Origin of the sequence: Nocardioides islandensis (genome assembly GCF_015352455.1) — a bacterium.
Classification (GTDB): Bacteria; Actinomycetota; Actinomycetes; order Propionibacteriales; family Nocardioidaceae; genus Nocardioides; species Nocardioides islandensis.
The window spans coordinates 113561-168070 of the sequence record NZ_JADKPN010000010.1 but is presented as its reverse complement, the minus strand read 5'-3'; the positions used below and the strand labels follow the sequence as shown (position 1 = coordinate 168070).

Here is a 54510-nt window from a genome sequence, read left to right as displayed (position 1 = left end):
TCGGCCGGCGCCAGGTGGGAGGCGCCCTCGAGCACGACCAGCCGGCCGTCGGGCACGCCGTCGGCGATCAGCTCGAGCGACTCCGGGGGGCAGACCGAGTCGTGGGCGCCCGCGATCGCCAGCACCGGGGCGGCGACGTCCCCGAGCCGGTCGCGGACATCGAACCCGGCGAGGGCATGACACACCTCGACGTACCCGGCGTCCACCGCGTCGCTGAGCGAGTGCAGCAGCGCGCTGGACCGGGACTGCTCGTGCTCGAGGAAGCCCGGTGCGAACCACCGCTCGGCCGAGGCGGAGACGATGCTCGACGTGCCGGAGGCGCGTACCTGCGAGACGCGCGCGGCCCACGTGTCGGCGTCGAGGATCTTCGCGCCGGTGCAGATGAGCGCCGCCGCGGTGACCCGGTCGGGGTGGTCGAGGAGCAGCTGCTGGCCGACGCAGCCGCCGACCGAGACGCCGGCGTACGCGAACGGCGCGTCGACGTCACCGCGCTGCTCCTGGACGTCGGCGACCAGGCGCAGCACCGCCTCGGCGAGCTCGGCCATCGTGAAGGGCTCGTCCGGCACGGCTCGGTTGTGGCCGTGGCCGGGGAGGTCCCAGGCGAGCACGTCGAAGTCGTCGGTGAGGCCGCGGGCGCAGTCGGTCCAGAGCGCGCCGGCGCTGGTGCCGAGCGACGGGCCGAGCACGAGCAGCGGCAGCTCGGCGCGGTGGCGGGCGCCGGACAGCCGCACGCCGGTGACGACCGGGATCACGCGAGCACCCCGGCAGCCCGGGCCAGCGGTGCCTCGAGGAACGCGTCGGTCGCGCCGAGGTAGTCGCTCGTCGCGTCGGTGCCGGAGAGGTCGGCCATGGCGCGTTGCTCGGACCGTACGTCGTCGCGCGCGGCGTCCAGGGTCGCGGCCATCCGGTCGGCATGAACCTGGAGTCCCGACAGGAGCTCGGTCGTCTGCGCTCCCGCGACGACCGTTCGGCGGAGCAGGGTGCGCAGGGTGTCCCACTCGGCGTGCCACGCGCCGGCCGGGCGTTCGTCCCCGGCGTCGGCGGCAGCGAGGTGCAGCGTCGCCGCGAGCTGGGGTGCGGCGAGCGCGGCGCGGCGTACCAGGGTCGAGAGCACGGGGTTGGCCTTGTGCGGCATCGTCGACGAGCCTCCGCCGAGGTCCTCGGAGAGCTCGCCGATCTCGGGCCGGCTCAGGGTCAGCACGTCGGTGGCGATGCGGCCCCAGGCGTCGGTGCAGGCGGTCGCGGCGTCACCGAGCCGGGTCACGCTGGTGCGGGTGGTGTGCCAGGGAGTCGAGGCCGTCAGCCCCAGTGCGGTGGCGATCTCCAGCGACAGCGCGGTCGTCGCGGACACAGGGTCCTCGAGCCGGCCGGCCAGCTGGACGGTGGCCGCCATGGTGCCCGCGGCACCGCCGACCTGGACCGGCAGGACCAGCGCCGAGGTGGTGTCGTGCGCGTCGAGCACTCCGGTGAGCCAGCCCGCCGCCTTCAGGCCGAACGTCGTGGGCACGGCGTGCTGGGTGAGGGTGCGGCCGACCATCGGCGTGTGGCGATGAGCCACGACGAGGTCGGCCAGCCCGCGGATGTGGCGACGCAGGTCGTCGAGGATCGTCCCCACCGCGTCCTTGGCGCACAGCATGAGAGCGGTGTCGACGACGTCCTGGCTGGTGAGGCCCCGATGCAGCCAGCGCGCCCCGTCGGCGCTGGTGTCGGCCAGAGCGCTGCGAAGCAGCTCGACGAGACCCGCCGCGGGGTTGCCCGTACTTTCGGCCTCGTTCTCCAGCCACTCCTGGTGGTACGGCTTGACGAGCGACTGCAAATCGAGCTTCGCCACGTTGGCGGGGGCGACCCCGGCCTTGGCCAGAGCGTCGAGCCACGCCTCCTCGACGGCGATCATCGCGGCCATGAGCGTCTCGTCGGAGAACAGGTCGCCGGCGCGTTCGTCACCGGGCCACAACAGGTTGCTCATCGCATCAGTCTTGCGTGCGTCGGTGGTCGAGGAACACGGTCTCCCCGTCGCCCTGCAGCACGATGTCGAAGCGGTACCCGTGCGGGTCCTCGGTCGCGACCAGCGAGGACAGCGGACCTTCCGGCTGGTGCCCGGGGAGGTAGGCCCGTGTGAAGAGACGGTCGAGCAGGCCGCGGGCGAAGAGGCAGAGGGCGAAGTACGGCGGGTCGGCCGGCGCGAGGGTCGTGAACGAGTAGGTGCCCGTCCGGTCGGTGGCCGCGCGCCCCCAGCCGGTGAACGTGTGGCCGTCCCGACGCAACGAACCCGGCTCCTGCACGACGCGACCCTCGGCGTCGGCCTGCCACAGCTCGACGAGGGCATCGGGCACCGGGTCGCCGTCGCCGTCGAGCACCCTCCCGAAGAGCCGGACCGCCCCGGGCGTGCCAGGAGGAACCAGCGCCGAGTCGCCGTCGTACTCGAGCCCGAACGCGAAGAACGGGCCCACGGTCTGGCCGGGCGTCGTCACGCGTGCTCCTCCTCGAGCGGCGTCCCGGCCGCGCCGGACAGCACGATGTCCCAGCGGTAGCCGGTGCACCACTCGGCCTCGGTGACGTCGTGGTCGTAGGTCGCGACCAGCCGCTCGCGGGCCTTCGGGTCGACGATCGACTGGTAGATCGGGTCGAGGGCGAACAGCGGGTCGCCGGGGAAGTACATCTGCGTCACGAGGCGCTGGGTGAAGTCCGTGCCGAACAGCGAGAAGTGGATGTGCGCCGGGCGCCAGGCGTTGTGGTGGTTGCGCCAGGGGTACGGGCCCGGCTTGATCGTGGTGAATACATAGCTGCCGTCGTCGTCGGTCAGGCAGCGGCCCATGCCGATGAAGTTCGGGTCGAGGGGCGCGGGGTGCTGGTCGCGCTGGTGCACGTACCGGCCGCCGGCGTTGGCCTGCCAGATCTCGACGAGCTGGCGGCGTACCGGCCGGCCGTCGCTGTCGGTCACCCGGCCGGTCACCTTGATCCGCTCGCCCAGGGGCTCTCCGCTGCGCTGGATGGTGAGGTCGGACTCCAGCGGACCGACGTCGCGCTCGCCGAACACCGGGCTCCACCGCTCGATGCCCTCCGGGTCGACCTGCACGGGGCTCTTGGTCGGGTGGCGCAGCAGGCTGGAGCGGTACGGCGGGTAGTCGAGCCGCACGCCGTTCTCAGTGGTCCCGGAGGCGGCGTACTGCTCGGAGATCGCGGCGATCTCCGCGCTGATGTCGGCCTGCGTGGTCACGAGGCGACGCTAGAGGAGGGCGGAGCGCGGTGGTGGTGGCCGCTTCCGCTGGGTGGAAGACTGCGAGCGTGGCCGGCAACTCCTCCGCTCCGGGAGCGACGGTCACCTCGCGCGCCCTGGCGCTGGTCGGCGCCTTCGACGAGTCGCACCGGCGCCTGACCCTGACCGAGCTCGCCGATCGGGCCGGACTGCCGCTGCCGACGGCGCACCGGCTGGTGGCCGAGCTGGTCGGGTGGGGAGCGCTGGGGCGGACCGCGTCGGGGGAGTACGTCGTGGGGCGGCGGCTGTGGGACATCGGCCTGCTCGCGCCGGTGCAGGCGGGGCTGGTCGAGTCGGCGTCGCCGTACCTCCACGACCTGTACGGCGCGACGCTGGCCACCGTGCACCTCGCGGTGCGCGACGGCGACGAGGTGCTCTACCTCGACCGGCTGCGGGGCAATGCCTCGGTGCCCGTCGTCAGCACGATCGGGTCGCGGCTGCCGATGCACGCGACCGGCGTCGGGAAGGTGCTGCTCGCACACGCCCCGGCCGACGTGCAGGCGCGGGTGCTGGCGTCGCTCACCCGCGTGACGCCGTACACCGTCACGCAGCCCGGACGGCTCAGACGTCAGCTGGCACAGGTCTTGCGCGACGACTACGCGACGACGGTCGAGGAGATGAGTCTCGGGGCGTGCTCGGTCGGCGTGCCCGTGCGGCGGCGCGGTGAGGTGATCGCGGCGCTGGGCATCGTCGTCCCGTCGCTCAAGCGGGACCGGCCGAGGCTGGTGGCCGCGCTCGCCGTCGCGTCGCGCGGGATCACGCGGGCCCTGGAGTTCCACTCACCGGAAGCCGGTGGCGAGCCCGCGCGCCCGTCGCTGGGACGCTGAGCCCATGGACGAGGTGCGCACCCAGGTCGCGATCATCGGGGCCGGGCCTGCGGGCATGCTGCTCTCGCACCTCCTCGCGGCCGAGGGCGTCGGGTCGGTGGTCGTGGAGACGAGGTCGGAGGAGTACGTCGCCTCGCGGATCCGGGCCGGCATCCTCGAGCAGTCGACGGTCGACCTGCTGCGCGCGACCGGGCTCGGCGAGCGGCTGGACGCCGAGGGGCACCGGCACCGTGGCATCTACCTGCAGTGGCCGGGGGAGCGGCACCACCTCGACTTCGTCGACCTGACCGGCCGGTCGGTGTGGGTGTACGGGCAGACCGAGGTGCAGAAGGACCTGGTCGCGGCGCGGACGGCCGCCGGGCAGCAGGTCTACTACGAGGTGGGCGACACGGCGCTGCACGACCTGGAGACGGATCACCCGTCGGTGACGTTCACCGACGCGTCGGGCGCCGAGGTACGGGTGAGGGCCGACGCGGTCGCCGGCTGCGACGGTTCGTTCGGGCCGTCGCGGTGCGCCGTACCGTCCTCGGTGCGGCAGCAGTGGGAGCGCGTCTACCCGTACTCCTGGCTGGGCATCCTCGCCGACGTCGCGCCATCGACCGACGAGCTCATCTACGCGTGGCACCCCGACGGCTTCGCGCTGCACTCGATGCGGTCGTCGTCGGTGTCCCGCTTCTACGTCCAGGTGCCCAACGACACCTCGCTCGACGACTGGTCCGACGACCGGATCTGGACGGCCCTGGCCGACCGGCTCGGCCACGGCCAGGACGGCTGGTCGCTCGAGACCGGACCGATCACCGACCGCAGCGTGCTGCCGATGCGCTCGTTCGTGGCTACCCCGATGCGGCACGGCCGGTTGTTCCTGGCCGGGGACGCGGCGCACATCGTGCCGCCCACCGGAGCCAAGGGCCTGAACCTCGCCGTCGCCGACGTCGCCCTGCTCGCACCCGCCCTGGCGGCGCTGGTCCGCGGCTCCTCGTCGTTGGCGGATTCCTACTCCGACACCGCTCTCCGCCGGGTCTGGCGCTGCACCCACTTCTCCTGGTGGATGACGTCGATGCTGCACACCTCGGGCGACCCCTTCGACGCCGAGCTCCAGCTGTCCCAGCTGCGCTGGGTCTGCTCGTCCCGGGCCGGCGCCGCCGGTCTCGCCGAGAACTACGCCGGCCTGCCCATCGGCTTCTGACCGGCCCTCACGCGATGAGCGGCGGCCTGATCCCTGGCATGGCCGAGCGCGATGGCGGGACCTCTTGTCCCGCCGTACGCCGGCCCCGAAGACTCGACGCATGAGCACCCGACCCCGACGCGTCGTCACCGGTCACACCGCCGACGGCGTCTCCGTCGTCGTCAGCGACGGGCCGGTGCCGGTCAGCCGCGAGATCCCCGAGGACGGGGTCGGGTTCCACGAGATCTGGAGCACGACCGGGGCTCCGGCTCCGGTCACCGCGCGCGTGGACGTCGACCCGACCGAGGTCGACCTCACCGTGCCGCCCCCGAAGCACGGCACCAGGATCCGGATCAACGAGTTCGCGCCGGGACACCTCGACGGGCGCGGGCTCCAGTCGCCGGTCCACCGCACCGAGTCGATCGACTACGGGATCGTCCTCGAGGGCGAGATCACCCTGGTCCTCGACGACAGCGAGGTCACCCTGTACGCCGGGGACGTCGTCGTGCAGCGCGGCACCGACCACGCGTGGGCCAACCGCAGCGACGCGGTGACCAAGGTGGCGTTCATCCTGGTCGACGGGGAGTTCGCGCAGGACCTCCTGGACGTGCTGCCCGCCGGCTCCCTCGAGAAGGTCAGCCGCAAGGGTCCGAAGGACTAGCGCGACTCGGCGCCGGCCGAGCACGAAGATCAGCCCGGCAGCACCGCCGACCAGCCACCGTCGATGACCAGGTTGGCGCCGGTGACGTACGACGCCTCGTCGCTGGCCAGGAACCTCGCGCACCGCGCGACCTCCTCGGGCCGGCCCACCCGGCCGAGCGGGATGGCTCTGGCGATCGAGCGCATCGGGTGGTCGTCGGCGAGGAGGTCCCTGCGCGTCGCGGGCGTCTCGACCATGCCGGGGCTCACGCAGTTGACCCGGATGCCGTGGGGCGCTCCCTCCGCGGCCAGCTGCTTGGTCAGCGCGACCACGCCGCCCTTGGTGACCGTGTGGGCCACTCGCGCGTTCGTCATGGACCCGGTGATGCCGGCCGTCGAGCCGACGAGGACGACGGCCGCGTGGTCGGACCGCTTGAGGTGCGGCCACGCGTGCTTGACCGGGTAGAAGACGACGTCGAGCTCATGGCGGAGGTTGAACTCCCAGTCCTGCTTGGTGATCTGCTCGATCGGACCGAACCGGGTCGCGCCGGCGTTCGCGTACAGCACGTCGATGCCGCCGTGCCGTTCCGCGGCGGCGTCGACCCAGCGGCGTACGGCGCCCTCGTCGGTGAGGTCGACCGGTTCGCTGCCGTCGACGGGCCGGAGGTCGCAGCCCACGACGGTCGCCCCGGCCTCCTCGAACAGCGAGGCGGCCGCGGCGCCCATGCCGCCCGCGGTCCCCGTGATGAGGACGACGCGACCAGAGAGGTTCATGCGATCCCCGTCATGTCAGCTCAGCGAAGCGGTCCTCGATCCAGTCGGCCGTGTACGCGCCGACGTGCGGCAGGTGGTCGAGGCCGACGTGCTCGGTGGCGCCCTCGTCAGGCGTGAAGACGCGCAGCGTCCGGTGCGGGCTGTTGACGGCCTGGTCGTAGGACTGGTGCGCGTACCCGACCGGGATCTGGCGGTCGTTCTCGCCGTGGGTGATGAGGAACGGCACGGTGATCTGCTCGACCACGCCGTTGAGGTGGACGTCCTCGGCGGCCTTGATGAAGGTCTCGACGTCGTCGTACCCCCAGACCCACAGCACGTGCTCCCAGTAGTGCGGCACCGGGTTCTCGCCCTCGCGCTCGAGCCGGCGCTTCTGCACCTCGCCCCAGTTGTGGTTGGCGCCCCAGGCGACGACGAGGGCGAGCCGCTTCTCGAACGCCGCGGCGCGCGGCGCGTAGTACCCGCCCAGGCTCCAGCCCACCAGGCCGACCCGACGCAGGTCGACGTCGTCGCGCGTCTCGAGGTAGTCGACGCACGCCTTGGCCCAGTCCTCGGTCTCGACGCGCGACTTGAGGTCCAGGAAGCGGAGCGCCTCACCACTGCCCGGGCAGTCGACCATCAGCGTGGAGATGCCGCGCTGGGCGAGCTCCTGGGGCCAGCCCGACGTGTACATGTGTTCCTTGGTGGAGTCGAGGCCGTTCCACATGATCATCGTGGGCGCCGGGGACCCGTCAGCCCGCGTCGCCTTCAGGAAGTACGCCGGCAGCTCGCTGCCCTCGAACGGGATCGCCACCCTCGTGGTGGCCGGGTCGACGAGGTCGAACGACTTCTGCATCGCGTCGAGACCCTCTTGGTAGAACGGGATCCGCTCCGGGTCCTTGCTCGAGAGCATGCGCTCGGCCTGGCAGACGTACGCCGCGGACCGGAAGTACTTCTGCCCGGCGGTCCTCGCGTGGCCGGCCTCCTCGGCCTCGCGCGCCTGCTCCGCCACCTGGTCGGCGACGCGTTTCCAGGCCAGCATCAGGTCGCGGGTACCCGCGTCCCCGCGCTCGGCCGCCTCGCGGATCGGCCGGCACGCCCGGTCCACCTCGTCGATCGCGCCACCGCTGTTGAGGGTCGCCGCGACGCCGAGGCTCCAGATGTAGTTGGTCGGGAAGTACTCGAACATGCCCCGACCCTGCCCGCCCGCCGGCGCGAGGGGAAACCGCGTGTGGTGATGCGGCCTATCGCTCGGCGCGATGGGCGAGCACCATGTCGCCATGGACCGCGCGGCCCTGGACGCGGCTGTCGGCCGCTCGCCGGTCAACGACGACGGGCGCTCCGGCGCGACGCTGGAGCGGGTCACCCTTGCCGACGGTTCGCGCGTGATCCTGAAGCGCTTCGACCCCGCGGTCGACCTCATCATGCAGATGACCGGGGACGAGCGCGGTCGTGAGGTCGACCTGTTCGCCGGCGACCTGCCCGGCCGGCTGCCGCCGAGCGTCCGCCATGCCGTGCTGGACGGGTGGTACGACGAGGACGGCCGCGGCGTCCTCGTCATGCGGGACCTCGGCGACGCCGTGCTGTCGTGGACCTCGGTGGTCACGCCGCAGCAGGCGCGCACGATGCTCGCCGCCGTCGCCGACCTGCACGCGGCGTTCGAGGGTTCGGTCCCCGAGGGCCTGACGCCCCTGAGCACGGTGGTCGGGCTCTTCGAGCCGAGGAGGACGCGTCGCCTCGCCGACCAGCCGATCGTGGGTCTGTCGCTGCGCGGCTGGGAGTATTGGCCCGAGGTGGCGCCCGGCGAGGTCGGGGACCGGGTGCTGGAGCTGGCCCTGGACACGGGGCCGCTCCTCGCGGCCGCCCACCGCCTGTCCACCACGTTGCTGCACGGTGACCTGGCCACGGTCAACATGGCCTTCGAGCCCGACCACCCGGGCTGCCTGACGCTCATCGACTGGGGGCTCGCGACGGCCGGCCCCGCGGCGTTCGACGTCGGTCGGTTGCTCGCCGGCTGCGCCCAGCTCTTCGGCCCCACCGACCGGCACGTCACGGAGCGGCTGGACACGCTGGTCGCGACGTACCGCGACGTGGCAGGGGCGTCGTGCGACGAGGCCGGTCTGCGGATCGGGCTGCTCTCGGGCCTGACCTGGCTCGGCTGGAACAAGGCGCTGGACATCGTGGAGCACGACGACCCGGCGGTCCGGGAGCGCGAACGGGTCGCCCTCGCGTGGTGGCTGCGCCAGGCCGAGCTGGCCCTGGCAACCGGCCTGGTCTGATGCCAGCCTCGTGGCCGCGACGATGACCGCATGGACATCGTCCGTCGACGGCGTGGGTCGCGACGCGACGTACCCGGTTCGCCCGCTCCGTCTCCGCCTGAGCCTGCTCCTTGCTGGCGACGGGGTGCGGGTGCATCCTCGGTCGCCTCAGTCCAGCAAGCGCACGAAGTCGCGCAGCCACCGCTCGAGGGCAGTGGGACCCCGAGCCTCGGCCCCGATGCCGGCTAGTCGGGAGGGGAGCATCACGTCGATGCGGTACCAGTCGGCGTCGCGGCGGTAGCACTTGATCCGCCCGGCCTCGTCCCACTCGGCCGGGATCGGGTACTCCGCACTCTCCCCGGCGCCGCAGTTCGCGCGCTTCGTGGCCTGCACGTTGAACCAGGTCCGCAGGCTGGCCTCGGAGTCGAACCCCAGGATGGCGGGATCGCGCTCCAGTCCGTCGACCTCGCAGTTGAGCTGGGCCGTCGCTCCGGGGTTGTCGACGGGGGCGCCGATGGGCCGGCACTGGTCAGGCGAGATGCCGACCGACCGGGCCACCGCCTCCGCCGTCGGGTCGAGACCGCCCGCGGGTGCCGTGGACGATGGCGCAGGGGTGGGCAGGGGGAGCGGCTTTCCGGTGTCGTTCCAGCCGGGGCACTGCTCGAGATCCAAGGCGAGCACAGTCCTCTGGTACGTCACGTTGGTGCTGGCCTGCCACGCGGCGAGGTCCTCGACCGCGGTCTGCAGGGACGCGACGGCAGCGGCGATCGCCTGCGCGTCCGAGCCGTCTGCCGGGATGGTCGCCACCAGGCTCGACGACGCGAGCAGGTCGGTCGCGATGGCGTCGATCTTCTTGTAGAAGGCGGCACCGGCGTCGATGAAGGCATCGACCCGGCGGTCGTCGGGGCGCTCCAGGGCCCGCACCTGCCCGACGTAGGCCTTGTAGGCGTCCGCGTTGTCCTGGAGGTCCCGGGCAGTCGTGACCAGGTCGGCCGAGGCGGGTCGGTACTCCCCGGAGGCGATCAGGACGCCGACGTTCTGGACGGTGTCGCCCAGGTCGCGCAGCGGGTCACGGAGCTCGGCACCGGACTGCTCGCACACGGAGTTCACCTGGCGCTGCCAGTCGGCGAGGCTCACCGGCTCGGGGAGCGACCGGTAGCCCACGTACGCGCCGAAGATCGCGGTCACCACGCCCACCGTGGCCGCGATCGCGGCGCCGGCCGTGCGGAAGCGACGGAGTCCGGGGATCCGCCGCCAGCCTGCCGGGGACGGCTGAGCCATCTCGACGGGCGCGGGCTTCGGCTTGTCGACGGGTCCCGGCGGGGCATCGTCGGCAGGATCGGTGGGGGGCTCGTCGTCGGCCACCGCTCCCCCTTACGTCCCCGTCGCAGCACGAGCGCGCTCAGTGTGCCACCGGCTGGAGGGCGCGTCGAGACGCCGATGGTTCGTGTCTCTCATGGCGCTGATGCAAGGTATCCACGATCTCGGCCTTCCTGTCGGGGCCGATGCATCGTTCGATGTGCGCATGACGGACCGCACCTTCCCGCCGGGTTTCCTCTGGGGCGTGGCCAGCGCCGGCCACCAGAACGAGGGCGACAACACCACCAGTGACACGTGGTTCGTCGAGCACGTGACGCCGTCGGTCTTCCAGGAGCCGTCCGGCCGGGCGTGCGACGGGTGGAACCGCTGGCGCGAGGACGTCGCCCTGGCCGCGAACATGGACCTCACGGCGTACCGCTTCTCCGTCGAGTGGGCCCGCGTCGAGCCCGAGGAGGGCACGTTCGACCAGGCCGCGCTCGACCACTACGAGGCGGTCGTCGACGAGGTGATCGCGCGCGGCATGGCGCCGGTCGTGACGTTCAACCACTTCACCAGCCCGCACTGGTTCGCCAAGCGCGGCGGCTGGCTCGACCCGGAGGCACCGGCACTGTTCGCGCGGTACGCCGACCGGCTGATGGAGGCGTTCGGCGACAAGATCGCGTACGCCGTCACGCTGAACGAGCCGAACCTGCCGCACGTGCTCACCTGGCTCGGGCTCCCCGACTTCATCCGCGACCTCGAGCGCGCGACGCTCGGCGCCGCCTCGGTGGCAGCCGGCGTTCCCAAGTACCGCCCGTCCAACGTGGTGCTGCCCGAGGACCTCGACCCCATCGAGGACGGCCTCGCCGCGGGCCACGTCGCGGCCAAGGCCGCGATCAAGGCGCGGCGTCCAGACCTCCCGGTCGGGCTGTCGCTGGCGATCATGGACGACGTGGTGGTCGGAGACGACCCGTCGGTGCGCGACCGCAAGCGCGCGGAGTGCTACCAGCGCTGGCTGGAGCTCGCCCGCGACGACGACTTCCTCGGCGTTCAGAACTACGAGCGGGTGCCCTACGACGCGAACGGCGTCGTCCACCCGCCCGAGGGCGCCGAGGTCAACCAGATGCGCACCGCGATCGAGCCGCTCTCGCTCGCCGGCGCGGTCCGCTACGCGCACGCGGTCGCCGGCGTGCCGATCCTCGTCACCGAGCACGGCATGGCCACCGCCGACGACCGCCAGCGCGCGGCGTTCATCGAGCCGTCGCTGCGCGGGCTGCTGGACGTGATCGAGGACGGCGTGCCAGTGATCGGCTACACGCACTGGACGCTGATGGACAACTTCGAGTGGATCTTCGGGTACTCCTTCCAGCTCGGCCTCCACGAGGTCGACCGCGAGACGTTCGAGCGCACGCCCAAGCCGAGCGCCGGCGTGTACGCCGCGATCGCCAAGGCGCACGCCGTCACCGCCTGACCCCTACACCCGGCTGCCCCCGCATCGGTCCCGATGAGCTCGGGTTTGCTGCAGCCTTGACGCTCATCGGACACCGAGGAATTGCCCTCGGCGCCATCAGCGCAGGCCACCACCCCGGCCTACTTCGCCACATTCATGAGGTCGCCCTCGTCGATGGACAGGTACTTCTTCGGTCCGACCGCGCCCACCTAAGTGGACCGCCTCGCCACGCTCGAGCCACAGGTCGGCGATCGGCATGTCAAGGAGTCACCGGGTGACGGCGTTGTGTGGATGCGCAGCGATATCAATCTGTTTCGCCATGAAGGCAGCACATTGCGTAGAAGCGTCAGCCAGTCCTTCGCCGAAGGAGATCGCCCCGCTTCGCCTTTGACCATCATCCAAGGGACGAAGACGGTCAATCGCTAAACTCCACTCTCACCAAACTCGCCGAGCAAGCGTTTGACACAATTCTTCCACAAAGCGCACTGCACCTTGTCCTCGCGTTAAGATGGCAGAAGGACTTTCAGCTTGTATCCGACCACGAAACTCCGAGGTCCCAGCATGCACAGCAGTCCCGCGCATCAGCGCGAATTCCGTGAGCATAGTGGTGGAGCCAACGAGTGTTGCTACTTCACGTACGCCGGCCGATGACAGACGCTTGAAGTTCTTGTCGCTCACGACAATCCCTAAAGGGTGGAAAAGCCTCTCCACGTACTGCAATCCGACCCCGTGATTGTTTGCGATAAGCGATTCGAAGTATTCTGCCGCTCCGAGAGACGTCCAACAGTGGATCAACTTGGTGGCATCAGTTTCCAAGTCTCCACGCTTTGGAATCATAGTCAACCGCGCAATCTTCGTATTCAATTGATGGTTGTAGTAGCCAACGCAGTTGAGGAGGACGGGGTCAGCCTTAAAGGCTTGCGATTTTGCCTGGGCGTTGCGCAAGAGCAGGCGCACCGCATTTTCCAGCGTGGACTCTGCCTCGGCGTGAAGTAGGCCTACGTACGCGGCGGCGTTGTCCGTGCTCGCCGAGTCCCAAGAGAGTGCGCTGGCTATCGGATCCATGAACCTGGCTCGCAGTGCCGCCTCGCGTCGCGAGAGCCCGTCTGCGCTCCGTAGAAGAGCTTGCGCCTTCACGGCTCAATCGACATCTAAAGCGGGAGTTTGCGCCCGCACCACGAGACTCGGAATACCAATTACACGCGATAGAGCGTCACTCCAGAGGCTCAGACGTCCCACTACGGCTTCCCTGCTCTTAGTCGTGGCTTGCGTCCAGCGGTTAAAGTCAGGGTTAACCATAAGACCGTTGAGCGCTTCTACGACTTCGCCCTTCCTTTCGACTGACGCCAAGCGCACGTCCTCAAATCTAAGAGTTAGCACCATAACATCAAAGATAGCCCGATTGAAGCGGCCGGTCGCGTAGCCTTCCTCGTATCGCTGGAATGCGGCTTCTCCAAAGACGGCGTAGGTGCAAGCTATGGCTGCATCAATTTCGGTACAGATATCTTCCAACTGTTGCTTCAAGTTAAGCGACCAGCTCCGATTTAGACTCCTCGTGCCAGTGTCCAAGAATTGCTTGAGGTTGCCACGATACTTTGTGAAGAACGACACCAAGGCTACTGCCCGCAGCAGAAGTTCGGCATCCCGGAGTCGATAATCTGGCTCGTCAATATTCAGTATTCGCTGAATACCGCGCGAGCGGGCGGAGGCCTCGTCCAAGAAGTTGGTGAATGGTCCACTGAGGAGTGAGCGTCTCAACTCGTGGGTTGATAGGGGTGTGACTTGAGTGTTTAGGCGATGAAAGACGAACTGAAGCACTTCGTCTTTCTTCCAGTTTCGCATGACTATGGTGCGAATGGGAAGGTTTGCAAATCTGCCGAACTCCGGAGCGCCGCTAACCTCGAAGTACTTGGCGCCATTGAACTGAGGCAAGGTTTCTAAACCGGTTAGCCGCAAATCCCCATCGATAACAAATCGCTTGAGGCTGCCAAGTCGCTGCTTGCCGTCAATGACGAGGTATTGACGACTCGACCTTGCGTTCACCGGCACTTCGGCCAACGTGATCGGAGGGACGGGACATCCGAGCAATAGAGACTCTATATAGAGAGATGCCTTCTTGTCATCCCAGGCGTTCCGGCGTTGAAACGGGGGATCTACATCAAAAATGTTGCGGGTTATTTGGTCAATCAACGCGCCAGTCGTCCAGTCCGTCGTCCAAACGACCGTCTCCGGCAAGTACTTGCGGGTCGCGTCGCGCAGTTCATCGTCATCGATCTCGTCCTGCCACTCCATGAACCCTCTCCTTGCCTCGCCTTCGCGAGCGCGACAATATCCGACGGGGCGGTGGCCGGACCGCCCAGTTCCTTCGTGCGACCCAGGGCAATGATCGTCAGATCATCGAGAGGGATGCCAGCATCCCGACGTACTTGCCCACGTCGGTGAGCTCGCCCTCGTGGATGGGCAGGTACGTCGCGGGCGCGACCGCCCGCACGTAGTCGACCGCCTCGCTCAGCTTGAGCCACGGGCCGTCGATCGGGACCGCCAGCGTGGCGATGTCGCGCCCCGGCAACGTGAACGAGTCACCGGGGTGGAAGAGCTCGCCGTCGCCGACCAGGTACGCGAGGTTCGGGCAGCCGGGGACGTCGCCCCACACCGGCGCGTGGATCCCGCCCAGCACCTCGACGCGCTCGCCGAGGTCGAGGACGTCGCCGGGTCGCGCGATCCTCAGCGCCTGCTGGGAGAACTGCGCGGCGGTCTTCTCGTCGACCACGAGCGTGGCCCTCGGGTTCTGCCGCAGGAGGGTGACGACCACGGACGCGTCGACGTGGTCGGCGTGCTCGTGGGTGACCAGCACCGCATCCAGGTTGGTCAGGTCCGCGAAGCCGCTCGACAGGGTGCCCGGGTCGATCAGCAGCCGAGCGCGCGGCGTCTCGACGAGCACGCAGGCGTGGCCGAGGTGGGTGATGTCCATCAGGCAGGGCCTTCCACGAACGTCTGGGTGATCTCGCCGATCCCGTCGAACCGGCTGACGAGCGTCTCGCCCGGCCGCAGGAACCGCTGCGGCTCCATCCGGTTGCCGACGCCCTCGGGCGTGCCGGTGAAGATCAGGTCGCCGGGCAGCAGCTCGACGACGGCGGAGAGGTGCGCGACCAGGCGCGGGATCGAGAAGAGCATCGAGGACGTGCGACCGGACTGGAGCGGCTCGCCGTCGAGGTACGACGCGAACGCGATGTCGTCGGGGTCGTCCAGCTCGTCGGGTGTCACGATCCACGGTCCGGTCGGCCCGAAGCCCGCGTGCGACTTGCCCAGCGAGAACTGCGCCGGCCGGCCGGTGAGCTGGAGCACCCGCTCGGAGAGGTCCTGCCCACCGGTCACCCCGGCCAGCGCGTCCCACGCGTCCGCCTCGGCGATGCGCCGGCCTCCGCGGCCGACGACGGCGACGACCTCGACCTCCCAGTCGACGTGCCCCTCGGGCAGCGGGACGGTGGTCGTCGGACCGGCGATCGAGGTCGGCCACTTGGTGAAGACCAGCGGCACGTCGGGTGCGGTGTACCCGGCCTCGGCGGCGTGCGGCGCGTAGTTGAGGGCGATCGCGAACACCTGGCGCGGGTCCGGCACCGGGGCGTCGAGGTGCTCGGCGTCGTACGGGAACCACGGCCCGTCGGCCGGCTGGACCGGCTCGTGCAGGAGGTCGCGCAGCGACGGCCCGAGGTCACGCGCGCGACCGTCCTCGAGCTCGACGGCCCGGCCGTGGAGAGACCCCAGTCTCATGAACGGGGCCTCACGAGTAGAGGTCGATCGCGTAGGGCTCGGTGTCGTGCGCCTTCGACCACGGCACGACCGTGTTGCGGAGCAGCCCGACCTCGGCGATCTCCGCCTCGACCACGTCGCCGGGCTGCAGGTAGAAGTCGAACGGGTTCGGCTGGATCGCCGCGACCCCGGAGATGGTGCCGGTCGTGATGAGGTCGCCGGCGGAGTACCCCTGCGGCGAGTGGTACGCGACCAGGTGCGGGATCGAGATGAGCAGGTCCGAGGTGTTGCCGCTCTGGCGTACCTCGCCGTTGACGCGCAGCTCCATCGCCAGCTGGTGGGGATCAGCGATCTCGTCGGCGGTCACGATCCACGGCCCGATCGGGCAGAAGGTGTCGATCGCCTTGGAGAAGCTGAACACCCCCGACTGCATCTCGCGGCGCTGGATGTCGCGGGCGGTGATGTCGTTGAACACGGTGTACCCCGCGACGTACTCCTCGGCCGCCCGCTCCGGCCCGAAGAACGTGCCGGCCTTGCCGACCACGACGGCCAGCTCCAGCTCGTAGTCGAGCTCCTTGGTCAGGCCCTCGGGGTAGACGATGTCGTCCTCGGGCCCGACGATCGCGTCGACGTTCTGGAAGAACACGATCCCCTTGTGCACCGGGTGCGACCAGTCGACGGCCTGCAGCTCCTCGTGGTGCGCCGCGAAGTTGCCGGCCGTGTGGAAGAACTTCTTGGGCGTGATCGGCGCGCGCAGGCGTACGTCGGCGAGCGCGAGCCGCTCGCCGGTCGCGCGCACCTCGCCGCCGCGCTCGAACCACTCCCGCGTGCTGGGCACGTCGAGCTCGATCACGGTCTGGTCCTCGAGCTCGAGGCGGCCCACCCGGCCGTCGTCGAACGTCACCAACTTCATGAGGTCTCCTCCACATTCATCGGCCAGGAGCGCTCGAGTCCGTGGACCAGGGCGACCATCGCGTCGTGACGGGGCGTCGGCACCCCGGCGGTCCGTCCGGCGGCTGCGACGCCGCCGTTGAGCACGTCGACCTCGGTACGCCGCCGGGCCAGCACGTCCTGCAGCATGCTCGGCTTGTGGTGGTAGGCGATCTCGATCGCCTCGGCCACCATGGCGGCCGGGTCCTTCTCGGTCTCGATGCCGAGGGCCGCGCAGACGTCCTGGGCCTCGGCGACCAGCGCGTCGACCTCGGCGCGGAGTGCGGGGTCCTCGCAGAGCGGGCCCATCGGCAGGCCGGTCAGCGCCGCCAGCGGGCTGGTCGCGGAGTTGAAGACCACCTTGTCCCACTGGGGTCCGCGCGCGTCCTCCAACGCGTGGGTCTTCAGGCCGGCGCGGGTGAGCAGGTCGGCCAGCAGCCGGACCTCGTCCATCGACGCCGGCTTCGGCTCGAACGGTCCGAGCCAGGTGTCGCCCGGCGCGTCGTACCGCACCACGCCAGGCTCCGTCACCGCCCCGGCCGGGAGGATCGTGCCCCGGATGACCCTCGGTACGAGGTCGGCGAGCACCTCCTCGTTGCCCAGCCCGTTCTGCACGCTGGCGACCGCCGCGTCCGCGAAGACGTCGGCGCACGCGGCCACCGCCTCACGCGTGTGCTCCGCCTTGGTCGCGACGATTCCCAGCTCGCAGGCAGGTACGTCGGCCGCGTCGGTCGTGGCACGGACCGGCGATCCCTCGGTGGTTGAGGTGTGAGGGCCGCCAGGCCCGAGCCTCGAAACCACCACCAGCCCCCGCGCGTTGATCGCGTCCACGTGCTCGGCCCACGGGTCGACCGCCCAGACCTCGACGTCGTCGAGGCGGGCCAGGTGCGCGGCGTACAGGCTCCCGATGGCCCCGCACCCGACCACGCAGATGTGGATCACCGGTACGCCGCCAACGCTTCCGCCGCGACCTCGTGGCACCGGAACGGTGCCGGGCCGGCGACCCCGACCCCGCCGACGACGCGACCGTCGCGGGTGACGGGCAGGCCGCCGGACAGCGAGGACGTCGGGACGGGCAGCACGTGGGCGCTCGCGGCGAGCCGGTCGGCCAGGTCGCCGCTGGGGGAGTGGAACAGCGCGGAGGCGGCGGCGACCGCCTCGGCGACGTACGCGCCGCCGACCGGGGCGTCGTCCATCGCGTCGTGCTGGACCGGCTCGCCGCGGCGGTCGACGACGCTCACGGCGACCGCGAGCCCGGCGGCCCGAGCGCGGTCGAGGACGGCGTCGGCGAGGCCGCGGTACCAGTCCAGGTCGCCCTGCTGCGTCGCCGCCGGTGCCTCGGCGGTGCCGAGCCCGGTGGGCGGGTCCTGAGGCCAGGCGCCGTACGCCGCCTCCCAGCGAGGGGCGTCGTCACCGTGCTGCCCGACGTACTCCTGCTCGATCGCGTAGGCGATGACCAGGTCCTCGGGGTTGGCCGGCTTGCCGTCGGCGATCATCACCTCGGGCGCCAGGCCCGGCGGGATGAACGGGCTGACCGTCGCGCCGGACGCCGCGATGCCGGCGACGATGCGGCCGCCTCGGCGCACGGGCAGGCCGCCCGCGCCGGGGAACGCCGCCTCCGGCGAGATCGCCGGGAAGCCCGCGGCCACCGCCGGCGCGATCACGCCCATGCGGTGGAGGTGCTCGGTGCTGGGGATCCGCTGGGTGGCGGCGATCCAGGCCTTGGAACGTGCCCGGCCCATGCCGCCGGCCCCGCCGTCGTCCATCCGCGAGCCGGTGATCAGCGCGCCGCTGGCGCCGACGACGACGATGCCGCCCGAGAGCCCGAGCTGCTCGGCCTTGTCGACCGCGCGGCGCACGAGTGCGCGGGCGGACGCGAGGTCCAGGTCGGCGACGTTCATGCGCCGACCATGTTGTAGCCGCCGTCGGCCACGACGTACCCGCCCGTCATGTGCGACGCGTCGTCGGTGGCGAGGAAGAGCGCGGTGCCGGCCAGCTCGTCGGGGCCGGGGATGCGGCCCATCGGCGTGAGCTTGCGGAGCTGGTCGCCGCGGCCGTCACGCCAGTCCTGGCGGGCCAAGGTGGCGTCGGTCTCGATGAAGCCGGGGGCGAAGACGTTGACCCGCACCGTCGGCGCGAACGCGTGCGCGTAGGACTTGGTGAGGCCGAGGATGCCGTACTTCGCGGCGGCGTACTGCGGCGCACGGGCGCTGCCGCGCACGATCACCGTCGAGCCGATGTTCACGATCGCGCCGTGGCCCTGGTCGAGCATCCGCGAGCCGAATTCATGGGTGCAGGCCATCGTGCCCTTGATGTCGACGGCGAGGACGTGGTCGACGGACTCCTCGGTGAGGTCGCGCCACGACATCTGCTCGCGGGCCACGTCGCCGACGTTGTTGATGGCCACGTCGAGGCCGCCGAGGCGATCGAAGACCTCGTCAGCCAGCGCCGTGACCGAGCTCCACTCGGCGATGTCCGCCTGGAACAGCTCGGCCTTGGCACCCGCCTCCTCAACGGCTTCGGCCGTCTCCTCGGCGCCTGCTCGTGACGAGCGGTAGTGGATGCCGACGGTCGCCGCACCCTCCAGCGCCGCGCGCCGCGCGATCGCGGCACCGAACCCGGTGCCGGCGCCGGTCACCAGGACCGAGCGGCCCTGGAAGCGCCGGGGGACGGGGACGGGGCGTGGGTGGCTCACGATCAGCCACTCTGTCCCCGCGCGGGGTGAAGGGGAACGCGGTGCGTCGTGATGCTCGGCATCCGCGCGCCCGATGGAGCGTGCTGGGTCAGGCGGCGAGGCCCGCGCGCAGGCGGGACACCCAGCGGCGCAGCGGCGTCTCGACCGTGGCCGGCCGGGTGATCGGCAGCAGGTGGGTCTTGCCCTCGCGGGTGGCGATCAGCTGGATCGCCTCCTCGTCGTAGGCGTGGGCCAGCTGCTCGGCCCGGACCAGGTCGTTCTGCTCGACGGCGCCGTTGATCGCGGTGACGTACGAGCTGTGCAGGACGTTGAGCTCGTCGATGAGTCGCATGACTCCAGTGTGGCAAGGGATTGGAACGATCCAAAGATGGCGCCGCTGTGATCTTGCTCCCTACGCGATGGCGGCTTCGAGGGTGCCGATTCCCTCGACCTCCAGGCGCACGACATCGCCGATCTCGAGGGGCGGGGGAGTGCGCTCGCCGTTGCGCCCCCAGAGCTCGGCCAGGCAGCCGCCGCCACCCGTCGTCCCGGACGCGAGCAGGTCGCCGGGCTTCACGACGGAGTCGCGCACGGCGTACGCGACCATCTCGGCGAACGTCCACCGCATGTGCGACAGCCGGTCGTGTCCGAGGCGCTCGCCGTTGACGAACGCCTGGCAGTCGAGGTCGAGGAAGCCGTCGTCGGTGAGGTACGGCGCGAGCTCGTCGGCCGTGACCACCCACGGGCCGATCGAGGTGGCGAAGTCCTTGCCCTTCGCGGGGCCGAGGCCGACCTGCATCTCGCGGGCCTGGATGTCGCGGGCCGACCAGTCGTTGACGATCGTGTAGCCGACGATCTCGAGGTCCGGCCCGACGACCGCGCCGACCTCCATCTCGTAGTCGAGCGCGTGGCACCGCTCCGGCTTCGGGATCGGCTGGCCGGGTCCGTACAGCGCGTGCGGGTTGGTGAAGTAGAAGGTCGGCGCGTCGTACCACGCCTCCGGCACCCCTGGACTGCCCTCGATGCTGCGCCGCACGCCCTCGACGTGGGACTCGAAGGTGACGAAGTCGCGGACGCTGGTCGGGAAGTACGGCAGTTCGAGCGACTCGGGCCCGTAGGGCAACGGACTCCCGCGAGCTGCCGTGGATCCGTGCTCGAGCGTGCGCTCCAAGCCCTGCGCCAGCAGGTCGCCGACGGTCAGTCCGTCGGGCAGGAGGTACGCCCCGTCGTCGGTGAGGACCGCGCCTCCTTGACCCTTGAGCGTGCCGAGCCTCATCGGTCCCCATGGTGGTCGAGCCCGCGAGCGCCAGCGAGCGGTGTCGAGACCCCGATGGCGTCGGCGATGCCCTTGTGCGAGACGTGCGCGGTGAGGCCGCCGTCGACGGCGATCTCGGCGCCGTTCATGTACGCCGACCCGTCCGACATCAGGAACACGATGAGCGGTGCGATGTCGTCGACCTGACCCGTGCGACCGAGCGGGATCTCGGCCAGCGCGGCCCCGCGGAACGCCGGCGAGGCGTTCTCCATCAACGGCGTCTCGACCAGGCCCGGCATGACGGCGTTGACGCGAATGCCTCGGGCGCCGAGCTCGAGGGACGCCGTGCGGGAGAGGCCGCGCAGGGCCCACTTGCTCGCGGTGTACGCCGCGGCCACGTGCCCGCTCAGCGCCGCGACCGAGCAGATGTTGACGATGCTGGCGCCGGGCTTCATCAGCGGCGCGAGGGCCTGGATGCCCAGCAGGGGACCGGTCACGTTGATGGCGAAGGTCTGGTTCCAGGCGTCGAGGGGTACGTCGGGCAGCCGGTCGCGGCCCGCCACACCGGCGTTGTTGACCAGCCCGTGCACCTCGCCGTGCTCGGCGCGGAGGTCTTCGGCGAGCTCGGACCACGCGTCGTACGACGTCACGTCCAGATGCCTGCCGTCGAAGGGGAGGACGTCGGTGGCGATGACGGTTGCGCCGGCGGCTTCGAGGGCTCGCGCCTCGGCCTCACCCTGTCCGCGGGCGGCGCCGGTGACGACGACGACCTTGCCGGACAGGTCCATCAGACCGGCGGAGCGACGAAGACGCCCTTGTCGGGGTCGTTGAAGGACTCGCGGGCGATGATCTCCGACATCGGGTCGGCGGTGCCCCACTGGTCCTGCACGTTGGGGTCGGCGATGTCGTGCAGCGACGGGTGCCACTCGTCGGTGCTGAGGCGCTCGAGCTCGGTCGTGTACTCCATCGTGTTGCCGCTCGGGTCGATGAAGTAGGAGAACGTGTTGTTGCCGGCCAGGTGCCGACCCGGTCCCCAGACCTTCTTGATGCCGGCGCGCATGACGCGGCCGGTGCCACGCATGTACTCGTCGAGGCCGCGCATCTCGAACGACACGTGGTGCACCGAGGTGTGCGGGCCGCGGGCGATCGCCAGGCTGTGGTGCCAGTCGTTGCACCGCATGAAGTGCATCATCTCGCCCATGTGCTGGCTCCAGAGCGAGTCCGAGAGCTGGAAGCCGAGGTACTTGGTGTACCAGTCGCGCGTCGCGTTCGGGTCGTTGGAGTTCATCACCGCGTGCGAGATCCGCACCGGGATCGCCTCGCCCTCCTCGACCGCGCGGTGCTGCCTCGTGGCGACGTCCGAGGAGACCTCGATGGTCCGCCCGTCGAGGTCGAAGAACCGGAACCCGTAGCCCCCGCCGGCGGTCTGCAGCTCGCCCGGGTCGCCGACGAGCTGCACGCCCTCGCCGCCGAGCTTGGCGGCGAGCTTGTCGACGGAGTCGTTCGAGTCGGCGCCGAACGCGATGAGGTCGAGCCGCTTCTCGTCCGCCTGCCGCAGCCGGACGACGTACTGCTCGGGGGAGCCCTCCGCGGCGAAGTACGACAGGTCGCCGTCCTTGCCCTCCTCGGTGAGGCCCCAGGTGTCGCGGTAGAAGGTGCGCTGGGTCTCGTAGTCCGGCACCGCCAGGTCGACGTGGCGCAGGTGGGTGATCCCGAACTCGTTGAGGTTGCCGCTCATGGTGCGACCGTAGGTACGGGTGGGTGTCGGGGGAACCTCGAGTACGTGATGCCTGGCATCACCGCCGGGCGGCGGGCATTGCCGCGCCACCGGCGTCCGCCTAGCCTCCGACGAGCGGCCAGGTGTGCCGAACGGGGCTATCCCGGACAGAGGTGGTCAGGCATGTGGGCACAGATCCAGCGCGTCAGCACGAAGCCGGAGAGTGAAGCCGCAGTTCTGGAGGTCTTCGAGCAACTACGTGCCGTCGAGCAGGAGGACTCCGGTCTCGTGCAGACGCTGGTGATGCGCAGCCAGAAGGATCCGACCGAGCTGTTCACGGTCGTGGTGTTCGAGAGCGAGGAGAAGGCTCGTGCGCGCGAGGTGGACCCCAGGCGCCAGGAACCCCTGCAGCGCATCCGGGAAACCATGGGGAGTGTCCTGGCCGGGCCGCCTGAGTTCTTCGACTGTGACGTCCTGCTGAGCAGGTAGCCAACCGGCGTCGCCACAGCCACCGGCAAGCAGGTCGCCGGCGTCAGCCTCGTCCAGTGCCGCGCTAGCCCTTCCCGAGGGCGTCGAGGGCGGCCATGTCGTCGTCTCCGAGCGTGAACCCGGCGACGTGCGCGTTGGAGCGGATCCGCTCCGGGTGCACGGACTTGGGGATGACCACGAAGCCGTGCTGGAGGTGCCACCGGATGATGACCTGGGCGGCCGTACGGTCCTCGCGCTCGGCGATCTCCAGGATCGTGGGGTGGTCGAGCGTGCCGCCGCGCAGGGCGCTGTACCCCTCGAGCACGATGTCGCGCTCGCGGTGCTCGGCCACGGTCGCGGCGTCGTACAGAAATGGGCTCCACTCGATCTGGTTGACGGCCGGGGTGAGCCCCGTGGCCTCGGAGACCTCGTCGAGGAGCGCGGCGTCGAAGTTGCTGACGCCGATCTCGCGGGCGAGCCCCATCTCGCGGGCCTCGCCGAACGCGCGCCAGATGTCGGTGTTGGACGACCCGTCGCCGGGCCAATGGATCAGCCACAGGTTGACGTGGTCCGTCTGCAGCAGGTCGAGACTCTCCTTGAGAGTGTCGAGCTCGTGTCCGGTCCTGCTGGGCGGGCACTTGGTGGTCACGAAGACCTCCTCGCGCGGCACCCCGCTCTCCGCCAGGGCGCGTCCCACCTCGCCCTCGTTACCGTAGACCGTCGCGGTGTCGAGGTGGCGATAACCGGCCTCGAGGGCCACCGAGGTGGCACGGACGGCGTCGTCGCCCTTGATCTGCCAGGTCCCGAAACCCAGCAAAGGCATTGCCGAGCCGGCAGCCAGGGTCACGGTGTCGTCGGGCAGGTCGATCGAGTCCGTCATGTCTCCACCCTAGGCAGACGGGATCAACTGCCCATGTCGGAGCCCTTGACCCGATGAACCACGCAGGCTCCCACCGACCTGGTCGTGGTCGCGGATGACGATCATCGCTGATGATGACCTCATGCCGCTCACCATGCACACCGCCGCGGATCGACCGGACCTGTGGGAGCGCGGCATCCCGTCGGAGTCGGTGTGGCCGGAGTACAACCTGCACGGAGACGTTCTGAACCAGTGGTGGGGACGTCTGGACGTGGACTTCCCCGAGTTCCAGTTCGTGCTGCACGAGGACACCAGCGACGAGGTGGTGGCCGAAGGACACACGGCGCCGTTGTGGTGGGACGGGGTCGATCACACTCTTCCGGACGGGATCGACGCCGCGATGGAGCAGATCTTCGTCCGGCCAGGAGGCGAACGTGCCAACACACTGTGCGCGCTGGCGGCCGAGACTCCGCGCGAAGGTCGCGCCCGAGGGCTCGCGGAGCAGCTGCTCAGGGCCATGCGCACCATCGGGGAGCGTCACGGCCTGACGCACTTCATCGCTCCGGTTCGGCCGTCCGCGAAGGAGCACTACCCCCTGTCGCCGATCGACAGCTACGTCCGGTGGCGTCGAGAAGATGGACAGCTGTTCGATCCGTGGATGCGCATCCATGAACGTCTCGGGGCCCGCGTCTCGACCTCACTGCCCCAGTCGTTGCGGATCACGGGCACGGTCGAGGAATGGGAGTCGTGGACCGCGATGGCGTTCCCCGAAACGGGCGACTACGTGTTCCCCGAAGGTCTGGCTCCCGTCCACATCGATCGGTCGAGTGACCAGGGCCTCTACTGGGAGCCCAACGTGTGGATGGTGCACCCGGACCTGGAGGCCTAGCACCGACGCGGCCGGAGGTCGGCTTGTGTCGAGTGGCACCACCCAGCAGGGTGCTCGTATGGGTTCGCTCGACCTGTCGGTGTGGATCAAGGCCACTCCCGCGCAGGTGTGGCGTGTCTACGTCGATCCCAGTCGGGTCCCTGACTGGCAGACGGGCAAGCCCGTTGTCACTCGGGTGGAAGGAGCGCCTGGCCAGGTCGGCTCGACCTATGTCTCCAGTCGCGGCCGACTGTCAGCGACCACGGTCGTCCTGTCGGCCGAGAGCCCGAGCGAGCTCGTGACGAGGACCGACGCCTCCTTCGGTCTGCGACTCGACGTCACCTCCCGGCTCGACGAGGAGTCGGGCGGTACGCAGCTCCGGATCCATGCTCGAGCTCGCTGGCGTCCGAGCCTCGCACCGATCGCACGGCTGGCTGAGCTGGCCATCCTCAACCCGCGGGAAGGCCGCAAGGAGCTCGCCAATCTCAAGTCCCTCGTCGAGCAGCTTCATCCGTGACCGTGCAGCTTCCACCCGTCCACGAGGGCCATCAGGGCCCATCACCGACGGTGCTCCCGCCTCGGTGGCGCGGGCATGCGGCCCGGCACTCCTCCGGATGAGCCCGCGGAGGGACCCGTCTGTCAGCCGAGGACCGAGCCACCGCCGTCGACCACGATGTTCGTCCCCGAGATCCACGAGGACTCGTCGGAGGCCAGGAAGACGGCGGCGTTGACGACGTCCTCGGGCTGGCCGACGCGGCCGAGGGGGATGCGGTCGAGGACGACGCGCTTCATGCGCTCGGGAGGGTCGGCGAGGAGGCCGGCGGTGTTGGGGGTCGAGGTCATGCCGGGGCTGATGACGTTGGCGCGGATGCCGTGGGGGCCGCCCTCGACGACGAGCTGGAGGGTGAGGGCGATGACGCCGCCCTTGGCGGTGGAGTGGGCGTTCTGCGGCATGAACTCGACGCCGCGCAGGGCGGCGATCGAGCCGACGTTGATGATCGAGCCGCCGCCGTACGCCTTCAGGTGCGGCCACGCGGCGCGCACCGTGTAGTAGACGAGGTCGAGCTCGTTCCTCATCGTGAAGTCCCAGTCCTCGATGCTCAGCTCGTCGATCGCGCCGAACCGCTGGGTGGAGGCGTTGTTGTAGAGGATGTCGATGCCGTCGTACGTCGCCACGGCGGCGTCCACCCAGGTACGGGCTTGTTCGGGGTCGCCGAGGTCGACGCCGCCCATCACGGTGATCTCGCCGCCGGCGTCGCGGACCAGGGCTTCGGTCTTCGCGGCGCCCTCGGGGGAGAGGTCGCAGCCGACGACGCGGGCGCCCTCGGCGCAGAGGCGGCGCGCGGCCTCGACGCCCATGCCGCCGCCGACGCCGGTGATCAGGGCGATCTTGCCTGCCAGCCGGCCGGTCATGGGACGTTGCTTGGATCGTCACCGGGTCTCGACACGGGCTCGCCCAGGGGCTCGCCCGGCTCGACCAGCATGGGGTCACCGGGTCTCGACACGGGCTCGCCCAGGGGCTCGCCCGGCTCGACCAGCATGGGGTCACCGGGTCTCGACACGGGCTCGCCCAGGGGCTCGCCCGGCTCGACCAGCAGAGAACGGTCCAGGAGCTCGATGAGGTTGCCCTCGGGGTCGCTGACGAAGGAGATCCGTACCCCGGGCTCGGGCGAGGGGCTCGGAGGCATGCGCTCGGTGGCGCCGAGGGCCAGCAGGGAGGCGTGCGTCGTGGAGAGGTCGTCGACCGTCAAGGCCAGGTGGCCGAGGCCGCGGGTCAGAGCCGCATCCATCGGACGCGAGACGCCGATGCCGGGGACGTTGCCCTCGCGGTGCAGCAGCTCGACGCGGTAGCCGTCGGGGGAGCGGAGCATGGCGCCGCTGAAGCCGAACTCGGTCAGCGCGAACTCGAACTCGACCTCGAGGCCGAGGGCGGCGACGTACCAGTCCCGCATCGCCGCGAGTGCGCCCACGTTGATGCCGACGTGGTCGAACCTCATGCGACCACCATGGTCCGGACGTTGGTGAACTCGCGGGTGCCCTCGGCGGAGAGCTCGCGCCCGTACCCGGACCGGCCGATGCCGCCGAACGGGAGCCGGGGGTCGGAGGCGACCATCGCGTTCACGAACAGCGCGCCGGACCGGATGCGGCGGCCCACGGCGAGCCCACGGTCGGACTGAGACCAGACCGAGGCGCCGAGGCCGTACGCCGTGTCGTTGGCCAGCTCGACGGCGTGGTCGTCGTCACGGGCGCGGACCACGGCCGCCAACGGGCCGAAGGTCTCCTCGTCGAAGGCGGTCATGCGCGGGGTGACATGGTCGAGGATCGTCGGCTCGTAGTGCCAGCCGGGACCGTCGACGAGAGCGCCACCGGTCACCAGCACCGCGCCCTCGGCGACCGAGGTCTGAACCTGCCGGTCCAGCTCGTCCCGCAGGTCGGCGCGTGCCAGCGGCCCCATCGGGAAGCCCACGAGACGTGCGACCAGCAAGGCCACGAAAGCGTCCGCCACCGACTCGGAGACGATGAACCGCTTGGCCGAGATGCACGACTGACCGCCGTTGCCGAAGCGGGACTTCACGGCCGCGTCGGCCGCGGCCGAGAGGTCAGCGTCGTCGAGCACCACGAAGGGGTCGGATCCGCCGAGCTCCAGCACGCTCTTCTTGAGCGCGGCGCCGGCGGCGGCGCCGATGGCGACGCCGGCCCGTTCAGAGCCCGTCAGCGTCACGGCCGCGACCCGAGGGTCCGACACGATGCGCGGCGTCATCTCGGCCAGCTGCGAGTCGGCCAGGACGAGAGTGGTGAAGAGGCCGGCGGGCGCACCCGCGTCCGAGAACAGAGCAGCAATGGCCAGCGCGCACCCCGTCACGTTCGGCGAGTGCTTCAGCACGCCGGCGTTGCCCGCGACCAGCGCCGCGCACGCGAACCGCAGCACCTGCCAGAACGGGTAGTTCCACGGCATCACCGCGAACACGACGCCCAGCGGCTCGTACGACAGCCACGACCTCGTGGCACCTGAAGGAACGACGTGGTCGGCCAGCCAGTCCGGCGCGAGCTCGGCGACGACGTCGCAGTTCCACGCGCACTTGTCGATCTCGGCCAGCGCCTCGGCGAGCGGCTTGCCCATCTCGGCGGTGATCAGCGCGGCGTACTCCTCGCGCCGCTCGGTCAGCAGCTTGCCGACCGAGCGGAGGAGTGAGGTCCGCTCGGTCAGGGGAGATGAGGACCACGTCTGGAAGGCCGCGTACGCCGCCCCCAGCGCACGATCGACCGCGGCCTCGTCGAAGACGTTGTACGTCGCGAGGTCGCGGCCGGTGGCCGGGTCGACGGTCGTGATGGTCATGCCGACGTGGCCACCCGACGCCGGGCCGGCGGCACCGGCGGCGCCGTCGAAGCAGCGGACACCACGTGGTTGCGGATCGTCCCGATGTGCTCGACGGTCATCTCCACCACGTCGCCCACCTGCAGCGGCGGCGGGGTGAGCGAGCCGGTGCGGCCCCAGGACTCGGCGAGCGAGCCGGAGGCACACGTACCCGACGCGAGCACCTCGCCGGCCTTCACCCACGACGCGCGGGAGGCGTGCTGCACGAGCTGCTCGAACGACCAGCCCATGTGGCCCGAACGGTCGGCGCCCACCTGCACCCCGTTGACCGAGACGGTCATCGGCAGGTCGAGGAACCCATCGGCGTCGCGAAAGCCCTCGAGCTCGTCGGCGGTGACGACCCACGGGCCGATGGTGGTCGCGAAGTCCTTGCCCTTCGACGGGCCGAGCTTCAGCTTCATTTCCCGGCCCTGCACGTCGCGGGCGGACCAGTCGTTCATCACGCAGTACCCGCCGATCGCGTCGCGCGCCTCCTCCGGCGAGGCGTTGCGCACGTCGCGGCACACGATCGCCGCCAGCTCCAGCTCGAAGTCGAGCCGCTCGGTGTCCGGCGGCATCTCCACGTCGTCGTACGGGCCCGTCACGGCGTGCGGCGCCATGAACAGGAAGATCGGCGCCAGGTACCAGTCCTCCGGTACCCCGGGGGCGCCGTGCCCGCGCTCCATGCCGTCGACGTGCGCCTCGAAGGTGAGGAAGTCGCGCATCGAGGTCGGGTAGACGGGCGGCAGCAGCACCACGTCGCTCAGGGGGAGCCCATCACCGGCGGCCGCCTCGTCGGCGAGCTGCTCGCGGCGGTCGCGCGACTGCGCCAGCAGCACCACGAGGTCGGCATCCACCGCGAACGGGTGGATGCGCAGGTGCTCGCCCTGCCCGAGCACGAGCCCGGTGAGCCGGTCGCCCGGCTCGTCCGACGGCCTGCGGAAGGCGGCGAGTCTCATCGCGGGCTCAGGCCAGGGTCTCGTAGAACGCGCGCTCGCGGTTCGCGAGCACGGGGATCGCGGTGTCGAGCGCGTAGGTCCTGAAGTGGTCCGAGGCACCGTGCGCGGCGTACGCCGCCTCGTCGGTGTAGACCTCGAACAGCCGGAACACCAGCGGCTCCGCCGGGTCCTGGTAGGCCTGGTAGAAGAGGTTGCCCTCCTCGGCCCGGGACGGCGGGGTCAGGTTCTCGATCGCCCCACGGACGACGTCCTCCTGACCAGGGTTGGCGGTCCAGGTGGCCGAGACGACGTAGGGCATGGGGACTCCTCTGGAAGACAGACCGAGCTGACGCGACGACCGTAGGGGCGGTCCGAACCCCCAGGGAAAGAGCGCGCGTCGATGCCTGGCATCACGCCGATCGGGGTTCTGCATCGGGGCCGGCGCCGACATCGTGTGACCGACCGCACAGGTGGCCTGTCCCGAATCCTCCGGCCGCCGCGACACTCAGGAGAGTCCATGTTCCAAGCCTCCAAGAACCGCCGCCTCGCGCTCGCGGCCATCGCCGTCAGCGGCCTGACGACGCTCGCCGCCTGCGGCGGCGGTGGGACCAGCGCGGCCGACGGCGGCACCGGCAGCGACAGCAGCCCTGACAGCGGTGGCGGCGACACGTCGAAGACCATCGTCTTCTCCCCGATCGGCCTGCAGGTGCCGGCCATGAAGCAGCTCTCGGAGGGTGTCACCGGCTACGGCCAGAGCAAGGGCGTCAAGGTCACCATCCAGGACCCCAAGCTCGACCCGCAGAAGCAGGTCACCGACCTCCAGACCGCCATCGAGTCCGGCTCCGTCGACGGTGCGTGGGCGATCATGCTCGCCCCGCCGGCCGCTGCCTCCCTCGTGCAGTCGGCCCTCGACAAGGGCGTGCCGATGATCCTCAACGGCACCCCCGAGGACTACGGCCTGAAGGGTCTCGAGCCCGGCGTCTCCTTCTCGACGATCGACTACGAGGCCCAGGGCAAGGCCATGGGCGAAGAGCTCGGCAACTGCATCAACGAGAAGCTCGACGGCAAGGCCCAGGTCCTGTTCGGCGACTCCGCCCCCGGCACCGCCGGCAAGGAGGTCCAGGAGAAGGCCATCCTGGACGCGCTGAAGGCCACCGCGCCGGACGCCGAGATCGTCGCCCACATCACCATCTCCGACCGCACGGCCGCCCAGACCGACGTGGGCAGCGCGCTCCAGGGTCACCCCGACATCACCGCCGTGATGGGCCAGAACGACGAGGGCTCGCTCGGCGCGCTCGGCGCCTTCGCGGCCGCGGGCAAGGACCTGCCGTGCCTCACCGAGACCGGTGGCAACGACGAGGTCCTCCAGGCGGTCAAGGACGGCAAGATCTACGCCTCGGTCGCCCTGCAGTTCGCCGACGACATGGTCCAGTCCTTCGACGCGCTGGTCACCATGATCGACGACCCCTCGGCGACCGGTGTGCAGCTCACCGTGCCGCAGAAGGTCGTCAAGCAGGACAGTTGATGACGATGACGACTCCTCACGTGTCGACCGAGGTCCCTGACGTCGCCGGGGCCGGGGCGGACAGCCCCGGTCCGGCGCCGGTGCCGACCGGCAGCGACGTACCCCGCGCGGTCTCGGTCCTGGTCTTCCTGCGCGACCGCGGCATCTTCATGCTGTGGGGCCTGCTGATCCTGGTCTTCGCGTTCTGGTGCTCGCCGTACTTCTTCACCGTCGACAACGCGATCCTGGTCGCGAACGCCGGCGCCCTCACCGCACTCTTCGCGGCGGGCGTCGGCATCGGGATCATGACCGGCGTGCTCGACCTGTCCCTCCCCGGCACGGCCGCGCTCGCGAGCTGCGTCACCGGCTGGATGCTCACCCACGACTACAACACCGCGCTGAGCCTGCTCGCGGGTCTGGCCATCGGCGTGGCCGTCGGCCTGGTCAACGGGGCCATCTCGTTGCGCGGCTTCAACCCGATCATCGTCACCATCGGCACCTTGTCGGTGCTCACCGGCCTGGCGTCGGTGGTGGCCGGCGGCTACACGTTCCCGGGGCTGACACAGCTCGAGTTCATGGGCACCCACCGGTACCTGCGGATCGGTGAGGGTGGCTCGACCTTCACCGGGATCCCGGCTCCCGTCTTCATCGTCGCGGTCGTGTTCTTCGTCGGCACCGTGTTCCTGACCCGCACCCGCGACGGGCTGCGGCTGATGGCGGTCGGTGCGAACGCCGAGGCGGTACGCCGCGCCGGCATCCACAGCGACCGCTACAAGGTGCTCGGCTTCGTCATCAGCGGCGTGCTCGCCGCGGTCGGCGGCCTGGTCAACACGGCCAACGTCACCGAGGCGAGCCCGGTCGCCAGCCCCGGCATCCTCTTCACCGCCCTCACGGCCGTGGCGCTGGCCGGCGTGGCCCTGACCGGCGGCCGGGGCAGCCTGCCTCGTGTCCTGGTCGGCGCGCTGATCCTGGCCACCATCGCCAACGGCCTGATCATCCGCGGGATCCAGCCCTACTGGGCCACGGTCGCCACCGGCGCCCTGCTGCTCGGCTCGCTGATGTTCGAGCGGGTGCTGCAGACCGCGGTCTCCGAGCGGCTGATGACCGCCAACCTCTCCGTCCACGCCCGGAACTGATGATTGGCAAGGCTGAGGACCATGACTGAGAACAGCACGCCGGCGCTCGAGCTCACCGGTATCGAGATGCACTACGGCTTCGTCCGCGCCCTCGACGACATCGACATCCACGTGATGCCGGGCGAGGTCGTGGCGCTGCTCGGCGACAACGGCGCCGGCAAGTCCACCCTGCTGAAGGTGATGTCCGGCGCGCACAAGCCGTCGCACGGCAGCATCCGCGTGCACGGCCAGGAGCAGTCGTTCCACGCGCCGAGCGACGCGGCCGAGGCCGGGATCCAGATGGTCTACCAGGACCTCGCGCTGGTCGAGCCGCAGGACATCTCCACCAACCTCAACATGGGCCAGGAGACGCTGCGCAAGGGACCGCTCGGCCTGCTCGGCTTCGTCGACCGCAAGGCGATGCGGCGCAGCTCCGAGGCCGAGCTGGACCGCCTCGGTGTCCGCACGGCGCCGATGACGCGCCCGGTCGAGATGCTGTCCGGCGGTCAGCGACAGGTCGTGGCCCTGGCCCGCAGCGCCATCCGGGTCAACGGCGAGTCGCGCGGGATCCTGCTGCTCGACGAGCCCACCGCGGCCCTCGGCTACGAGCAGACCAAGAACGTCGAGGGGCTGATCGAGCGGATGGCCGCCCAGGGCATCGCGATCGTGATCGTCACCCACGACCTCCCGCTCTGCTACGAGGTCGCCGACCGGATGGTCATCCTCAACCGGGGCAAGAAGTGCGCCGACGTACCCGTCGAAGGCACCGACCGCGACCACGTCGTCGGCTGGATCACCGGCTCCCGCGCCTCGATGTTCGCGGCCTGAGCCGATGAGCATCCACCCGGACGTCGCCGCCCGCCTCCACCTGCTCGACGGCATCCCGTCGATCCAGGCGGCGATGGGCGACCCCGAGCTCGACCGGAAGTTCCGCGAGTTCGCTAGCCCGGACCTCCCAGCCGCGCCCGACGCGCTCGTCCAGGACCTCCTGCTCGACGGACCGCACGGCCCGGTCCCCGCGCGGGTCTACGAGCCGGCCGACGGCGCGGACGCGCGTCCTGCGCTCCTCTGGCTCCACGGCGGCGCGTTCATGTTCGGCGACCTCGACATGCCGGAGGCCGACCGCACGGCACGCGAGATCACCGCACGTGGGGGAGCGGTCGTCGTCAGCGTCGACTACCGGCTCGCCGTCGGCGGCGTGCACTTCCCGGTGCCGCTCGACGACTGCGTGGCCGCGACGCGCTGGCTGCGCGACCATGCCGGCGAGCTGGGCGTCGACCCCGGTCGCATCTCCCTCGGTGGCGCGAGCGCGGGCGGCAACCTCGCGACGGCGGCCGCGCTGCGGCTGCGCGACGAGGACGGCTGGCAGCCGTACTCCCTCATCCCGGTCTACCCGGTGCTGCACCACGTGCTGCCCGAACCGACCCCCGAGCTCGCCGTGCTGCTCGCCGACGTACCTCCCGTGCTGCGGTTCACGCCGCCGGCGACGGCCGGCATCAACGCCAACTACCTGGGCGGGCAACCGGCCGACGGATACTCGTTCCCGGCGCTGGCCGACGTGTCCGGCCTCGCGCCCACGCTCCTGGTGATCGCCGAGTACGACGACCTGCGCACGTCGGCCGAGGCCTTCGCCGACCAGCTCGAGACCGCGGGCGTCGACGTCGGGCTGGTGCTCGCCGAGGGCATGCTGCACGGCTTCCTCAACCTCGCCGCCGACCTCGAGCCGGTCGACCGCGTGCTCGACCTGATGGCCGCCTCGGTGGCCGACACCACCACCGTCCCCTCGCCCTAGGAGGCTCCCATGACCGACCCCCTGAAGGTTCTCGTCGTCGGCGGCGGCATCGCCGGCGGCGTCCTCTCCCTCGGCCTCGCCCAGAAGGGCGTCGAGGTCGTGCTGGTCGACCTGCGCAGCGAGCTCGGCGGCGTCGGGCACGGCATCACCCTGCAGGGCAACGCGCTCAAGGCGTTCCAGGCCGTCGGCATCTACGACCGGCTGGCCGAGCACGGCTTCGCGTTCAGCCACCTGCGCATGAAGTCGCCCGACGGCCACACGATCATGGAGATCCCCACGCCCCCGATGGGCGGCCCCGACCTGCCCGGCACGATGGGTGCGCTGCGCGGCGACCTGGCCGACATCCTGGCCGACGAGGTCACCAAGGCCGGCGTCGACGTCCGCCTCGGCACCACGATTACATCTTTCGACGACCGCGGCGGCAGTGCCGATCCTCGGGTCGTCGTCACGCTTTCCGACGGCTCGACCGAGACCGTCGACCTGCTCGTCGGCGCCGACGGCATCCGCTCGAAGGTCCGCTCCATGATGGGCATCACCGACGAGCCGAAGCCCGTGGGCATGGGCATCTGGCGCACCGTCGCCAAGCGGCCGGCCGAGATGGACTGCTCCGAGCTGTACTTCGGCGGGCCGAAGTACAAGGCCGGCTACACGCCCATCTCCGAGGACCTCTGCTACGCCTTCCTGCTCGAGGAGAACCTCGACCGCTCGTACCTCGGCGAGGGCCCGCGCGGCGCCGAGCTGAAGGAGCGCGGCCAGGGGTACGGCGGGACCTGGGGACAGGTGCGTGACTCGCTGGCCGACGACGCGATCGTCAACTACCAGTGGATCGAGGCGATCTGCGTCGAGTCCCCGTGGTACCGCGGCCGCACGATCATCATCGGCGACGCCGCCCACGCCTGCCCGCCGCTGATCGCCCAGGGCGCCGCGATGTGCGCCGAGGACGCTGTCATCCTGGCCGAAATGCTGACCGCCGGTCCTTCCGTCGACGAGGTGCTGCCGGCGTTCATGGAGCGCCGCTTCCCGCGCGTGAAGATGGTGCTCGACAACAGCCTCACCCTGGCCGAGTGGGAGATCCACCCCGAGACCCCGGGCGCCGACCCGGGCCGGATCATGGGCCAGACGCTGGGTGCGCTGGTCGCTCCTGCGTGATGCTGCGCCGCGACGAACCCGGCTTCGAGGAGGCCCGGGTCGACCGGATCTTCAACCGGCGCCTGACCTCTCGCCGGCCCGCCGCTGTCGTACGACCGACCACCGAGCAGGAGGTCGTCGACGCGGTCAGGCTGGCGAGGGAGAACGGCTGGCGCGTCGCCGTGCGCTCCGGCGGTCACAGCTGGGCGCAGTGGTCGATCCGCGACGACGCGCTGGTGGTCGACCTCGGTGCGCTGCAGGACATCGCGTACGACGAGGCGACCGGCGTCGTGTCCGCGTGCCCAGCGGTCAAGGGTGGCGCGGAGCTCGGCCCGTACCTCGAGGCGCGCGGCCGGTTCTTCCCCGGCGGGCACTGCCCGACCGTCGGGATCGGCGGCTTCCTGCTCCAGGGCGGGCAGGGCTGGAACGCGCGTGGTTGGGGATGGGCGGCCGAGTACGTCGAGGCGCTCGACGTGGTCACCGCGGCCGGCGAGCTGGTCCGGTGCTCGGCCGACGAGAACGCCGACCTGTACTGGGCCGCCCGCGGCGCCGGACCCGGCTTCCCGGGCGTGGTCACGCGGTTCCACCTGCGCACGCTGCCCAAGCCCGAGCACCTCGCGCTGACCGTGCACGCCTACGACCTCGCGGACTTCGACGAGGTGATGACCTGGCTGCACGACACCCACGCGTCCGTGGCCGACACCGTCGAGATCGTGGCCCTCACCAAGACCGACCCGGCGATCGCGCCCGGGGTCGTGCTGCTCGTGACCGCCGTGGCGCTGGTCGGCTCGGCCGAGGAGGCGGACGCCGCGCTGGCGCCGTTCCGGACGTCGCCGGCGCTGGACCGCGCGCTCCTCGTGCTCGACGCCGTGCCCACGACCATCGACGAGCAGCGCAAGCGCCAGCTCGACGACAACCCCGAGGGCCACCGCTGGGCGGTCGACAACGCGTGGCTGTCCGGGGCTGCTGCCGAGGTGGTGCCCGCGGTGCGCCGGGCCTGTACGACGCTGCCGAACGAGAAGGCCTTCACGATCTGGTTCAGCATGGCGCCGCTGCGGACGCTGCCGGACATGGCGTTCTCGCTCCAGTCGGAGATCTACCTGGCGTCGTACGTCGCGTGGGAGGACCCCGACGACGACGAGCGGTGCATCTCGTGGCTGGAGTCGGCGATGGCCGACCTGGAGCCGGTCTCGGTCGGCCAGTACATCGGCGACTCCGACCACACGCGACGCAAGAGGGTGTTCCTCGCCGAGGAGAATCTCCAGCGTCTGCAGGGGATCATCGCCGACCGGGACCCGGACGGGCTCTTCGTCGCGTACCTCGGCTAGCTAACCCAGGGACCGCTCGGCCTGGTCGAGGAGCCGCTGGAGCATCAGGCCGCGGCGCACGTCGATCGGGTGCGGCCGACCGGTCGCCACGGACTCGGCGAGCTCCGCCGCGATCGTGGGCATGAACGCGGCGTCGTCGCGGATCGTGTCGGTGTCGAACACCACCGGACCCGCGTCGGTGTGGACCGTGCAGAGCAGACCGCCCACCGCGCCCGGAGCCGTGATCGAGAGCATCGCCTGACCGACGCTGCCCGACTCGTGGCGGGTGGTGAGCGCCAGCATCCGCAGCGGGTCCCCGACCGCGGTCACCTCCTCGACCGGTCCCAGCGTCGCGTCCAGCAGGTCGAGCGCGTGGGGGCCGAGGTCGAGCAGGGCTCCCCGCTCGACGCGCCACGGGGTGGCGAAGAGCTCGCCGGCCCGCGAACCGCCCCCCACGAAGCCGAGCTGCGCTCCTTGGGGCTCGGTCGCCGCGACCTGCTCCAGGAAGGCGCGGCACTCGGCGGTGAAGCGGTTGGTCAGGAACAGCAGTGTCCGGACGCCGGCCTCCTCGACGGCCTGCGCGAGGCGCTCGGCGTCCGCGAGGTCGAAGGCCAGCGGCTTCTCCAGCAGCAGGTGCTTGCCGGCCGCCGCCGCGCGTGGCGCGAGGGACGCCTGCACGCCGGGAGGGACGGCGAAGGCCACCGCGTCACACCGCTCGAGCAGCTCGTCGTACGACGACACCGCCGTGGCGCCGTACCGCTGGGCGAGCTCCTGGGCGGCGTCGTGGCGACGTGCCCACACGGCCTCGAGGCTCGTGCCCGGGCCGCCCGCGAGGAGCGGTGCGTGCACGAGGTTCGCCCACGGTCCGGCGCCGACGAGGCCCATGCGCAGCGTCTCAGCCATGGTCGGCCGCCAGCTCGTCGGCCAGCTCGTCGAGGCGCGCGAACAGCCAGCGGTGGGCGGGGTCGGAGAGACGGTCGTGGGCGTACCAGTAGCCCTCCGCCAGCACCACCTCGTCGAACGGGGGCTCGACCATCACCACCGGACCTCCCTTGCGGACGTGGATGCGGGCCTGGCGTTCGGGCACGACGGCGACCAGGTCGGTGCCCTCGATGACGAACGGCAGCGGCAGGAACTCCTTGACCTGCAAGGCGATCCGGCGGTCGATGCCGAGCTCGCCGAACGCCCGGTCGGCCGGGGTGAGGATGCCGGGACCGAAGCTGCTGACGGCGTGGCCGAGCTCGGCGAGGTCCTCCAGGGTCAGCCGGCCGTCGACCAGGCGCGGGTTGTCTCGCGCCGCGAGGATCACCATCCGGTCGCGCCAGAGCGGCTTGGAGTCGCCGGGGAAGCCGAAGCCGAGCGGCGCGATCAGCGCGTCGTGCTCGAGGAGGACGCGGTCGGAGGAGCGGGCGTCGGGGCCGAGGTTCTCGATGGCCAGGCGTACGCCGGGTGCCGACGCACCCAGGAGCCGCACCAGCGGCTCGTGGACGACGGCGATCGCGTAGTCGCTCATCGCCATCCGGAACGTCCGCTCGCTGGTCGACGGGTCGAAGTCGTCCTCCAGCTCGAGCGCGCGGGCCAGCAGGCGGACGGCGTGCTGGACCTCGGGGAGCAGCTCGCGGGCCAGCGGGGTGAGCTCGTAGTCGCGGCCGGCGCGGACCAGGAGCTCGTCGTCGAACCTTCTGCGCAGTCGGGCGAGCGCCGCGCTCATGGCCGGCTGGCTGAGCTCGAGCCGCTGTCCGGCCCGCGTCACGTTGCCCTCCTCGAGGAGCACCTTCAACGGCAGCAGCAGGTTGAGGTCGGTCCCGCCCAGCGCCATGCCCTGAACACTAGAGTCAAACGCCATGAGGGAGCGGCTGCGTGAGGTCGACGCCAACCTGCTGCTGGCCCTCCACGCGCTGCTCGAGGAGCGGAACCTCACCCACGCCGGCGAGCGGATGACGATGAGCCAGCCCGCGATGAGCGGTGCGCTGACCCGGCTGCGCAAGCACTTCGACGACGAGCTGCTGGTGCGCGTCGGTCGCGGGTTCGAGCTGTCGCCACTCGCCGAGCGGCTCCGGCCCGCGGTCGAGGAGGCGGTCGAGGCGGCGGAGTCGCTGCTGGGCAACCAGCGCGACTTCGACCCGACATCCAGCGAGCGGCCGTTCTCGGTGAGCATGTCGGAGTACGCGATGACGGTGCTCGCCGAGCCGCTCACCCGGCTGCTCGCCGAGCAGGCGCCCGGGTGCTCGGTGTCGATGGACGCCGTCGCGGTCGCGCCGGACCAGTTCGAGAGCCAGCTGATGCGCCGCGACCTGATCATCGGCCCGCTCGGCTTCGACTTCCCGGGACGCCGGCAGCCGGTGTTCACCGACCACCTGGTGTGCGTGGTGGACCGCGACAACGCCCGGCTGGTCGACGGGGCGCTGACCCTCGACGACCTCCGCGAGATGCCGCACGCGGTGGCGCAGTTCGGGGCCGCGGGATCGCGCAAGCGGCCGCTCGAGGTGGAGATGGAGCGGCTGGAGATCGAGGACCGGACGATCCTGGTGCAGGTCACCTCGCTGCTGACGCTGCCGTTCGCCGTCAGCGGCACCGAGATGTGCGCGTTCGTGCCCGCGCGGCTGGCCCACCGCTGCCTCGACGTCCTTGACCTCGTCGTGGCCGACACCCCTCTCGAGCCGGTGCAGATCACCGAGGCCGCGCACTGGCACCCGCGCCGCGACACCGAGCCGGCGGTCGTCTGGCTGCGGCGGCTGCTCTACGACGTCGCGGTGGCGGTGGAGGACGCCGTCGTCTGACCCGTTGGTCAGCCTGTCTCTTGCCGGGTCTCGTGACGGGACTTCGTCCCTCCTCGACCAGCGTGGGGCTGAGGCAGCCCGCGCGAGGCGGTGAAGCCACCCACCGCGGCGACTGCCATGACCAGGGCGGGCACGACCGCGGAGTCCTTGCCGCCGAGTCCGACCAAAGGGGCGACGATCGCGCCGAGGGTGAACTGGGTGAACCCGAGCACCGCGCTGCCCGAGCCGGCCACGTCGCGCACCTGGGCCATCGCGAGGGCGGCCGAGCTGCCCATGATGGCGCCGTTGCAGACGACGGCGACGAAGATGGCGACGGCGTAGAGCCACGTGCTTGCGTGGGTGAGGGCGAGCGCGAGGAAGGCCAGCGCGGCCACGGTCTGCACGGCCACGCCGGTGCGCACCATCGTGCGCGGCGGCCACACGTCGACCAGCTTCGAGGCCACGAACCCGGTCGCGATCAGTCCCGTGGCGTTCACGCCGAACGCGACGCCGTACTCGACCGCCGAGAGTCCCAGCACGTTCTGGTACACGAACGGCGACGCCGAGATGTAGGCCATCATCACGCCGAACGAGCAGCCGAGGACGGCGACCGGGCGGCGGTACGCCGGCCGGGCGAGCACGCTGCGGACGCCGCCGATAAGCGTCGTCTGGCGATGCTCGGGCAGGGTCTCGTGCACCACGAGGACGACGCCGACCAGCATGAGGACGCAGAGGCCGGTGACGGTCCAGAGCAGGCCGCGCCAGCCGAGTGGTCCGACCAGCAGGCCGCCGACCGTCGGCGCCAGCACGGGCGCGATGCCGCCGACGGTGATCATCAGCGTGAAGGCCCGAGCTGCCGCCTTGCCGGTCACCAGGTCGGTGATGACCGCGCGGCCGATGACCATGCCGCCGGCGCCGGCGAGGCCCTGGACCAGCCGGGCCGCGACGAGGATCGGGAGGGTCGGCGCGACGGCGGTGGCGACGCCGGCGAGCACGCAGACGGTGGCGGAGACCAGCAGGGGCCTGCGCCTCCCGTACCGGTCGGAGAGCGGTCCGGTCACCAGCTGGCCGACCGCCATGCCGAGCAGGAACGCCGTCAGCGTGAGCTGGACCGAGCTGGCGTCGGCCCTCAGGTCGTCGCCGAGGGCCGGGAACCCGGGGAGGTACAGGTCGGTGGCGACCGGTGCGACGGCCGCCAGCGAGGCGAGCACGAGCAGCAGCGGCAGCCTGATCCTCTGCGCGCCTGTCACTCGGCTGATTCGATCAGCCCGGCGGCGTACGCGGAACGCACGCGTCACCATGGCAGCGATAGCCCCTGGTGATGCCCGGATCCCTTGTTGTGGTGGGGTTCCTGCGGCTGACTAGGGGCATGAGCTGGGGAGACGGACGGTCGTACCTCGAGGAGCTGGCGCCGGGAGTCTTCGCCTTCGTGCAGCCCGACGGCGGCTGGATGGTCAACAACTGCGGCGTCGTGACGGACGGGTCGGGCGACGTGCTGCTGGTCGACACGACGTCGACCGAGAAGCGCAACCGCGCCCTGCTCGCCGAGGTCGCCGGCCTGGCGCCGGGCGGCCCGCGCCTGGCCGTCAACACCCACCACCACCCGGACCACACGTACGGCAACGGGTTCCTGCCGTCGAGCACGACGATCATCGGCCACCATCTCTGCCGCGAGGGCGTCATTCGGGCCGGCCTCAAGGCGACCGAGGAGCTGGTCGCCGACTACGGCGACCTGGTCGTGCGTCCGCCGGACGTGACCGTGTCGTCGGATCTCTCCCTGTATCTCGGGGACTTTCCCGTCGAGCTGCAGGTGATGGGTCCGGCCCACTCGACCCACGACATCGGTGTCTGGCTGCCCGAGCAGAAGGTGTTCTTCGCCGGCGACCTCGCGTTCTCCGGCGGCCACCCGATCTTCCTGGAGGGCTCGCTCTCCGGCTATCGGAACGCCGTCCGGCGGATGCGCTCGCTCGCGCCCGTCGCGCTGCTGCCGGGTCACGGCCCCGCGTGCCGGGGTGACGAGGTCGGTCGGGTGCTCGACGCGCTGGAGGAGTACACCGACTGGATCGAGGACGTCGCGCGGACGTCGTACGCCTCGGGGCTCACGCCTCTCGAAGCGGCGCAGAAGGCCGCCGGCGGGCCCTTCGTGGACTGGCCGGAGTCCGAGCGCGTGGTCTGCAACCTGCACCGCGCCTACGTCGAGCTCGACCGGGAGTACGAGCCGCCGGTCCCGCTGCGCATCCCGGCGCTGTGGCCGGAGATGGTCGCCCTCAACGGCGGCCCGATCGTCTGCCACGCCTGATCCCGAAGCCGCGGGGGCGTCCCTGCACGCGATTCGTCAGCGATCGTGCGGGTGGTCGGAGCGTGGTGGCTGCTGACGAATCGGGGTCTCGTCTCGCGCGCGTCCACCGGTGGGGGCCAGGGTCAGAAGCGGTGGGTACCCGGGCCGGCCTTGAAGGTGCCCTGGGGGAGCACGACCTCGGCGACGCAGCCGGGCGGGACGGAGAGGGTGAGCGACAGGACGTCGCCCGCGAGCGACCACGAGACCTCGATGCGGCCGTGCGGCGACAGGTGCCACGTACTCGCCGAGGTCAGGTCGCCGCCGAGGCGGGGCTCGACGCGGAAGCGGCGCCAGGTGGGTTCGAGGCGCTGGAGGCCGGCGACGTACCGGTGCAGGAACGAGACGACGGCGCCCTTGGAGTAGTGGTTGAGGGACTCGTGGGGGACACCGTCGGCGTCGATGCCGTTCCAGCGCTCCCAGACCGTCGTGGCGCCGCGGTCGATCATCGCCAACCAGGAGGGCTCCGAGTCCTGGAACAGCAGCTCGTACGCGAGGTCGAGGTGGCCGTGGTCGGCGAGCACGGGGAGCAGGTCCGGGGTCGCCAGGAAGCCGGTGGCCAGGTGGGTACCGGCCGAGCGGACGAGCGCGGCAAGCTCGTCCGCGGCCCGCTGGCGATGAGCCTCGGGCACCAGCCCGAAACGCAAGGCACGCACGAGTGTCGCCTGCGTGTGCGGGGAGATCCGGCCGTCCGCAGCGACGAACTCGGTCCGCCACGCGTCGACGACCGAGTCCGACAGAGCCGCGTAGCGCTCCGACTCGTCGACGAGACCGATCAAGGAGGCGATGGCCGCCGCGTGCCGAGACGTCCACGCGTAGAACGCCGTCGCGACCTCGGCCTTGTCGGCCGCGATGAACGCCGGGAAGTCCGAGGGCTCGCCGCCGGGCTCGAGCCACTCGCCCCAGTGGAAGCCGGTGTCCCAGAGGTACTGCTCGTGAGGCAGCGGCTCCGCGCTGCGCGAGATCCGCGAGGGGTGCCGCGAGCCGGACGCCATCCGCTCGACGCGGTCGAGCCACGCGCCCATCGAGGGCCACAGCTCGGCCAGCACCGCGACGTCGCCGTACTCCTCGTGGATCTCCCACGGCACCAGCACGATCGCGTCGCCCCAGCCCGCGGAGCCGTTCATCTTCTCCAGGAAACCGGTCCGCTCGGCGACCGGCATCGGGGCCATGTTGCCGAGGTTGCCGTCCTCCCACTGCGCGACGGCGAGGTCGCGCAGCCACTTGAGCGAGAAGCCGGCGACGTCATAGAGGTACGACGCGGTGGGGACGTACAGCTGCCAGTCGCCCGTCCACCCGGCGCGCTCGCGCGTGGGGCAGTCGGTCGGGATGTCGCAGGCGTTGTCGCGGAACGACCAGACGGCCGCGTCGTGCAGCCGCTCCAGCCGCGGGTCGCTGCACGTGAACGAGCCGGTCGGCCGGAGGTCGGTGTGCACGACGACGCCGGTCACGTCGTCGGCGGTCAGCGGGCCGGGGTGGCCCTCGACCCGGACGTACTGGAAGCCGTGCGTGGTCAGCCGCGGCTCGAAGACGTCGCCGTCGACGCCCGCGGACACGACGACGTCCACCTGGCCGGCGCTGAGCGGCTCCGGGAGGAACGGCGCGTTCGGCCGCAGGTGCTCCATCGTCACGTCGCCGTCGGGGCCGAGCGCCTCGCCGTGGGTGAGCGTGACGGTGGTGCCCTTCGGTCCGAGCGAGGTGAGCCGCACGCGGCCGTTCACGTTCTGCCCGAGGTCGACGACGTACGCACCCGACTCCAGTGGGCTCACCGACACCGGGCGCAGCGACTCGACCGGCCGCACCGGCGGGGCCGGCGAGCAGAACAACCCGTCGTACGACGCGTCGGTGACCACCACCGGCCGCCAGTCGGGAGAGACGGTCAGCAGCCGCCGGTCCTCGTGCTGGCCCTCGATGAGGTCGGCCTCGAGCACGTGCGACGGCGCCCACTGCCAGGAGGAGTCCGTCCCGACGACGAGCGACGTGCCGTCCAGGTGCTCCAGGAACAGCTGGGCCAGGAACGCCGTGTCGCTGCCCCATTGGTCGTGGGCGTTGAGCATGCCGACCTGACCGCGGTACCACCCGTCCGACAGCAGGGCTTCCACGCTGTGCTGGCCGGGCGTGAGCAGCGACGTGACGTCGTAGGTCTGCACCAGCAGCCGCGACCCGTACTCCGTGTACCCCGGCGCGAGCTCCTCGTCGCTCAGCCGCTGCCCGTCGATCGTCGGCTCGTAGACGCCGTGCGCGGTCGCGTAGAGACGCGCGCGGCGTACCGGGGACGCGACGTGCACCTCGCCACGCACCCGGTACGCCGGCCGGTGACCCGCGAGGCCGGCGTCGGCGCCGGTCGAGATCCAGGACGCCTGCCACTCATCGGCGTCGAGGAGTCCCGTCTCCACCACGAGCGGGTCGGACCAGTCGCTCCAGCCACGGTCCGTCTCGACCCGCACCCGCACGGTCCGCTGCTCGCGCGAGCCGAGCGGCTCGAACGGCCAGGGGACCAGGACGTTGGCGTCTCCCTCTCCGCGCGCCAGCGTCCCGTCGCCGGTCACCAGCTCGTGGGCGAGCTGCCGGATGGCACCGTCCGGCAGCCGCCACGAGAGCCGAGGCCGCCGTTCACCGATCCCGATCCCGCCGCGGTGCTCGGCCCTCAGGTCCGTGGGGCGCGTGCTCGTGGTGGTCATCGGTCTCCTCGTCCAGCGGTGCGGCCGGGGCCGACTCTTCCGGCCGGTACACCGGGGCGGAAGCAACGGCTGGGGATGCTGGGCATCCGCGGCGGCGATGCCTCGGCAGACGCGATGACGACCGTAGATTGAGGTGCGTGACGGCCACTCACGGTGCGTGCTGCGCCCCGACCAGCGGAGGATCGCCGACCACCGACCCCGCGTCGGTGGCCGTCCCGCGCGGCGAGCGCAGCACCCGCGGCCAGGTCGCGGTCGCCGGCGGCGAGTTCTGGATGGGGGACAGCCACGGCGACGGGTACCCGGCGGACGGCGAGGTACCGGTCCACCGGGTCCGCGTCTCGCCGTACCGGGTCGACGCCAAGGCCGTCACCAACGCGGAGTACGCCGCCTTCGTCGCCGCGACCGGGTATGTCACCGAGGCCGAGCGGGACGGTGTCTCCGCGGTCTTCCACCTCGCCGTCGACGCCGATCCCGCCGACGTGGTCGGGCGCGCGATCGGCACCCCGTGGTGGCTGGTCGTGCAGGGTGCCGACTGGCGGCACCCGTCCGGACCGCGCTCGGATGTCGAGGACCTGCAGGACCACCCGGTCGTGCACGTGTCGTGGCGCGATGCCCAGGCGTACTGCCGCTGGGCCGGCAAGCGGCTGCCGACCGAGGCCGAGTGGGAGCACGCCGCCCGGGGCGGCCTGGAGCGGGCCCGCTACCCCTGGGGCGACGAGCTCACCCCGCGCGGCCGGTGGCGCTGCAACATCTGGCAGGGCGAGTTCCCGCAGCGCAACACCCTGGACGACGGCTACCTCACCACCGCGCCGGTCGGCGCGTTCGCACCCAACGGGTACGGACTGCACAACAGCGTCGGCAACGTCTGGGAGTGGTGCGAGGACGCCTTCGGCCCGACCGTGTACGCCGACCGGCTGGCGTCCGCAGGTCCGGAGGGGGTGAGCGCCGACCCGGTCGCGGCCACGGAGGAGGCGCGCGGCACGTCCGCCCCGGGGACGCTGCGGGTGATGCGCGGCGGCTCGTACCTGTGCCACGACAGCTACTGCAACCGCTACCGCGTGGCGGCCCGCTCGGCCAACACGGCCGAGTCCTCGGCCGGCAACATCGGCTTCCGCTGCGCCAACGACGCGGACTAGCTCGGGAGCGCCGAGGGACGTCCGGTCGGGAGGTCGATCCCGCACGCCTGCAGTGCCGCCTGCGCGTCGGGGTCCTGGAAGGCCTGGAAGAACCCGTCGCCGCTGGGTCCCGCGCTGGGGAAGCCACTGGGCGGCGTGCCGTTCGTGGCGAAGTCGCTCGGCACGCCCGTCGGCCGGCCGCTCGGCTGCCCGGTCGGCAGGTCGCTCGGGAGGGCGTCCTCGAGGCCGGCCGCCTCGAGGCAGCGACGGACGGCGTCGAGGTCGAGCCCGCCCCCGAGCCCGCTTCCGGGGCCGCCGGACGGTGCCGCTGACGGGGTGGCGCCTGCCACGGACGTGGTGGTGGCGTCCTTGTCGTCTCCGGACCCGCAGCCCGTCAGACCGAGGGTCAGGACGAGGAGCACGGCGGCGAGCGACGTGGGACGAGCGGACATGGAGGTCTCCTGGGTCGTGGACGTCAGCGGATGGTGATGGTGGTGGCGGTGACGGCGCCCTGCGCATCGGTCCGTCCGGCCACCTGGACGGTCGATCCGGCTCTCACGTCGGAGGTCCTGCCCTGCTTCTCGACCACGATGCGGACCCGGTCGCCGAGCGAGATCGTGTGCGTCTTGCCGCCGAAGTCCTCGACCTTCAACGTCGTGCCCTTCAGGGAGACGACGGTGCCGATGACGGAGGTGGATCCCCCGTCCTGGCCGGTGCTCTGGTCGGTCGCGGCACCGCCGGGGAACACAGCACCGCTGGGCGGCGTGAACCCGCCGGCCTGCGGACCGGTCGCGGCCGCGGAGCCGGTGCCGGCGCCGTACGTCTTCTGCACCTGGACGCCGGCGAAGAACACCAGTGCGGCGGCCAGCACCAGGACCAGGCCGATCCGGAGTCGCGAGCGCTTGCGCGGCTCGGCCAGCCAGGCGTCCTCGAGCATCGACTCGGACTGGGTCGTCATCACTCGTGTCCCTTCACTCATAACGCATCGCGTCGATCGGGCGCAGCGAGGCCGCGCGGTTGGCGGGGTACAGCCCGAAGACCAGGCCGATGACGACGGCGACGCCGAAGGCCAGGACGACGGAGTACGGCGCCACGACGGGTTGCACCCCCACGATCGTGAAGTGGGAGCCGACGAGGCCTACGACCACTCCGACTGCGCCGCCGAAGAGCGAGAGCAAGACGGCCTCGGCCAGGAACTGGCCGACGATGTCGCCGCGTCGCGCGCCGATGGCCTTGCGGATGCCGATCTCGCGGGTCCGCTCGGTGACGGTGACGAGCATGATGTTCATGACGCCGATGCCGCCGACGAGCAGCGAGATGGCCGCCACGGCGCCCAGCAGCACGGTGAACGTGCGGTTCGAGGACGTCGCGGCGTCCAGGATCGACGAGGCGTTCTGCACGTCGTAGTCACGGTCGGCCGCCGTCACGCCGTGCCGCCCGTCGAGGATCGTCTCGACCTGGCTCTGCGCCAGGTCGACCGTGTCGGCCGAGGTGGCCTTGATCTCGATGGAGCCGATCGGCCCGTACCCGGCCAGCGTGTCCTGCACGGCCGTGGCCGGGGCGATCACCCGGTCGTCCTGGTCCTGCGGGCCGGCCGACCCCTTGGCCTCCAGCACCCCGACCACCTCGAACGTGATGCCGTTGAACGACACCTGCTCCCCGATGATGTCGCTCACGTCGGAGCCCACGAGGTCCTCGGCGACGCTGGTGCCGACCAGGGCCACACGCCGGTGCGCGGTGTACTCGGAGTCGGTGAACGACCGGCCCTCCGCGACCACGCTGTTGTCGATGAGGAGGTACGCCGGCGTCGACCCGGTGAAGGTGCCCACCGAGTGCGAGGCGCCGTCGTACGCCGCCGTGACCGAGGAGGCCGACACGACCGGCGCGACCCCCAGCACGGCCGAGGCCTCGTCGGTCTCGCTGGCCTCGGCGATGGCCCGGGCGTCCTCCATCGTGATCTCGGGGGTCCGGGACTGGGTGGCGTTCTGGCTGGTCGTGTCGCCTCCTCCGCCGCCGCCCGGGAAGAAGAGGCCGCCGGCCGCGCCACCGCGACCACCCGCCGCAGTCGAGCTCGCCGTGACCGTCAAGGTGTTGCTGCCCAGCCGGCTGATCTGGTCCTGCACGGCCTTGCTCGAACCGGTGCCGACGGCGACCAGGATGATGACCGCCGCGACGCCGATCAGGATGCCGAGCGTGGTCAGCACCGACCGCGGCTTGTTGACCGTGACGCCCTGCCACGCGACGCGCAGCACCTCGCCCGCGTTCACACGGCCTCCAGCGACCTGGTGTCGGACACGATCAGGCCGTCGCTCATCCCGATGATGCGCTGGGCATGCCGGGCGACCGCGTCCTCGTGCGTGATGACGACGAGGGTGCGGCCCTCGTCGGCCAGCTCGCCGAACAATGCGAGCACGTCCGCGGTGCTGTGGCTGTCGAGCGCCCCGGTCGGCTCGTCGGCGAGCAGCAGGACGGGGTCGGTGACGATCGCGCGGGCCACCGCGACCCGTTGCTGCTGCCCGCCGGAGAGCTCTGACGGCAGGTGCTTGACCCGGTCGGCCAGTCCCACGCGGTCGAGTGCCGCGAGCGCGCGTTCTCGGCGTTCGGCGACAGGGACACCGGCGTACGCCAGCGGCAGCTCGACGTTCCGCAGTGCCGTCGTGCGCGGGATGAGGTTGAAGCTCTGGAAGATGAAGCCGATCTTGCGGTTGCGGACGTACGACAGCTGGCGGTCGACGAGGCGGCGCACGTCGACCCCGTCCAGCAGGTACCTGCCCGAGCTGCCGGTGTCCAGGCAGCCGAGCACGTTCATCAGCGTCGACTTGCCGGACCCCGAGGCGCCCATCACCGCGAGGTACTCACGCTGGGCGACCACCAGGTCCACGCCGGCCAGGGCATGCACCTCGGCCTCGCCGTGGCCGTAGACCTTGGTCAGCCGTTCGACCCGGATGACGGGGTCGCTCATCGGCCCGGCCCGCTGACGACCGCTCCGCCCGGCCCGCCGGCCGGGAAGCTGAACCCGTCCGTGGCGGAGTCCGCCTGCTCCGGCAGCACCACGGTGTCACCGGGCGAGAGTCCGCTCAGCACCTCGGTGGTGGTGTCGCCCTGGAGACCGACGTCCACCTGCACGGTCTGCGTCGTGCCGTCGTCCTGGAGCACCGTCGCGGTGGTGCGGTCGCCGATGGTGGTCAGTGCGGAGCTGGAGACACGGGTGACGTTCTCCTTCTCCCCGGTGTTGACCGTCAGCTGCGAGGTCGCGCCGAGACGCACCCCCTTCGTCTTGTCGAGCCGCACGGTGACGCCGTACTCGACGACGTTGTTGGTGACCGTCTCGACGGTGTCGACCGAGGTGACGGTCCCGGTCACCTCGGTGTCGCTGGCCGAGAGGGTGACGGTCGCGGTCTGCCCGACCTCGACGTCGCCGATGTCGGCCTCGGCGACGTACGCCGTCACCTCGAGCGTCCCGGTCGCCGTGATCGTGACCAGCCCGCTCGAGCCGGAGTCGGACGCGGCGTCGGTCGACCCGCTTCCCGACGATGAGCCGCCGACGGTCCCGTTGACCGCGGTGACCGTGCCGGCCGCCGGAGCCCGGAGGACCGTCTGGTCCAGCGCCTGCTGGGCTTGCTGCACCCCGACCTGTGCCGAGGTCACCTGCGACCTGGCGTTCGCGAGCTCGTCGTCGGTGGCGCCCTGGGCGCTCACCGCGACCTGCGCCTGGGTCGAGCGGAGCTGGAGCCGGGCCGAGGCGACCTGCTCCTCCTGCTGCGTGACCTGCTGCCGCGCCTGGAGGAGCGAGGTGGCGCGCTGCTCCCGGGCCTGGACCAGCGCCTGGCGTGCGGCCGACTTGGCTTCGGCGCCTGTGGCGTCGGCCAGCTGCCGCTCGGCACGGGCGACCGCGGCGTCCTGCTGCCGCTTGGTCAGTGCGTAGCTGGCCCGCGACTGCGCCAGCGACGTCTGGGCCGAGCGCACGGACTGCTGGGCGCTCGCGACGGACAGGTTGTCCTGGGCGACCTCGGCCGACGTACGACCGTCGGCCACCGCGGCGTACGACGCCTGCGCCGACTGGAGCTGGGCCTGCGCGAGCGTGAGGTCCTGAAGGGCGGAGGTACGGTCGATCGACGCCAGCAGCTGGCCCTTGCGGATCCGGTCACCCTTCTTCACGTAGACGTGGGTGAGCGTCCCTCCGGCCCCCTCGAAGGACGCCTCGACGGTGCTGGCCGCCTCGACGTTCCCGCTGGCCGAGACCGTGGCTGTCACGTTGCCGGTGTCCACGGTCGCCGTCTGCTCGGCGGCCGCGGCGGGATCGGCCCCGCCGCTCACCGCCCGCCACGTCATGGCCGCCACCAGGGCGATGGCCAGCAGGATCAACGCGTTGATGGCCGGGCCGACTCGTCCGGTTCGTCTCCACAGTGGCACGCGGAGCATGTCAACGGTGCCGGCCGTGCTCCCCCTCTGAGGCGGCTGTGAGACGGCTATGTCTCAGATGTCCAGCTCCAGCTCGATCTCGTCGCGCAGGGGGATGCCGTGTTCCCCCGACGCCGGGATCTCCGGCTTCACCGTGCGCCGGCTCTCGTCCACGGCGCCGGCGCTCAGGCGGGCCAGCCGGAAGCCACGGCGCTGGTAGAACCGCAGCGCATCGACGTTGTCGTTGGTCGTGACGACCCAGAGGACGGAGCACCCGCCCTGCCGAGCGATCTCACGGACGGCGGCCACCAGCGCGGTCCCGGTCCCGGCAAAGCGCTGCGAGGCATGGAGGGTGAGCAGCTCGCACGCCGGACCGCGGACGACGTAGGTCGCGGCCCCGACGAGCTCCTCCCCGGACCAGGCCAGCACGGCCGGCTGCGCGGCCGCGTCGACCAGCTCGCCGCGCCGGGCGACGCGGGCCGCGTTGTTGTGCTCCAGGAACGTGCGCAGCTGCGCGTCGTCCTGCTCGCGCTTCGGGCGGACCTCCATGCCTCATGGTGACCCGTCCCTCGATTCGACCGACGTCCGGGACCGGGGTCATGCTGGTCGGGCTGTGCCTCCGCCCTGTGCCCAGACGTCGGGCCTCGTGGACAGGGTCCGCACAGGGTCCGTGGCTACCGTGGCGCGGCCCGTCCCCGAAAGAAAGCCGAGTCTGTGCACCGACGACTGCATCGCCCCGTGGCTGCCCTGTGCGCCGCCGTCCTCCTCCCCGCGCTGGCCGCGTGCGGCAGCGAGTCGAGCGGCGCCGCCGACAACGGCACGAAGTCGGAGGCGTCCAGCGGCGCCGAGACCGGCCAGCTGGACGAGGTCTCGTTCACCGGTGACGTGGGCAAGAGCCTCGAGGCCACGTGGAGCTCCAAGATCGCGACTCCCAAGTCGACGACCGTCACCACGCTGGTCAAGGGTGACGGCGACGCCGTCGCGGACGGCGACACGGTGAACGCCTACCTGTACGTCGGGAACGGCAGCGCTCAGAAGGACCTCTACAGCGACTACGACAACGGCGGCCCCGAGGCGATCCCGAACACCGACCAGGCCGGCGACGTGTTCCGCAAGCTGTTCGCCGACGCGACGTACGGCTCCCGCGTCGTCGCGGTGACGACCGCGACCGAGCTGTTCGGGCAGAACGTCGAGGGCAACCAGCTCGGGATCGGTGTGGACGACACCGTGGTGCTCGTCGCCGACCTCGTGGAGAAGCAGGAGCAGTCGCCCACGCCCACCGACGACAAGGCGCACGACGCCTCGCCCGACACGCAGCCGACCGTCGTGGAGACGGACGGCAAGCCGACCGGTCTCGACTTCTCGAACGTGGAGGAGCCCGCGCTCGACACCCCCGTCCAGCGCGTGGTGCTGAAGGAGGGCACGGGCGCGGCCGTCAAGGCCAGCGACACCGTGAAGATCGACTACCTGGGCGCGACGTACGACGCCAAGCAGCCCTTCGACGAGAGCTACTCGAAGCAGCCCCTGACGTCGGCGCTGAGCGGCCTCATCCAGGGCTGGACCATCGGCCTCACCGGGGTCGAGGTCGGCAGCCGGGTGCTGATCCAGATCCCGCCGGCCTACGGCTACGGCGCCCAGGGCAGCGGGGCGATCCCCGCGAACTCGACGCTGTGGTTCGTGATCGACGTGCTGGCAGTCAAGTAGCAGAGCCCGACCCGCACGTCCCAGGTGGGGGGGTGGTCTCCCCTTGCCCCTGAGGCGTGGTGCCTTCGCCCGCCCGAGAGGATGTGTCGGGCCGAGCTCCGGCCGCACTAGATTCCCGGCACTCGCCGGGTTTCCCCCGTGCCCGACGAGTGCAGATGTGCCGGATCCGCCCTTGTCCCCCCTGATCGCCGCGATTACCTGGGCGGACCGGCACACCGCTTGAAGCGCTCAGTCCGTCGACGCGAACGTGATGGACTCGCTGGCGAGGGCGATGCGGTCCACCAGCGTCGCGGAGGCTCCTTGGTCGTGCCAGCGGTCGATGACCACCTGGGCGCCGCCTATGTCCACGACCCAGAAGTCGATGACCACGGGCGCGGGTACCAGCCCGTAGGTGACGCCCCGGCTGCCCCGCGCGGTCTCCGCGATGAGGTAGTGGGCCTCGCCCTCCGTGCAGTCTCGGGGGACCCGGAGCCGGAGATGGAGGGCGGAACGGCCGAGCACCTGGCTGGGAGCCACGGCCTGGAGGACCGTGCTCCTCGGGAGCTCGGCGAGCTGGCGTGCGAGGCCCTCGGAGCTTCCGGCCACGGCACCGTTCACCGGCCCGCCCACGCAGCCCGAGCCTGCTGACAGCGCGTACGGCCGGTAGACGCCCAAGCCGCCGAACGCCTCGCCGTCGACGAGCACCGGGAAGTTCCCGCTCCACCACCCGTCGCCCGCCAGCGTCACGTCTGCCTCGAGCGGCTCTCCCTGGGCGTCGGAGCCCACCAGGACGCGGTAGGTCCCGGGCTCGAGGTCCTCACTGCCCATGTTGCCGGCCAGGGCCGGCGGCGCCTGGTCCACCGACGGGACAGGCGTGGCGGTCTGCTCGTGGGCGATGCCGGTGGAACCCTTCGCGGTGCGATCGCCCTGGGTGACCGCGTAGACGCCCCCGCCGATGAGCGCGACCGCCAAGGCGGCGCCGCCGACCCGCGTGATCGTGCGCCGACGCCGGCGGGTTCGTCCGCCGACGATCAGCCGCTGCACGTCGGGTCCGGGCGTGACCTGCATGTCGGCCTCCTGGTTGAGCGCTGACCGGAGCTCGTCGCCGAGAGTCATGAGCCGTCCACCACCTCTCCGACACCCGTCGCGGCCAGGGCACGGCGGAGAGCCGCCATGCCCGCGGACGCCTGGGACTTCACCGTGCCGGGTGCGCAGCCCAGCACGTCCGCGATCTGTGCCTCGCTCAGGTCCTCGTAGTGCCGCAGCACGATGACGGCGCGCTGCCGGTCCGGGAGCGCACAGACGAGCGGTCGGCGTTGAAGTAGTGGTAGCCCATCGCCCCGGCCGTCGGGTGTGAGACACATCCGGCGACGATGCGGACGCCGGAGCCGTTCACCCACCCGAGCTCGTAGCCGGCCTCCGTCGCCTTCTCGACCCGGTGGAACCCGGCAGTGGCCCTGCGCACCTGGGCCAGCTCGTCCGCGAGGACCTCGGCAGGTGCCGCGTGCTCGTGTGCGGAGTGGTCGTGGTTCGAGTGGCCGTGACGAGGAGCCGCGTCGTCCGCCGCCATGGCGGGGATGAGGGCCGTGCCCACCAGGACCGGCACCACCAACGCCACGCCGATGACAGTCTTGCGAGCACTCCGGTCCGGTCCGGCCATGAGCTTCCCCGTTCGTCGTGGGGTGGTTCGTCCCACCTCACGCCTCGAACGCATCGAGGCAGCCATCCGGTTCGTCGGAGGGCCAGGCCCGTCTGGCTGGGTCGGTCAGCCGGCGACCTCGGCCAGCGCGGCGTCCAGGATCTCGATCGCCTCGGTGACCTCCAGGGCCGTCGTCGTCAGCGGCGGCACCAGGTGGATGCGGTTGAAGTTCACGAACGGCAGCATGCCGCGCTTCTTGCAGGCCGCGACCACGGCGTTGACCTGCGGGCTGGTGCCGCCGTACGGCGCCAGCGGCTCGCGGGTCTCGCGGTCGGCGACCAGCTCGACGGCCCAGAACGCGCCCGTGCCGCGGACCTCCCCGACCCACTCGTGGGTGCGCGCCAGCTCGGCCAGGCCGGGAGCGAAGACCTCCTCGCCCAGGGCCGCCGCGTGCTCGACGACGCGGTCGTCCTCCATCGTGCGGATGGTGGCGACGGCCGCGGCGCAGGCCAGCGGGTGACCGGAGTACGTCAGGCCGCCCGGGTAGACGCGGTCGTCGAAGGTCGCCGCGATCGCCGGGCTGATGGCGACGCCGCCGAGCGGCACGTAGCCGGAGTTCACGCCCTTGGCGAAGGTCAGCAGGTCGGGCACCAGCCCGTCGAGCTCGGAGGCGAACCACCGGCCCGAGCGCCCGAAGCCGGACATCACCTCGTCGGCGATCAGCATGATGCCGTGTTCGTCGCACAGGCGGCGTACGCCGGAGAGGTACCCGGGCGGCGGGACCATGATCCCGGCCGTGCCGGGGATGGCCTCCAGCACGATCGCCGCGATCGTCTGCGGCCCCTCCATGGCGATCACCTCGGCCAGGTGGTCCAGGGCGCGCTCGCACTCCTCGGCCTCGGTCGTCGCGTGGAACCGGCTGCGGTAGAGGAACGGCCCGAAGAAGTGCACGGTGCCGGCGGCGCCGTGGTCGTTGGGCCAGCGGCGCGGGTCGCCGGTCACGTTGACGGCGAGGTGGGTGCCGCCGTGGTACGAGCGGTACGTCGAGAGCACCTTGATCCGGCCCGTGTGCAGTCGCGCCATCCGGATGGCGTGCTCGTTGGCGTCGGCACCGCCGTTGGTGAAGAACACCCTGTCCAGGTCGCCGGGGGTGTGGCCGGCGATCAGGCGCGCCGCCTCGGAACGCGCCGCGTTGGCGTGCTGCGGCGCGACGGTGCAGAGGTACGCCGCCTGCTCCTGGATCGCGGACACGATGCGGGGATGCTGGTGGCCGAGGTTGGTGAACACCAGCTGAGAGGTGAAGTCCAGCAGCCGCTGGCCGTCCTGGTCCCAGACGTGCGACCCCTCGGCCTTGGTGATCACCATCGGGTTCAGCGAGCCCTGGGCGGACCAGGAGTGGAAGACGTGCGCGCGGTCCAGCTCGCGGACGCGCTCGGGAGTCAGGTCGACGAAGTCAGACATTTTGCGGGAACCCCAGCTCGAGGCCGCCGTGCGGCCGGTTGTGCGGGTCGATCCACCGGGTGGTGACGACCTTGCCGCGGGTGAAGAAGTGGACGCCCTCGGTGCCGTGGGCGTGCGTGTCGCCGAGCAACGAGCGCTTCCAGCCGCCGAAGGAGTAGTAGGCGACGGGCACCGGCACGGGCACGTTGACGCCGATCATGCCGACGTTCACGTCGGCCTCGAAACGCCGGGCGGCCCCGCCGTCGTTGGTGAAGACAGCCGTGCCGTTGCCGTACTGGTTGGCGTTCACGAGAGCGACGGCCTCGTCGTAGGTGTCGACGCGGACCACCGAGAGGACCGGGCCGAAGATCTCCTCGCGGTAGATGTCCATCTCGGGGGTGACGTTGTCGAAGAGCGTCGGACCGAGCCAGAATCCGCCGTCGGCACCCCGGGCCGCGACCCCGCGGCCGTCGAGGACGACCTTGGCGCCCTGCCGCTCGCCGGCGTCGACGAACCCCGCGACCTTGTCGCGGTGGGCCCCGGTGACCAGCGGGCCCATGTCGGCCTCGGTGCCGGCCCCGCTGGTGGCGTCCGGCCCGCCGTCGCCGGTGACGATCCGGCGCGCGCGGTCGGCGACCCGGGCGACGAGCTCGTCGCCGATCGGGCCGACCGCGACCAGCACGCTGATCGCCATGCAGCGCTCGCCGGCGCTGCCGAAGCCGGCGTTCACCGCCGAGTCGGCGGCCAGGTCCAGGTCGGCGTCGGGCAGCACGACCATGTGGTTCTTGGCGCCGCCGAGCGCCTGGACGCGCTTGCCGTGCTGCGATGCCCGCTCGTAGACGTACTCGGCGATCGGCGTCGAGCCGACGAAGCTGATGGCCTGCACGACCGGGCTCTCGAGCAGGGCGTCCACGGCCTCCTTGTCACCCTGCAGCACGTTGAAGACGCCGTCCGGGAGACCGGCCTCCTTCCACAGCTCGGCCAGCCACAGGGACGCGGACGGGTCCTTCTCGCTGGGCTTGAGGACCACGGTGTTGCCGGCCGCGATGGCGATCGGGAAGAACCACATCGGCACCATCGCCGGGAAGTTGAACGGCGAAATGATGCCGACCACGCCCAGCGGGTCGCGCTTGGAGTGCACGTCGACCCCCGA

Annotated in this window: 58 protein-coding genes (2 of these 58 only partly in view); 18 read left to right on the top strand and 40 right to left on the bottom strand. The window is 71.2% G+C overall.

Features of this window, described 5'->3' with window-relative positions:
- The 4 genes in view from pcaDC to pcaH are tightly spaced (at most 4 nt apart) and all read right to left on the bottom strand, a layout consistent with a single transcriptional unit that may run on beyond the window.
- Positions 1–752: the 5' portion of a bifunctional 3-oxoadipate enol-lactonase/4-carboxymuconolactone decarboxylase PcaDC gene (pcaDC, locus tag ISU07_RS16375; protein ID WP_194707890.1), read on the bottom strand. It extends 421 nt beyond the left edge of the window; the window shows 752 of its 1173 coding nt (coding positions 1–752); it begins with the start codon at positions 750–752; its stop codon lies beyond the left edge, outside the window.
- Positions 749–1966, bottom strand: coding sequence for a lyase family protein (locus tag ISU07_RS16370; protein ID WP_194707889.1), 1218 nt, complete (start codon positions 1964–1966; stop codon positions 749–751). The genes pcaDC and ISU07_RS16370 overlap by 4 nt, the downstream gene beginning before the upstream one ends.
- Before the next feature lie 4 nt (positions 1967–1970).
- Complete coding sequence (gene pcaG / locus ISU07_RS16365) at positions 1971–2471, bottom strand: protocatechuate 3,4-dioxygenase subunit alpha (protein ID WP_194707888.1); 501 nt, start codon at positions 2469–2471, stop codon at positions 1971–1973.
- On the bottom strand, positions 2468–3217 hold the full coding sequence (gene pcaH / locus ISU07_RS16360; protein ID WP_194707887.1) for a protocatechuate 3,4-dioxygenase subunit beta: 750 nt from the start codon (positions 3215–3217) through the stop codon (positions 2468–2470). Before pcaH ends, pcaG begins: the two co-directional genes overlap by 4 nt.
- Positions 3218–3285: 68 nt before the next feature.
- Here pcaH and ISU07_RS16355 point away from each other — a divergent pair, with 68 nt between their 5' ends.
- The 3 genes from ISU07_RS16355 (at position 3286) to ISU07_RS16345 (ending at position 5909) form a co-directional block, all read left to right on the top strand.
- The gene (locus ISU07_RS16355) at positions 3286–4083 is read left to right on the top strand and encodes an IclR family transcriptional regulator (protein WP_194707886.1); all 798 of its coding nucleotides are present in this window, start codon (positions 3286–3288) and stop codon (positions 4081–4083) included.
- A 4-nt stretch (positions 4084–4087) separates the two neighbouring features.
- Positions 4088–5269, top strand: coding sequence for a 4-hydroxybenzoate 3-monooxygenase (locus tag ISU07_RS16350; protein ID WP_228522016.1), 1182 nt, complete (start codon positions 4088–4090; stop codon positions 5267–5269).
- A 100-nt stretch (positions 5270–5369) separates the two neighbouring features.
- The gene (locus ISU07_RS16345; protein WP_194707885.1) at positions 5370–5909 is read left to right on the top strand and encodes a cupin domain-containing protein; all 540 of its coding nucleotides are present in this window, start codon (positions 5370–5372) and stop codon (positions 5907–5909) included.
- Positions 5910–5938: 29 nt separating this feature from the next.
- On the opposite strand, the gene ISU07_RS16340 is transcribed toward ISU07_RS16345, so the two are convergent.
- Together ISU07_RS16340 and ISU07_RS16335 are read right to left on the bottom strand one after the other, a co-directional pair.
- Entirely contained in the window at positions 5939–6661 is a 723-nt protein-coding gene (locus ISU07_RS16340; RefSeq protein WP_194707884.1) for an SDR family NAD(P)-dependent oxidoreductase, read from the bottom strand.
- 10 nt (positions 6662–6671) lie between these two features.
- Complete coding sequence (locus ISU07_RS16335) at positions 6672–7826, bottom strand: alpha/beta hydrolase family protein (protein WP_194707883.1); 1155 nt, start codon at positions 7824–7826, stop codon at positions 6672–6674.
- A gap of 91 nt (positions 7827–7917) precedes the next feature.
- Here ISU07_RS16335 and ISU07_RS16330 point away from each other — a divergent pair, with 91 nt between their 5' ends.
- Positions 7918–8916 (top strand): phosphotransferase family protein, encoded by a 999-nt coding sequence (locus ISU07_RS16330; protein WP_194707882.1) that lies wholly within the window; start codon positions 7918–7920, stop codon positions 8914–8916.
- Positions 8917–9063: 147 nt separating this feature from the next.
- Here ISU07_RS16330 and ISU07_RS16325 read toward each other — a convergent pair whose 3' ends face one another.
- On the bottom strand, positions 9064–10260 hold the full coding sequence (locus ISU07_RS16325) for a hypothetical protein (protein ID WP_194707881.1): 1197 nt from the start codon (positions 10258–10260) through the stop codon (positions 9064–9066).
- Positions 10261–10420: 160 nt separating this feature from the next.
- Here ISU07_RS16325 and ISU07_RS16320 point away from each other — a divergent pair, with 160 nt between their 5' ends.
- The gene (locus ISU07_RS16320) at positions 10421–11665 is read left to right on the top strand and encodes a glycoside hydrolase family 1 protein (protein WP_194707880.1); all 1245 of its coding nucleotides are present in this window, start codon (positions 10421–10423) and stop codon (positions 11663–11665) included.
- Positions 11666–12079: 414 nt separating this feature from the next.
- On the opposite strand, the gene ISU07_RS16315 is transcribed toward ISU07_RS16320, so the two are convergent.
- The 12 genes from ISU07_RS16315 to ISU07_RS16260 form a co-directional block, all read right to left on the bottom strand.
- Positions 12080–12709, bottom strand: coding sequence for a hypothetical protein (locus tag ISU07_RS16315; RefSeq protein ID WP_194707879.1), 630 nt, complete (start codon positions 12707–12709; stop codon positions 12080–12082).
- 75 nt (positions 12710–12784) lie between these two features.
- Entirely contained in the window at positions 12785–13936 is a 1152-nt protein-coding gene (locus ISU07_RS16310) for a DUF262 domain-containing protein (protein WP_194707878.1), read from the bottom strand.
- 97 nt (positions 13937–14033) lie between these two features.
- Complete coding sequence (locus tag ISU07_RS16305; protein ID WP_194707877.1) at positions 14034–14615, bottom strand: MBL fold metallo-hydrolase; 582 nt, start codon at positions 14613–14615, stop codon at positions 14034–14036.
- Complete coding sequence (locus ISU07_RS16300) at positions 14615–15415, bottom strand: fumarylacetoacetate hydrolase family protein (RefSeq protein ID WP_194707876.1); 801 nt, start codon at positions 15413–15415, stop codon at positions 14615–14617. Before ISU07_RS16300 ends, ISU07_RS16305 begins: the two co-directional genes overlap by 1 nt.
- Positions 15416–15425: 10 nt before the next feature.
- Entirely contained in the window at positions 15426–16307 is an 882-nt protein-coding gene (locus tag ISU07_RS16295) for a fumarylacetoacetate hydrolase family protein (protein ID WP_194707875.1), read from the bottom strand.
- Positions 16304–17266: a ketopantoate reductase family protein gene (locus ISU07_RS16290; RefSeq protein WP_194707874.1), complete on the bottom strand. Its 963-nt coding sequence runs from the start codon at positions 17264–17266 to the stop codon at positions 16304–16306. The genes ISU07_RS16295 and ISU07_RS16290 overlap by 4 nt, the downstream gene beginning before the upstream one ends.
- The gene (locus ISU07_RS16285; RefSeq protein WP_194707873.1) at positions 17263–18225 is read right to left on the bottom strand and encodes a heme-binding protein; all 963 of its coding nucleotides are present in this window, start codon (positions 18223–18225) and stop codon (positions 17263–17265) included. The genes ISU07_RS16290 and ISU07_RS16285 overlap by 4 nt, the downstream gene beginning before the upstream one ends.
- Positions 18222–19019: an SDR family NAD(P)-dependent oxidoreductase gene (locus ISU07_RS16280; protein WP_194707872.1), complete on the bottom strand. Its 798-nt coding sequence runs from the start codon at positions 19017–19019 to the stop codon at positions 18222–18224. Before ISU07_RS16280 ends, ISU07_RS16285 begins: the two co-directional genes overlap by 4 nt.
- An 88-nt stretch (positions 19020–19107) precedes the next feature.
- Complete coding sequence (locus tag ISU07_RS16275; protein ID WP_194707871.1) at positions 19108–19350, bottom strand: hypothetical protein; 243 nt, start codon at positions 19348–19350, stop codon at positions 19108–19110.
- A 60-nt stretch (positions 19351–19410) separates the two neighbouring features.
- Complete coding sequence (locus ISU07_RS16270) at positions 19411–20274, bottom strand: fumarylacetoacetate hydrolase family protein (protein ID WP_194707870.1); 864 nt, start codon at positions 20272–20274, stop codon at positions 19411–19413.
- Positions 20271–21041, bottom strand: coding sequence for an SDR family NAD(P)-dependent oxidoreductase (locus tag ISU07_RS16265; protein ID WP_194707869.1), 771 nt, complete (start codon positions 21039–21041; stop codon positions 20271–20273). Before ISU07_RS16265 ends, ISU07_RS16270 begins: the two co-directional genes overlap by 4 nt.
- The gene (locus tag ISU07_RS16260) at positions 21041–21991 is read right to left on the bottom strand and encodes a VOC family protein (RefSeq protein ID WP_194707868.1); all 951 of its coding nucleotides are present in this window, start codon (positions 21989–21991) and stop codon (positions 21041–21043) included. Before ISU07_RS16260 ends, ISU07_RS16265 begins: the two co-directional genes overlap by 1 nt.
- 162 nt (positions 21992–22153) lie before the next feature.
- Here ISU07_RS16260 and ISU07_RS16255 point away from each other — a divergent pair, with 162 nt between their 5' ends.
- Positions 22154–22459, top strand: coding sequence for an antibiotic biosynthesis monooxygenase (locus ISU07_RS16255; protein WP_194707867.1), 306 nt, complete (start codon positions 22154–22156; stop codon positions 22457–22459).
- 64 nt (positions 22460–22523) lie between these two features.
- Here the strand turns inward: ISU07_RS16255 and ISU07_RS16250 are convergent, their stop codons facing one another.
- A complete protein-coding gene (locus tag ISU07_RS16250) occupies positions 22524–23318 on the bottom strand; it encodes an aldo/keto reductase (protein ID WP_228522015.1) in 795 nt (264 codons plus the stop codon).
- Between the two features lie 121 nt (positions 23319–23439).
- Between ISU07_RS16250 and ISU07_RS16245 the strand changes: the two genes are divergently transcribed.
- Complete coding sequence (locus ISU07_RS16245; RefSeq protein WP_194707866.1) at positions 23440–24186, top strand: hypothetical protein; 747 nt, start codon at positions 23440–23442, stop codon at positions 24184–24186.
- A gap of 58 nt (positions 24187–24244) precedes the next feature.
- The gene (locus ISU07_RS16240; RefSeq protein ID WP_194707865.1) at positions 24245–24682 is read left to right on the top strand and encodes an SRPBCC family protein; all 438 of its coding nucleotides are present in this window, start codon (positions 24245–24247) and stop codon (positions 24680–24682) included.
- A 122-nt stretch (positions 24683–24804) separates the two neighbouring features.
- Here ISU07_RS16240 and ISU07_RS16235 read toward each other — a convergent pair whose 3' ends face one another.
- Genes ISU07_RS16235 through ISU07_RS16215 form a run of 5 tightly spaced genes read right to left on the bottom strand, consistent with a single transcriptional unit; the run spans position 24805 to position 28777 of the window.
- Complete coding sequence (locus ISU07_RS16235) at positions 24805–25578, bottom strand: SDR family NAD(P)-dependent oxidoreductase (RefSeq protein WP_194707864.1); 774 nt, start codon at positions 25576–25578, stop codon at positions 24805–24807.
- Positions 25575–26162, bottom strand: a complete 588-nt coding sequence (locus ISU07_RS16230) for a VOC family protein (protein WP_194707863.1) — start codon at positions 26160–26162, stop codon at positions 25575–25577. The genes ISU07_RS16235 and ISU07_RS16230 overlap by 4 nt, the downstream gene beginning before the upstream one ends.
- The gene (locus ISU07_RS16225; protein ID WP_194707862.1) at positions 26159–27502 is read right to left on the bottom strand and encodes an aldehyde dehydrogenase family protein; all 1344 of its coding nucleotides are present in this window, start codon (positions 27500–27502) and stop codon (positions 26159–26161) included. The genes ISU07_RS16230 and ISU07_RS16225 overlap by 4 nt, the downstream gene beginning before the upstream one ends.
- Positions 27499–28479: a fumarylacetoacetate hydrolase family protein gene (locus ISU07_RS16220; RefSeq protein WP_194707861.1), complete on the bottom strand. Its 981-nt coding sequence runs from the start codon at positions 28477–28479 to the stop codon at positions 27499–27501. The genes ISU07_RS16225 and ISU07_RS16220 overlap by 4 nt, the downstream gene beginning before the upstream one ends.
- A 7-nt stretch (positions 28480–28486) precedes the next feature.
- A complete protein-coding gene (locus tag ISU07_RS16215) occupies positions 28487–28777 on the bottom strand; it encodes a putative quinol monooxygenase (protein WP_194707860.1) in 291 nt (96 codons plus the stop codon).
- Between the two features lie 198 nt (positions 28778–28975).
- Between ISU07_RS16215 and ISU07_RS16210 the strand changes: the two genes are divergently transcribed.
- Genes ISU07_RS16210 through ISU07_RS16185 form a run of 6 tightly spaced genes read left to right on the top strand, consistent with a single transcriptional unit; the run spans position 28976 to position 35325 of the window.
- Complete coding sequence (locus tag ISU07_RS16210) at positions 28976–29983, top strand: sugar ABC transporter substrate-binding protein (protein ID WP_194707859.1); 1008 nt, start codon at positions 28976–28978, stop codon at positions 29981–29983.
- A gap of 5 nt (positions 29984–29988) precedes the next feature.
- Positions 29989–31098: an ABC transporter permease gene (locus ISU07_RS16205; protein ID WP_194707858.1), complete on the top strand. Its 1110-nt coding sequence runs from the start codon at positions 29989–29991 to the stop codon at positions 31096–31098.
- 21 nt (positions 31099–31119) lie between these two features.
- On the top strand, positions 31120–31905 hold the full coding sequence (locus ISU07_RS16200; protein ID WP_194707857.1) for an ATP-binding cassette domain-containing protein: 786 nt from the start codon (positions 31120–31122) through the stop codon (positions 31903–31905).
- 4 nt (positions 31906–31909) lie between these two features.
- A complete protein-coding gene (locus tag ISU07_RS16195; RefSeq protein WP_194707856.1) occupies positions 31910–32869 on the top strand; it encodes an alpha/beta hydrolase in 960 nt (319 codons plus the stop codon).
- A 9-nt stretch (positions 32870–32878) separates the two neighbouring features.
- Positions 32879–34018: an FAD-dependent monooxygenase gene (locus ISU07_RS16190; RefSeq protein ID WP_194707855.1), complete on the top strand. Its 1140-nt coding sequence runs from the start codon at positions 32879–32881 to the stop codon at positions 34016–34018.
- Entirely contained in the window at positions 34018–35325 is a 1308-nt protein-coding gene (locus tag ISU07_RS16185) for an FAD-binding oxidoreductase (RefSeq protein WP_194707933.1), read from the top strand. The genes ISU07_RS16190 and ISU07_RS16185 overlap by 1 nt, the downstream gene beginning before the upstream one ends.
- Here the strand turns inward: ISU07_RS16185 and ISU07_RS16180 are convergent, their stop codons facing one another.
- Together ISU07_RS16180 and ISU07_RS16175 are read right to left on the bottom strand one after the other, a co-directional pair.
- Positions 35326–36207 carry a Gfo/Idh/MocA family protein gene (locus tag ISU07_RS16180; RefSeq protein ID WP_194707854.1) on the bottom strand — a complete coding sequence of 294 codons (882 nt, stop codon included), beginning with the start codon at positions 36205–36207 and terminating at the stop codon, positions 35326–35328.
- A complete protein-coding gene (locus ISU07_RS16175) occupies positions 36200–37123 on the bottom strand; it encodes a LysR family transcriptional regulator (protein ID WP_194707853.1) in 924 nt (307 codons plus the stop codon). Before ISU07_RS16175 ends, ISU07_RS16180 begins: the two co-directional genes overlap by 8 nt.
- 25 nt (positions 37124–37148) lie before the next feature.
- Here ISU07_RS16175 and ISU07_RS16170 point away from each other — a divergent pair, with 25 nt between their 5' ends.
- Positions 37149–38084, top strand: a complete 936-nt coding sequence (locus tag ISU07_RS16170; RefSeq protein ID WP_194707852.1) for a LysR substrate-binding domain-containing protein — start codon at positions 37149–37151, stop codon at positions 38082–38084.
- Positions 38085–38092: 8 nt separating this feature from the next.
- On the opposite strand, the gene ISU07_RS16165 is transcribed toward ISU07_RS16170, so the two are convergent.
- The gene (locus tag ISU07_RS16165; RefSeq protein ID WP_323742651.1) at positions 38093–39313 is read right to left on the bottom strand and encodes a multidrug effflux MFS transporter; all 1221 of its coding nucleotides are present in this window, start codon (positions 39311–39313) and stop codon (positions 38093–38095) included.
- A 119-nt stretch (positions 39314–39432) separates the two neighbouring features.
- Here ISU07_RS16165 and ISU07_RS16160 point away from each other — a divergent pair, with 119 nt between their 5' ends.
- Entirely contained in the window at positions 39433–40362 is a 930-nt protein-coding gene (locus ISU07_RS16160; RefSeq protein ID WP_194707850.1) for an MBL fold metallo-hydrolase, read from the top strand.
- 122 nt (positions 40363–40484) lie between these two features.
- Here ISU07_RS16160 and ISU07_RS16155 read toward each other — a convergent pair whose 3' ends face one another.
- A complete protein-coding gene (locus ISU07_RS16155) occupies positions 40485–43079 on the bottom strand; it encodes an alpha-L-rhamnosidase (protein ID WP_194707849.1) in 2595 nt (864 codons plus the stop codon).
- Between the two features lie 137 nt (positions 43080–43216).
- On the opposite strand from ISU07_RS16155, the gene ISU07_RS16150 reads away from it, so the two are divergent.
- On the top strand, positions 43217–44215 hold the full coding sequence (locus tag ISU07_RS16150) for a formylglycine-generating enzyme family protein (RefSeq protein WP_194707848.1): 999 nt from the start codon (positions 43217–43219) through the stop codon (positions 44213–44215).
- Here the strand turns inward: ISU07_RS16150 and ISU07_RS16145 are convergent.
- Genes ISU07_RS16145 through ISU07_RS16120 form a run of 6 tightly spaced genes read right to left on the bottom strand, consistent with a single transcriptional unit; the run spans position 44212 to position 49144 of the window.
- Positions 44212–44646 carry a hypothetical protein gene (locus tag ISU07_RS16145; RefSeq protein ID WP_194707847.1) on the bottom strand — a complete coding sequence of 145 codons (435 nt, stop codon included), beginning with the start codon at positions 44644–44646 and terminating at the stop codon, positions 44212–44214. The genes ISU07_RS16150 and ISU07_RS16145 overlap by 4 nt on opposite strands.
- A gap of 23 nt (positions 44647–44669) precedes the next feature.
- A complete protein-coding gene (locus ISU07_RS16140; RefSeq protein WP_194707846.1) occupies positions 44670–45152 on the bottom strand; it encodes a hypothetical protein in 483 nt (160 codons plus the stop codon).
- Positions 45153–45165: 13 nt separating this feature from the next.
- On the bottom strand, positions 45166–46461 hold the full coding sequence (locus ISU07_RS16135) for an ABC transporter permease (RefSeq protein WP_194707845.1): 1296 nt from the start codon (positions 46459–46461) through the stop codon (positions 45166–45168).
- On the bottom strand, positions 46458–47156 hold the full coding sequence (locus ISU07_RS16130) for an ABC transporter ATP-binding protein (protein ID WP_194707844.1): 699 nt from the start codon (positions 47154–47156) through the stop codon (positions 46458–46460). The genes ISU07_RS16135 and ISU07_RS16130 overlap by 4 nt, the downstream gene beginning before the upstream one ends.
- Positions 47153–48616: an efflux RND transporter periplasmic adaptor subunit gene (locus ISU07_RS16125; RefSeq protein WP_194707843.1), complete on the bottom strand. Its 1464-nt coding sequence runs from the start codon at positions 48614–48616 to the stop codon at positions 47153–47155. The genes ISU07_RS16130 and ISU07_RS16125 overlap by 4 nt, the downstream gene beginning before the upstream one ends.
- Before the next feature lie 54 nt (positions 48617–48670).
- The gene (locus ISU07_RS16120; RefSeq protein WP_194707842.1) at positions 48671–49144 is read right to left on the bottom strand and encodes a GNAT family N-acetyltransferase; all 474 of its coding nucleotides are present in this window, start codon (positions 49142–49144) and stop codon (positions 48671–48673) included.
- Positions 49145–49333: 189 nt separating this feature from the next.
- Here ISU07_RS16120 and ISU07_RS16115 point away from each other — a divergent pair, with 189 nt between their 5' ends.
- Positions 49334–50299 carry an FKBP-type peptidyl-prolyl cis-trans isomerase gene (locus tag ISU07_RS16115; protein WP_194707841.1) on the top strand — a complete coding sequence of 322 codons (966 nt, stop codon included), beginning with the start codon at positions 49334–49336 and terminating at the stop codon, positions 50297–50299.
- A gap of 228 nt (positions 50300–50527) precedes the next feature.
- On the opposite strand, the gene ISU07_RS16110 is transcribed toward ISU07_RS16115, so the two are convergent.
- The 5 genes from ISU07_RS16110 to ISU07_RS16095 form a co-directional block, all read right to left on the bottom strand.
- Positions 50528–51394, bottom strand: a complete 867-nt coding sequence (locus ISU07_RS16110; protein WP_194707840.1) for a hypothetical protein — start codon at positions 51392–51394, stop codon at positions 50528–50530.
- Positions 51391–51546 (bottom strand): sigma factor-like helix-turn-helix DNA-binding protein, encoded by a 156-nt coding sequence (locus tag ISU07_RS16105; protein ID WP_323742650.1) that lies wholly within the window; start codon positions 51544–51546, stop codon positions 51391–51393. Before ISU07_RS16105 ends, ISU07_RS16110 begins: the two co-directional genes overlap by 4 nt.
- The gene (locus ISU07_RS24140) at positions 51522–51938 is read right to left on the bottom strand and encodes a hypothetical protein (protein ID WP_228522068.1); all 417 of its coding nucleotides are present in this window, start codon (positions 51936–51938) and stop codon (positions 51522–51524) included. The genes ISU07_RS16105 and ISU07_RS24140 overlap by 25 nt, the downstream gene beginning before the upstream one ends.
- Before the next feature lie 105 nt (positions 51939–52043).
- Positions 52044–53378, bottom strand: coding sequence for an aspartate aminotransferase family protein (locus ISU07_RS16100; protein ID WP_194707838.1), 1335 nt, complete (start codon positions 53376–53378; stop codon positions 52044–52046).
- Positions 53371–54510 carry the 3' portion of a CoA-acylating methylmalonate-semialdehyde dehydrogenase gene (locus ISU07_RS16095; RefSeq protein WP_194707837.1) on the bottom strand. It continues 402 nt past the right edge of the window, so 1140 of the gene's 1542 nt are visible here — the last part of the coding sequence; its start codon lies off the right edge, out of view — the gene reads right to left on this strand; it ends in the stop codon at positions 53371–53373. Before ISU07_RS16095 ends, ISU07_RS16100 begins: the two co-directional genes overlap by 8 nt.

Excerpts from the sequence above, each read along its gene's own strand:
- ISU07_RS16370 (WP_194707889.1), bottom strand. The coding sequence starts at position 1,966 with ATGAGCAACCTGTTGTGGCCCGGTGACGAACGCGCCGGCGACCTGTTC.
- ISU07_RS16350 (WP_228522016.1), top strand. The coding sequence starts at position 4,088 with ATGGACGAGGTGCGCACCCAGGTCGCGATCATCGGGGCCGGGCCTGCG.
- ISU07_RS16345 (WP_194707885.1), top strand. The coding sequence starts at position 5,370 with ATGAGCACCCGACCCCGACGCGTCGTCACCGGTCACACCGCCGACGGC.
- ISU07_RS16340 (WP_194707884.1), bottom strand. The coding sequence starts at position 6,661 with ATGAACCTCTCTGGTCGCGTCGTCCTCATCACGGGGACCGCGGGCGGC.
- ISU07_RS16335 (WP_194707883.1), bottom strand. The coding sequence starts at position 7,826 with ATGTTCGAGTACTTCCCGACCAACTACATCTGGAGCCTCGGCGTCGCG.
- ISU07_RS16330 (WP_194707882.1), top strand. The coding sequence starts at position 7,918 with ATGGACCGCGCGGCCCTGGACGCGGCTGTCGGCCGCTCGCCGGTCAAC.
- ISU07_RS16320 (WP_194707880.1), top strand. The coding sequence starts at position 10,421 with ATGACGGACCGCACCTTCCCGCCGGGTTTCCTCTGGGGCGTGGCCAGC.
- ISU07_RS16315 (WP_194707879.1), bottom strand. The coding sequence starts at position 12,709 with ATGGATCCGATAGCCAGCGCACTCTCTTGGGACTCGGCGAGCACGGAC.
- ISU07_RS16310 (WP_194707878.1), bottom strand. The coding sequence starts at position 13,936 with ATGGAGTGGCAGGACGAGATCGATGACGATGAACTGCGCGACGCGACC.
- ISU07_RS16305 (WP_194707877.1), bottom strand. The coding sequence starts at position 14,615 with ATGGACATCACCCACCTCGGCCACGCCTGCGTGCTCGTCGAGACGCCG.
- ISU07_RS16300 (WP_194707876.1), bottom strand. The coding sequence starts at position 15,415 with ATGAGACTGGGGTCTCTCCACGGCCGGGCCGTCGAGCTCGAGGACGGT.
- ISU07_RS16295 (WP_194707875.1), bottom strand. The coding sequence starts at position 16,307 with ATGAAGTTGGTGACGTTCGACGACGGCCGGGTGGGCCGCCTCGAGCTC.
- ISU07_RS16285 (WP_194707873.1), bottom strand. The coding sequence starts at position 18,225 with ATGAACGTCGCCGACCTGGACCTCGCGTCCGCCCGCGCACTCGTGCGC.
- ISU07_RS16275 (WP_194707871.1), bottom strand. The coding sequence starts at position 19,350 with ATGCGACTCATCGACGAGCTCAACGTCCTGCACAGCTCGTACGTCACC.
- ISU07_RS16270 (WP_194707870.1), bottom strand. The coding sequence starts at position 20,274 with ATGAGGCTCGGCACGCTCAAGGGTCAAGGAGGCGCGGTCCTCACCGAC.
- ISU07_RS16265 (WP_194707869.1), bottom strand. The coding sequence starts at position 21,041 with ATGGACCTGTCCGGCAAGGTCGTCGTCGTCACCGGCGCCGCCCGCGGA.
- ISU07_RS16260 (WP_194707868.1), bottom strand. The coding sequence starts at position 21,991 with ATGAGCGGCAACCTCAACGAGTTCGGGATCACCCACCTGCGCCACGTC.
- ISU07_RS16255 (WP_194707867.1), top strand. The coding sequence starts at position 22,154 with ATGTGGGCACAGATCCAGCGCGTCAGCACGAAGCCGGAGAGTGAAGCC.
- ISU07_RS16250 (WP_228522015.1), bottom strand. The coding sequence starts at position 23,318 with ATGACGGACTCGATCGACCTGCCCGACGACACCGTGACCCTGGCTGCC.
- ISU07_RS16245 (WP_194707866.1), top strand. The coding sequence starts at position 23,440 with ATGCCGCTCACCATGCACACCGCCGCGGATCGACCGGACCTGTGGGAG.
- ISU07_RS16240 (WP_194707865.1), top strand. The coding sequence starts at position 24,245 with ATGGGTTCGCTCGACCTGTCGGTGTGGATCAAGGCCACTCCCGCGCAG.
- ISU07_RS16235 (WP_194707864.1), bottom strand. The coding sequence starts at position 25,578 with ATGACCGGCCGGCTGGCAGGCAAGATCGCCCTGATCACCGGCGTCGGC.
- ISU07_RS16230 (WP_194707863.1), bottom strand. The coding sequence starts at position 26,162 with ATGAGGTTCGACCACGTCGGCATCAACGTGGGCGCACTCGCGGCGATG.
- ISU07_RS16225 (WP_194707862.1), bottom strand. The coding sequence starts at position 27,502 with ATGACCATCACGACCGTCGACCCGGCCACCGGCCGCGACCTCGCGACG.
- ISU07_RS16220 (WP_194707861.1), bottom strand. The coding sequence starts at position 28,479 with ATGAGACTCGCCGCCTTCCGCAGGCCGTCGGACGAGCCGGGCGACCGG.
- ISU07_RS16215 (WP_194707860.1), bottom strand. The coding sequence starts at position 28,777 with ATGCCCTACGTCGTCTCGGCCACCTGGACCGCCAACCCTGGTCAGGAG.
- ISU07_RS16210 (WP_194707859.1), top strand. The coding sequence starts at position 28,976 with ATGTTCCAAGCCTCCAAGAACCGCCGCCTCGCGCTCGCGGCCATCGCC.
- ISU07_RS16205 (WP_194707858.1), top strand. The coding sequence starts at position 29,989 with ATGACGACTCCTCACGTGTCGACCGAGGTCCCTGACGTCGCCGGGGCC.
- ISU07_RS16200 (WP_194707857.1), top strand. The coding sequence starts at position 31,120 with ATGACTGAGAACAGCACGCCGGCGCTCGAGCTCACCGGTATCGAGATG.
- ISU07_RS16195 (WP_194707856.1), top strand. The coding sequence starts at position 31,910 with ATGAGCATCCACCCGGACGTCGCCGCCCGCCTCCACCTGCTCGACGGC.
- ISU07_RS16190 (WP_194707855.1), top strand. The coding sequence starts at position 32,879 with ATGACCGACCCCCTGAAGGTTCTCGTCGTCGGCGGCGGCATCGCCGGC.
- ISU07_RS16185 (WP_194707933.1), top strand. The coding sequence starts at position 34,018 with ATGCTGCGCCGCGACGAACCCGGCTTCGAGGAGGCCCGGGTCGACCGG.
- ISU07_RS16180 (WP_194707854.1), bottom strand. The coding sequence starts at position 36,207 with ATGGCTGAGACGCTGCGCATGGGCCTCGTCGGCGCCGGACCGTGGGCG.
- ISU07_RS16175 (WP_194707853.1), bottom strand. The coding sequence starts at position 37,123 with ATGGCGCTGGGCGGGACCGACCTCAACCTGCTGCTGCCGTTGAAGGTG.
- ISU07_RS16170 (WP_194707852.1), top strand. The coding sequence starts at position 37,149 with ATGAGGGAGCGGCTGCGTGAGGTCGACGCCAACCTGCTGCTGGCCCTC.
- ISU07_RS16160 (WP_194707850.1), top strand. The coding sequence starts at position 39,433 with ATGAGCTGGGGAGACGGACGGTCGTACCTCGAGGAGCTGGCGCCGGGA.
- ISU07_RS16155 (WP_194707849.1), bottom strand. The coding sequence starts at position 43,079 with ATGACCACCACGAGCACGCGCCCCACGGACCTGAGGGCCGAGCACCGC.
- ISU07_RS16145 (WP_194707847.1), bottom strand. The coding sequence starts at position 44,646 with ATGTCCGCTCGTCCCACGTCGCTCGCCGCCGTGCTCCTCGTCCTGACC.
- ISU07_RS16140 (WP_194707846.1), bottom strand. The coding sequence starts at position 45,152 with ATGACGACCCAGTCCGAGTCGATGCTCGAGGACGCCTGGCTGGCCGAG.
- ISU07_RS16130 (WP_194707844.1), bottom strand. The coding sequence starts at position 47,156 with ATGAGCGACCCCGTCATCCGGGTCGAACGGCTGACCAAGGTCTACGGC.
- ISU07_RS16125 (WP_194707843.1), bottom strand. The coding sequence starts at position 48,616 with ATGCTCCGCGTGCCACTGTGGAGACGAACCGGACGAGTCGGCCCGGCC.
- ISU07_RS16120 (WP_194707842.1), bottom strand. The coding sequence starts at position 49,144 with ATGGAGGTCCGCCCGAAGCGCGAGCAGGACGACGCGCAGCTGCGCACG.
- ISU07_RS16110 (WP_194707840.1), bottom strand. The coding sequence starts at position 51,394 with ATGACTCTCGGCGACGAGCTCCGGTCAGCGCTCAACCAGGAGGCCGAC.
- ISU07_RS24140 (WP_228522068.1), bottom strand. The coding sequence starts at position 51,938 with ATGGCCGGACCGGACCGGAGTGCTCGCAAGACTGTCATCGGCGTGGCG.
- ISU07_RS16100 (WP_194707838.1), bottom strand. The coding sequence starts at position 53,378 with ATGTCTGACTTCGTCGACCTGACTCCCGAGCGCGTCCGCGAGCTGGAC.